Origin of the sequence: Variovorax defluvii, assembly GCF_039541515.1 — a bacterium.
Taxonomy (GTDB): Bacteria; Pseudomonadota; Gammaproteobacteria; order Burkholderiales; family Burkholderiaceae_C; genus Variovorax; species Variovorax defluvii.
Genome location: NZ_BAABGJ010000020.1, coordinates 1 through 55,147, shown reverse-complemented (window position 1 = coordinate 55,147; position 55,147 = coordinate 1). Strand labels below are relative to the sequence as shown.

At 68.3% G+C, this 55,147-nt stretch carries 55 protein-coding genes and 1 tRNA gene (1 of these 56 cut by a window edge); 29 read left to right on the top strand and 27 right to left on the bottom strand.

Annotated elements, in window-relative coordinates; all coding sequences use genetic code 11:
* Positions 1–597: the 5' portion of a DUF3683 domain-containing protein gene (locus ABEA07_RS11355; RefSeq protein ID WP_345537897.1), read on the bottom strand. Its footprint begins 3,282 nt before the window's first position; only the first 597 of its 3,879 coding nucleotides appear in the window; the start codon lies at positions 595–597; the stop codon falls past the left edge of the window.
* Positions 598–697: 100 nt separating this feature from the next.
* The gene (serA, locus tag ABEA07_RS11350) at positions 698–1,927 is read right to left on the bottom strand and encodes a phosphoglycerate dehydrogenase (protein WP_345537896.1); all 1,230 of its coding nucleotides are present in this window, start codon (positions 1,925–1,927) and stop codon (positions 698–700) included.
* A 223-nt stretch (positions 1,928–2,150) separates the two neighbouring features.
* Between serA and ugpB the strand changes: the two genes are divergently transcribed.
* The 6 genes from ugpB (at position 2,151) to ABEA07_RS11320 (ending at position 9,788) form a co-directional block, all read left to right on the top strand.
* Complete coding sequence (ugpB, locus tag ABEA07_RS11345; protein ID WP_345537895.1) at positions 2,151–3,461, top strand: sn-glycerol-3-phosphate ABC transporter substrate-binding protein UgpB; 1,311 nt, start codon at positions 2,151–2,153, stop codon at positions 3,459–3,461.
* 155 nt (positions 3,462–3,616) lie between these two features.
* A complete protein-coding gene (gene ugpA / locus ABEA07_RS11340) occupies positions 3,617–4,498 on the top strand; it encodes a sn-glycerol-3-phosphate ABC transporter permease UgpA (protein ID WP_345537894.1) in 882 nt (293 codons plus the stop codon).
* A 36-nt stretch (positions 4,499–4,534) separates the two neighbouring features.
* Positions 4,535–5,383, top strand: a complete 849-nt coding sequence (gene ugpE, locus ABEA07_RS11335; RefSeq protein ID WP_345537893.1) for a sn-glycerol-3-phosphate ABC transporter permease UgpE — start codon at positions 4,535–4,537, stop codon at positions 5,381–5,383.
* A gap of 54 nt (positions 5,384–5,437) precedes the next feature.
* Positions 5,438–6,445, top strand: coding sequence for a sn-glycerol-3-phosphate ABC transporter ATP-binding protein UgpC (gene ugpC, locus ABEA07_RS11330; RefSeq protein ID WP_345537892.1), 1,008 nt, complete (start codon positions 5,438–5,440; stop codon positions 6,443–6,445).
* A gap of 88 nt (positions 6,446–6,533) precedes the next feature.
* Complete coding sequence (gene ugpQ, locus ABEA07_RS11325) at positions 6,534–7,271, top strand: glycerophosphodiester phosphodiesterase (RefSeq protein ID WP_345537891.1); 738 nt, start codon at positions 6,534–6,536, stop codon at positions 7,269–7,271.
* A 99-nt stretch (positions 7,272–7,370) separates the two neighbouring features.
* Positions 7,371–9,788, top strand: coding sequence for a DUF3772 domain-containing protein (locus ABEA07_RS11320; RefSeq protein ID WP_345537890.1), 2,418 nt, complete (start codon positions 7,371–7,373; stop codon positions 9,786–9,788).
* 54 nt (positions 9,789–9,842) lie between these two features.
* Here ABEA07_RS11320 and ABEA07_RS11315 read toward each other — a convergent pair whose 3' ends face one another.
* The gene (locus ABEA07_RS11315; protein WP_345537889.1) at positions 9,843–10,121 is read right to left on the bottom strand and encodes a VOC family protein; all 279 of its coding nucleotides are present in this window, start codon (positions 10,119–10,121) and stop codon (positions 9,843–9,845) included.
* 116 nt (positions 10,122–10,237) lie between these two features.
* Here ABEA07_RS11315 and hemA point away from each other — a divergent pair, with 116 nt between their 5' ends.
* The 7 genes from hemA to paeA all read left to right on the top strand — a co-directional run bounded on the left by hemA (position 10,238) and on the right by paeA (position 16,955).
* Positions 10,238–11,509, top strand: a complete 1,272-nt coding sequence (gene hemA / locus ABEA07_RS11310) for a glutamyl-tRNA reductase (protein WP_345537888.1) — start codon at positions 10,238–10,240, stop codon at positions 11,507–11,509.
* A 111-nt stretch (positions 11,510–11,620) separates the two neighbouring features.
* A complete protein-coding gene (gene prfA / locus ABEA07_RS11305; RefSeq protein ID WP_345537887.1) occupies positions 11,621–12,709 on the top strand; it encodes a peptide chain release factor 1 in 1,089 nt (362 codons plus the stop codon).
* Positions 12,706–13,560 carry a peptide chain release factor N(5)-glutamine methyltransferase gene (prmC, locus tag ABEA07_RS11300; RefSeq protein ID WP_345537886.1) on the top strand — a complete coding sequence of 285 codons (855 nt, stop codon included), beginning with the start codon at positions 12,706–12,708 and terminating at the stop codon, positions 13,558–13,560. The genes prfA and prmC overlap by 4 nt, the downstream gene beginning before the upstream one ends.
* Before the next feature lie 29 nt (positions 13,561–13,589).
* Positions 13,590–13,916, top strand: coding sequence for a Grx4 family monothiol glutaredoxin (grxD, locus tag ABEA07_RS11295; RefSeq protein ID WP_345537885.1), 327 nt, complete (start codon positions 13,590–13,592; stop codon positions 13,914–13,916).
* A gap of 56 nt (positions 13,917–13,972) precedes the next feature.
* Positions 13,973–14,467, top strand: a complete 495-nt coding sequence (locus ABEA07_RS11290; protein ID WP_345537884.1) for a cupin domain-containing protein — start codon at positions 13,973–13,975, stop codon at positions 14,465–14,467.
* A gap of 97 nt (positions 14,468–14,564) precedes the next feature.
* Positions 14,565–15,572: an AAA family ATPase gene (locus ABEA07_RS11285; protein WP_345537883.1), complete on the top strand. Its 1,008-nt coding sequence runs from the start codon at positions 14,565–14,567 to the stop codon at positions 15,570–15,572.
* A gap of 66 nt (positions 15,573–15,638) precedes the next feature.
* The gene (paeA, locus tag ABEA07_RS11280) at positions 15,639–16,955 is read left to right on the top strand and encodes a polyamine export protein PaeA (RefSeq protein WP_345537881.1); all 1,317 of its coding nucleotides are present in this window, start codon (positions 15,639–15,641) and stop codon (positions 16,953–16,955) included.
* Here paeA and ABEA07_RS11275 read toward each other — a convergent pair.
* Complete coding sequence (locus ABEA07_RS11275; protein ID WP_345537880.1) at positions 16,952–17,590, bottom strand: lytic transglycosylase domain-containing protein; 639 nt, start codon at positions 17,588–17,590, stop codon at positions 16,952–16,954. The genes paeA and ABEA07_RS11275 overlap by 4 nt on opposite strands.
* A 22-nt stretch (positions 17,591–17,612) precedes the next feature.
* Positions 17,613–19,358 (bottom strand): proline--tRNA ligase, encoded by a 1,746-nt coding sequence (locus tag ABEA07_RS11270; protein WP_345537879.1) that lies wholly within the window; start codon positions 19,356–19,358, stop codon positions 17,613–17,615.
* A 125-nt stretch (positions 19,359–19,483) separates the two neighbouring features.
* On the opposite strand from ABEA07_RS11270, the gene ABEA07_RS11265 reads away from it, so the two are divergent.
* Both ABEA07_RS11265 and ABEA07_RS11260 read left to right on the top strand, forming a co-directional pair.
* Complete coding sequence (locus tag ABEA07_RS11265; RefSeq protein ID WP_345538132.1) at positions 19,484–20,140, top strand: RNA pyrophosphohydrolase; 657 nt, start codon at positions 19,484–19,486, stop codon at positions 20,138–20,140.
* Positions 20,127–20,681 (top strand): CNP1-like family protein, encoded by a 555-nt coding sequence (locus tag ABEA07_RS11260; protein ID WP_345537878.1) that lies wholly within the window; start codon positions 20,127–20,129, stop codon positions 20,679–20,681. The genes ABEA07_RS11265 and ABEA07_RS11260 overlap by 14 nt, the downstream gene beginning before the upstream one ends.
* Positions 20,682–20,713: 32 nt before the next feature.
* Here the strand turns inward: ABEA07_RS11260 and proB are convergent, their stop codons facing one another.
* From proB to rplU, 4 genes are all read right to left on the bottom strand, one after another.
* Positions 20,714–21,862, bottom strand: coding sequence for a glutamate 5-kinase (proB, locus tag ABEA07_RS11255; RefSeq protein ID WP_345537877.1), 1,149 nt, complete (start codon positions 21,860–21,862; stop codon positions 20,714–20,716).
* On the bottom strand, positions 21,859–22,914 hold the full coding sequence (gene cgtA, locus ABEA07_RS11250) for an Obg family GTPase CgtA (protein WP_345537876.1): 1,056 nt from the start codon (positions 22,912–22,914) through the stop codon (positions 21,859–21,861). The genes proB and cgtA overlap by 4 nt, the downstream gene beginning before the upstream one ends.
* 76 nt (positions 22,915–22,990) lie before the next feature.
* Positions 22,991–23,248: a 50S ribosomal protein L27 gene (rpmA, locus tag ABEA07_RS11245; protein ID WP_345537875.1), complete on the bottom strand. Its 258-nt coding sequence runs from the start codon at positions 23,246–23,248 to the stop codon at positions 22,991–22,993.
* A gap of 12 nt (positions 23,249–23,260) precedes the next feature.
* Positions 23,261–23,572 (bottom strand): 50S ribosomal protein L21, encoded by a 312-nt coding sequence (rplU, locus tag ABEA07_RS11240; protein WP_106556579.1) that lies wholly within the window; start codon positions 23,570–23,572, stop codon positions 23,261–23,263.
* Between the two features lie 187 nt (positions 23,573–23,759).
* Here rplU and ABEA07_RS11235 point away from each other — a divergent pair, with 187 nt between their 5' ends.
* The 5 genes from ABEA07_RS11235 to ABEA07_RS11215 all read left to right on the top strand — a co-directional run bounded on the left by ABEA07_RS11235 (position 23,760) and on the right by ABEA07_RS11215 (position 26,241).
* Positions 23,760–24,752, top strand: coding sequence for a polyprenyl synthetase family protein (locus ABEA07_RS11235; protein WP_345537874.1), 993 nt, complete (start codon positions 23,760–23,762; stop codon positions 24,750–24,752).
* A gap of 49 nt (positions 24,753–24,801) precedes the next feature.
* Positions 24,802–24,878 (top strand) — tRNA-Pro (locus tag ABEA07_RS11230).
* A gap of 172 nt (positions 24,879–25,050) precedes the next feature.
* Positions 25,051–25,407 (top strand): DUF3574 domain-containing protein, encoded by a 357-nt coding sequence (locus ABEA07_RS11225; RefSeq protein ID WP_345537872.1) that lies wholly within the window; start codon positions 25,051–25,053, stop codon positions 25,405–25,407.
* Between the two features lie 101 nt (positions 25,408–25,508).
* A complete protein-coding gene (locus ABEA07_RS11220) occupies positions 25,509–25,805 on the top strand; it encodes a DUF2277 domain-containing protein (RefSeq protein ID WP_345537871.1) in 297 nt (98 codons plus the stop codon).
* 22 nt (positions 25,806–25,827) lie between these two features.
* A complete protein-coding gene (locus ABEA07_RS11215) occupies positions 25,828–26,241 on the top strand; it encodes a PaaI family thioesterase (protein WP_345537870.1) in 414 nt (137 codons plus the stop codon).
* Between the two features lie 62 nt (positions 26,242–26,303).
* Here ABEA07_RS11215 and ABEA07_RS11210 read toward each other — a convergent pair whose 3' ends face one another.
* On the bottom strand, positions 26,304–26,516 hold the full coding sequence (locus tag ABEA07_RS11210; RefSeq protein ID WP_345537868.1) for a hypothetical protein: 213 nt from the start codon (positions 26,514–26,516) through the stop codon (positions 26,304–26,306).
* 221 nt (positions 26,517–26,737) lie between these two features.
* Here ABEA07_RS11210 and pbpC point away from each other — a divergent pair, with 221 nt between their 5' ends.
* The 6 genes from pbpC (at position 26,738) to ABEA07_RS11180 (ending at position 34,146) form a co-directional block, all read left to right on the top strand.
* Positions 26,738–28,915: a penicillin-binding protein 1C gene (gene pbpC / locus ABEA07_RS11205; protein ID WP_425584121.1), complete on the top strand. Its 2,178-nt coding sequence runs from the start codon at positions 26,738–26,740 to the stop codon at positions 28,913–28,915.
* A 67-nt stretch (positions 28,916–28,982) separates the two neighbouring features.
* Entirely contained in the window at positions 28,983–29,729 is a 747-nt protein-coding gene (locus tag ABEA07_RS11200) for an arylmalonate decarboxylase (RefSeq protein ID WP_345537867.1), read from the top strand.
* Positions 29,713–30,603, top strand: coding sequence for a LysR family transcriptional regulator (locus tag ABEA07_RS11195; RefSeq protein ID WP_345537865.1), 891 nt, complete (start codon positions 29,713–29,715; stop codon positions 30,601–30,603). The genes ABEA07_RS11200 and ABEA07_RS11195 overlap by 17 nt, the downstream gene beginning before the upstream one ends.
* Positions 30,604–30,721: 118 nt before the next feature.
* A complete protein-coding gene (locus ABEA07_RS11190) occupies positions 30,722–31,876 on the top strand; it encodes a mandelate racemase/muconate lactonizing enzyme family protein (protein ID WP_345537864.1) in 1,155 nt (384 codons plus the stop codon).
* 151 nt (positions 31,877–32,027) lie between these two features.
* Complete coding sequence (locus tag ABEA07_RS11185; protein WP_345537862.1) at positions 32,028–32,999, top strand: Bug family tripartite tricarboxylate transporter substrate binding protein; 972 nt, start codon at positions 32,028–32,030, stop codon at positions 32,997–32,999.
* Positions 33,000–33,003: 4 nt separating this feature from the next.
* Complete coding sequence (locus ABEA07_RS11180) at positions 33,004–34,146, top strand: alpha-hydroxy acid oxidase (RefSeq protein ID WP_345537861.1); 1,143 nt, start codon at positions 33,004–33,006, stop codon at positions 34,144–34,146.
* 70 nt (positions 34,147–34,216) lie between these two features.
* Here the strand turns inward: ABEA07_RS11180 and ABEA07_RS11175 are convergent, their stop codons facing one another.
* The 12 genes from ABEA07_RS11175 to ABEA07_RS11120 all read right to left on the bottom strand — a co-directional run bounded on the left by ABEA07_RS11175 (position 34,217) and on the right by ABEA07_RS11120 (position 45,687).
* Complete coding sequence (locus ABEA07_RS11175; RefSeq protein ID WP_345537859.1) at positions 34,217–34,405, bottom strand: DUF2970 domain-containing protein; 189 nt, start codon at positions 34,403–34,405, stop codon at positions 34,217–34,219.
* Between the two features lie 37 nt (positions 34,406–34,442).
* Positions 34,443–35,726 carry a c-type cytochrome gene (locus ABEA07_RS11170; RefSeq protein ID WP_345537857.1) on the bottom strand — a complete coding sequence of 428 codons (1,284 nt, stop codon included), beginning with the start codon at positions 35,724–35,726 and terminating at the stop codon, positions 34,443–34,445.
* A complete protein-coding gene (locus tag ABEA07_RS11165) occupies positions 35,723–36,424 on the bottom strand; it encodes a c-type cytochrome (protein WP_345537855.1) in 702 nt (233 codons plus the stop codon). The genes ABEA07_RS11170 and ABEA07_RS11165 overlap by 4 nt, the downstream gene beginning before the upstream one ends.
* Positions 36,425–36,511: 87 nt before the next feature.
* Positions 36,512–37,990 (bottom strand): aminotransferase-like domain-containing protein, encoded by a 1,479-nt coding sequence (locus ABEA07_RS11160; protein WP_345537854.1) that lies wholly within the window; start codon positions 37,988–37,990, stop codon positions 36,512–36,514.
* Complete coding sequence (locus tag ABEA07_RS11155) at positions 37,962–39,350, bottom strand: MFS transporter (protein WP_345537853.1); 1,389 nt, start codon at positions 39,348–39,350, stop codon at positions 37,962–37,964. Before ABEA07_RS11155 ends, ABEA07_RS11160 begins: the two co-directional genes overlap by 29 nt.
* A 43-nt stretch (positions 39,351–39,393) precedes the next feature.
* The gene (benD, locus tag ABEA07_RS11150; RefSeq protein WP_345537852.1) at positions 39,394–40,182 is read right to left on the bottom strand and encodes a benzoate diol dehydrogenase BenD; all 789 of its coding nucleotides are present in this window, start codon (positions 40,180–40,182) and stop codon (positions 39,394–39,396) included.
* The gene (benC, locus tag ABEA07_RS11145) at positions 40,179–41,195 is read right to left on the bottom strand and encodes a benzoate 1,2-dioxygenase electron transfer component BenC (RefSeq protein ID WP_345537851.1); all 1,017 of its coding nucleotides are present in this window, start codon (positions 41,193–41,195) and stop codon (positions 40,179–40,181) included. The genes benD and benC overlap by 4 nt, the downstream gene beginning before the upstream one ends.
* Before the next feature lie 33 nt (positions 41,196–41,228).
* Complete coding sequence (gene benB, locus ABEA07_RS11140; RefSeq protein WP_345537850.1) at positions 41,229–41,714, bottom strand: benzoate 1,2-dioxygenase small subunit; 486 nt, start codon at positions 41,712–41,714, stop codon at positions 41,229–41,231.
* Positions 41,714–43,099: a benzoate 1,2-dioxygenase large subunit gene (gene benA / locus ABEA07_RS11135; RefSeq protein WP_345537849.1), complete on the bottom strand. Its 1,386-nt coding sequence runs from the start codon at positions 43,097–43,099 to the stop codon at positions 41,714–41,716. Before benA ends, benB begins: the two co-directional genes overlap by 1 nt.
* 145 nt (positions 43,100–43,244) lie before the next feature.
* Positions 43,245–44,165: a dioxygenase family protein gene (locus ABEA07_RS11130; protein WP_345537847.1), complete on the bottom strand. Its 921-nt coding sequence runs from the start codon at positions 44,163–44,165 to the stop codon at positions 43,245–43,247.
* Positions 44,166–44,233: 68 nt separating this feature from the next.
* A complete protein-coding gene (gene catC, locus ABEA07_RS11125; RefSeq protein ID WP_345537846.1) occupies positions 44,234–44,524 on the bottom strand; it encodes a muconolactone Delta-isomerase in 291 nt (96 codons plus the stop codon).
* Between the two features lie 8 nt (positions 44,525–44,532).
* Positions 44,533–45,687: a muconate/chloromuconate family cycloisomerase gene (locus tag ABEA07_RS11120; RefSeq protein WP_345537845.1), complete on the bottom strand. Its 1,155-nt coding sequence runs from the start codon at positions 45,685–45,687 to the stop codon at positions 44,533–44,535.
* 113 nt (positions 45,688–45,800) lie between these two features.
* On the opposite strand from ABEA07_RS11120, the gene ABEA07_RS11115 reads away from it, so the two are divergent.
* Complete coding sequence (locus ABEA07_RS11115; RefSeq protein ID WP_345537843.1) at positions 45,801–46,715, top strand: LysR family transcriptional regulator; 915 nt, start codon at positions 45,801–45,803, stop codon at positions 46,713–46,715.
* A gap of 191 nt (positions 46,716–46,906) precedes the next feature.
* Positions 46,907–48,064, top strand: a complete 1,158-nt coding sequence (locus tag ABEA07_RS11110) for an alpha-hydroxy acid oxidase (protein WP_345537842.1) — start codon at positions 46,907–46,909, stop codon at positions 48,062–48,064.
* A 124-nt stretch (positions 48,065–48,188) separates the two neighbouring features.
* On the opposite strand, the gene ABEA07_RS11105 is transcribed toward ABEA07_RS11110, so the two are convergent.
* Entirely contained in the window at positions 48,189–48,749 is a 561-nt protein-coding gene (locus ABEA07_RS11105; RefSeq protein ID WP_345537841.1) for a putative glycolipid-binding domain-containing protein, read from the bottom strand.
* Between the two features lie 19 nt (positions 48,750–48,768).
* Between ABEA07_RS11105 and dinB the strand changes: the two genes are divergently transcribed.
* Positions 48,769–50,046 carry a DNA polymerase IV gene (gene dinB, locus ABEA07_RS11100; protein ID WP_425584123.1) on the top strand — a complete coding sequence of 426 codons (1,278 nt, stop codon included), beginning with the start codon at positions 48,769–48,771 and terminating at the stop codon, positions 50,044–50,046.
* A 19-nt stretch (positions 50,047–50,065) separates the two neighbouring features.
* Here dinB and ABEA07_RS11095 read toward each other — a convergent pair whose 3' ends face one another.
* The 4 genes from ABEA07_RS11095 to ABEA07_RS11080 are packed head-to-tail and all read right to left on the bottom strand — an operon-like array spanning position 50,066 to position 54,798.
* The gene (locus ABEA07_RS11095) at positions 50,066–51,067 is read right to left on the bottom strand and encodes a tripartite tricarboxylate transporter substrate binding protein (RefSeq protein WP_345537839.1); all 1,002 of its coding nucleotides are present in this window, start codon (positions 51,065–51,067) and stop codon (positions 50,066–50,068) included.
* Complete coding sequence (locus ABEA07_RS11090) at positions 51,064–52,485, bottom strand: amidohydrolase family protein (RefSeq protein WP_345537837.1); 1,422 nt, start codon at positions 52,483–52,485, stop codon at positions 51,064–51,066. The genes ABEA07_RS11095 and ABEA07_RS11090 overlap by 4 nt, the downstream gene beginning before the upstream one ends.
* A gap of 31 nt (positions 52,486–52,516) precedes the next feature.
* Positions 52,517–53,857, bottom strand: coding sequence for an amidohydrolase family protein (locus ABEA07_RS11085; RefSeq protein WP_345537836.1), 1,341 nt, complete (start codon positions 53,855–53,857; stop codon positions 52,517–52,519).
* The gene (locus ABEA07_RS11080; RefSeq protein WP_345537835.1) at positions 53,854–54,798 is read right to left on the bottom strand and encodes an ABC transporter ATP-binding protein; all 945 of its coding nucleotides are present in this window, start codon (positions 54,796–54,798) and stop codon (positions 53,854–53,856) included. The genes ABEA07_RS11085 and ABEA07_RS11080 overlap by 4 nt, the downstream gene beginning before the upstream one ends.
* Between the last annotated feature and the right edge of the window lie 349 nt (positions 54,799–55,147).

Sequence of the window (55,147 nt, the reverse complement as noted above, 5' to 3'; positions counted from 1 at the left end):
CAGCGCAGCCATTTCGGCCTCGGTGTCGGGCGTCAGCACCACGAAGGGGTATTCGACCCGCCAGTCGGTGGCGTCCGTCACGTGGGACACCCGGGACAGCCCGTCGAACTTGATGTTGTCGCGCGCCGTGAGCCGGCCCAGCACGCGCGTGGCCCTGCGGCGCAGCGCCGTCACGTCGCGGAACATGGCATCGAAGGCCTGCACCGCCCGGGCCACCAGGTCGGTGAGCTCGCCGACGAGCGCGTCGCGCTGCGCGGCCGCGTCCGGGGTGCGGCGCTTCTGCACTTCGGACAGGCGGTGGTTGAGCGCCTCCACCAGTTGCCCGCGGCGGCGCGGGTTGTCGAGCAGGTCGTCGACCAGGTAGGGGTTGCGCTGCACCACCCAGATGTCGCCGAGCACCTCGTAGAGCATGCGGGCGGAGCGGCCGGTGCGCCGCTCGGCGCGCAGGGTCTGCAGCAGCTCCCAGCCGCGCTCGCCCAGCAGGCGGATCACGATCTCTCGATCGGAGAAGCTGGTGTAGTTGTAGGGGATCTCACGCAATCGCGCGGGCTCTGCGGCCTGCGACAACAACGCCGTCAACGCGGTCGGTGCATTCATCGGGGGATGGGCTTCGGTCGGGCGCTGCGCGCCCCTGAACCAGGGGCAGGAATTTTAAGTCAGGCCTCAGGATGCCGCTGGCGGCATGGCCCGCACTGCACTAGAACAGCACCCGGCTGCGGATCGTCCCCGGCACCTGGGCCAGCTTCTCCAGCGCCAGGTCGGAGTAGGCGGCATCGACATCCGTCACCACGTAGCCGACCGCTTCATTGGTCTGCAGGTACTGGGAGGCGATGTTGATGCGGTTGTCGGCGAACACGCGATTGATGTCCGAAAGCACCCCCGGCACGTTGCGGTGGATGTGCAGCAGGCGGTGCTTGCCCGGGTGCGCCGGCAGCGCCACCTCCGGGAAGTTGACCGACGAGGTCGAGGTGCCGTTGTCACTGTACTTGACCAGCTTCTCCGCCACCTCCAGCCCGATGTTGGCCTGCGCCTCCATGGTGGAGCCGCCGATGTGCGGCGTGAGGATCACGTTGTCCAGCCCCCGCAGCGGCGACTGGAACTCGTCCTTGTTGCTGCGCGGCTCGACCGGGAACACGTCGATCGCGGCGCCGAGCAGTTTCTTCTGCCTGAGCGCCTGCGCCAGGGCCTCGATGTCGACCACCGTGCCGCGCGACGCATTGATCAGGATTGCGCCGGGACGCATGGCCGCGATTTCCTTGGCGCCGATCATCCACTGCGTCGCCGGGGTCTCGGGCACGTGCAGGCTCACGATGTCGCTCTGCAGCAGCAGCTCGTTCAGCGTGCGCACCTGGTGCGCGTTGCCCAGCGGCAGCTTGGTGACGACGTCGTAGAACACCACCTGCATGCCCAGCGCCTCGGCCAGCACCGACAGCTGCGCGCCGATCGACCCGTAGCCGACGATGCCCAGCGTCTTGCCGCGGATCTCGAAGGCGTTCTCGGCCGACTTGAGCCATCCGCCGCGGTGGGCCACGGCGCTTTTCTCGGGAATGCCGCGAAGCAGCAGAATGGCTTCGGCCAGCACCAGTTCGGCGACCGAGCGGGTGTTGGAGTAAGGGGCGTTGAAGACAGCCACGCCGTGCTCGCGCGCGGCCTCCAGGTCGATCTGGTTGGTGCCGATGCAGAAGGCGCCGACCGCCACCAGCTTCTGCGCGGCCGCGAAGACCTCGGCCGTCAGCTGAGTGCGCGAGCGGATGCCGAGGAAATGCACGTCGGCGATGCGCCGCCTGAGTTCCTCCTCCGGCAGGGCGCCGGACAGCGTTTCCACATTGTCGTAGCCCGCTGCGCGCAGCACCTCGACCGCTGATGGGTGAATGCCTTCGAGCAGAAGGAACTTGATCTTGCTCTTGTCGAGGGAGGTCTTGCTCATACGCTTCGTGGGATATCGTGGCGCCCGGGCACACCTGCAAAAGGGAGGGCGATGCTAGCATGGTGCAACGCAGCAAGAAGCTGCCGCGCCGCGGGCGTCCGAGGCGCGAAAAGGGTTTCCCCGGCTGGAGAGGTCTCCCATGCGTGCGACAAAATGTGACGCAGCCGTGTCATACACGCGGCCTAGCATCCGCGCTTTTGTGTTTCCCTCCCGAGGAGTTTTCATGCGATTCAAGACGTTTGCCGTTGCATCGGCATTGGCGGCAACGGTCTCGGTCCCGGCCATGGCCCAGACCGAAATTCAGTGGTGGCATTCGATGAGCGGCCCGCTCGGCGAATGGGTCAACGACCTCGCCAAGCAATACAACGCCAGCCAGAAGGACTACAAGGTCGTGCCCACCTACAAAGGCCAGTACGACGAGTCGATGACCGCTGCCATCGCCGCCTTCCGTGCCGGCAATGCGCCGGACATCCTGCAGGTGTTCGAAGTGGGCACCGCCACCATGATGGCCTCCAAGACCGCCATCAAGCCGGTGGGCGAAGTGATGAGCGCGGGCGGCGCCAAGTTCGACCCGAGCGTGTACGTGCCCGCCGTGGCCGGCTACTACACGGCGCCCAACGGCCAGATGCTGAGCTTCCCCTTCAACAGCTCGACCACCATCTTCTATTACAACAAGGATGCCTTCAAGGCCGCCGGGCTCGACCCCGAGAAGGCGCCGACCACCTGGCCCGAGGTGATCGCCGCCGCCGACAAGCTCAAGGCGAGCGGCCACAAGTGCCCCTTCACCACCAGCTGGATGAGCTGGACCCAGCTCGAGAGCTTCTCGGCCTGGCACAACACGCTGTACGCGACACAGAACAACGGCTTCGGCGGCACCGCGGCGCGTCTGGCGTTCAACTCGCCGCTGCACGTCAAGCATTTCGAGAACCTGGCCAAGATGGCCAAGGACGGCACCTTCGTCTACAAGGGCCGCAACAACACGCCCGACGCCGCCTTCCCATCGGGCGAGTGCGCGATGATGACCGGCTCCTCGGGGCTGTACGCACGCGTGGCCAAGGACGCCAAGTTCAAGTACGGAATCTCCACCCTGCCCGTCTACCCCGACGTGAAGGGCGCGCCGCAGAACACCGTCATCGGCGGCGCCAGCCTCTGGGTGATGTCGGGCAAGCCAGCCGACCATTACAAGGGCGTGGCCAGCTTCTTCACCTTCCTGTCGGACACCAAAGTGCAGTCCGACAGCCACAAGCGCACGGGCTACCTGCCGATCACGACCGCAGCGTTCAAGCTGACCGAGGCATCGGGCTTCTACAAGGACAACCCCGGCACCGACGTAGCAGTGACCCAGATGATCCGCAAGACCACCGACAAGTCGCGCGGCATCCGCCTGGGCAACTTCGTGCAGATCCGCACCATCATCGACGAGGAAACCGAGCAGATCTGGAACGGCAAGAAGACGCCCAAGGAAGCCTTGGACGCTGCGGTGAAGCGTGGCGACGAACAGCTCGAGCGCTTCCAGAAGGCGAACAAGAGCTGACGCGCCTGCCCGCTTGGCGGCGAGGTGGCACACCACCCTGCCCTCCACCCGAGCTGGGAGGGCAGCTGCCGGTGAAGCGACGGCCGCAGTAGACTCGCACGCCCGCCCCGATTCGATGACGGGAGCGGGCGTTTTTCATCGAGGCGTTGGAGGGTATGGAGAAACGCGTTCTTTTCCGGTCGGGCTGGCTGCCCTGGCTGCTGATCGCACCGCAGATGGCGGTGATCCTGGTGTTCTTTTTCTGGCCCGCCAGCCAGGCAATCCTCCAGTCCCTGCAGGCGGAGGATGCCTTCGGCACCTCCGTCACCTTCGTGGGGCTGGAGAACTTCAAGACACTTTTCGGCGACCCGGCCTATGTCGAGTCCTTCAAGGTCACCGCCATCTTCTCGGTGCTGGTAGCCGGCATCGGCATCGCGCTGTCGCTGATGCTGGCGATCTTCGCGGACCGCATGATGCGCGGCGCGCTGGTCTACAAGACCTTCCTCATCATCCCCTACGCCGTGGCCCCGGCCATCGCGGGCGTGCTGTGGGTGTTCATGTTCTCGCCCAGCATCGGCGTGGTGTCGTACTTCCTGCGCCACCTGGGCTTCGACTGGAACCACCTGCTCAACTCCAACCATGCCCTCACGCTGATCGTGGTGGCGGCCGTCTGGAAGCAGATCTCCTACAACTTCCTGTTCTTCCTGGCCGGCCTGCAGTCCATCCCGAAGGCGCTGATCGAGGCCGCAGCCATCGACGGCGCCGGGCCGCTGCGGCGCTTCTTCACCATCCAGTTCCCGCTGCTGTCACCCACCACGTTCTTCCTGCTGGTGATCAACGTGGTCTACGCCTTCTTCGACACCTTCGCCATCGTGCACGCGACGACCGAAGGCGGCCCGGGGCGCGACACGGCGATCCTGGTCTACAAGGTCTGGCACGACGGCTTCAAGGCGCTGGACCTGGGCGGCTCGGCCGCGCAGTCGGTGGTGCTGATGGCGATCGTCGTGGCGCTCACGGTGATCCAGTTCCGCTACGTCGAAAAGAAGGTCCAGTACTGATGATCCGTTCCCTTTCCCCGATCCGGAGGCCGCGCCATGGTTGAACGCCGCCCGGGCCTCGACATCCTGTCGCACGTGGTGCTGCTGCTGGGCATCGCCATCGTGGCCTTCCCCATCTACCTGGCCTTCGTCGCCTCCACGCACACCCGCGAAGAGATCCTGCGCGTGCCCATGCCCATCGTGCCGGGCTCGCACATGATCGAGAACTACACCTCGGCGCTGATGGGCGCCGACACGCAGGGCGCGCGGGTGGTCGTCGGCCGCATGATGTGGATCAGCCTGGTCACGGCGCTGGTCATCAGCATCGGCAAGATCGCGATCTCGCTGCTGTCGGCCTTCGCCATCGTCTACTTCCGCTTCCCGTTCAAGAAGATCGTGTTCTGGATGATCTTCGTGACGCTGATGCTGCCGGTGGAGGTGCGCATCCTGCCCACCTACAAGGTGCTGGCCGACCTCAACATGCTCAACACCTACGCGGGCCTGACGGTGCCGCTGATCGCCTCGGCCACCGCCACCTTCCTGTTCCGGCAGTTCTTCCTGAGCGTGCCGGACGAACTGGTGGAGGCGGCGCGCATCGACGGCGCAGGGCCGATGCGCTTCTTCAAGGACATTCTGGTGCCCTTGTCTCAGACCTCGATCGCGGCCCTGTTCGTCATCCAGTTCATCTACGGCTGGAACCAGTACCTGTGGCCCTTGCTGGCCACGACCAGCGAGGACATGTACCCGGTGGTGATCGGCATCAAGCGCATGATCGCCTCGGGCGACGCCGCGGTCGACTGGAACCTGGTCATGGCCACGGCCATCCTGGCACTGGTGCCGCCGGCCATCGTGGTGGTGCTGATGCAACGCTGGTTCGTCAAGGGTCTGGTGGACACCGAGAAGTAGAGCAACCCAAAGAAGAACGAAAAGAACAACGAAGGACCCGGAAAAGAAAGAACCATGTCTGCCATTTCATTTCGCAACGTCATCAAGCGCTACGGCAAGGGCGCCAAAACCAACCAGGTCATTCACGGCGTCTCTGCCGAGATCGAGGCAGGTGAATTCGTCGTGATCGTCGGCCCGTCGGGCTGCGGCAAGTCCACGCTGCTGCGCATGGTGGCCGGCCTCGAGGAGATCAGTGCCGGCGAGATCGCCATCGGCAACCGGGTGGTCAACAACATCGAGCCGGCCCAGCGCGACATCGCCATGGTGTTCCAGAACTACGCGCTCTATCCGCACATGAGCGTGTTCCAGAACATGGCCTACGGCCTGAAGATCGCCAAGGTGCCGGTCGACGAAATCAAGGCCCGGGTCGACAAGGCGGCCAGGATCCTCGAACTCGGGCACCTGCTGGAGCGCAAACCACGCGAGCTTTCCGGCGGCCAGCGCCAGCGCGTGGCCATGGGGCGGGCGATCGTGCGCCAGCCGCTGGTCTTCCTGTTCGACGAGCCGCTGTCCAACCTCGACGCCAAGCTGCGCGCGCAGACGCGGCTCGAAATCCAGAAGCTGCACCGCGAGCTGGGCATCACCTCGCTGTTCGTCACCCACGACCAGGTCGAGGCCATGACGCTGGCGCAACGCATCATCGTGATGAATGCCGGCGTGATGGACCAGTTCGGCACGCCGGAAGAGGTCTATGCGCGGCCCGCCACCACCTTCGTGGCCGGCTTCATCGGCTCGCCGCCCATGAACCTGCTCAAGCACGCTCCGGGCGTGCGGCCGGGCACCATCCTCGGCATCCGCCCCGAGCACCTCATGCTCGACACCGACGGCTGGACGGTGCAGGTCGAATACGTGGAACTGCTCGGCGCCGAGCGCCTGATCTACGGCCGCGTGGGCGACGAGCAACTCGTCGTGCGCGCCGACGAGAGCCAGCCCGCCCCCGTGGCCGGCGACACGGTGAAGATCGGCGCCCGCCAGGACAAGCTGCACTGGTTCGACGCGGGCTCAGGGAAGCGCGCGGCATGAGCGCCGCCCGGCCGCCCGAAGACGCTCGCCCCTTCCTTCAGGAGGGGGTACGCGAAGTACACGAAGTGGCGAGCCTGGGGGAGCTTGCATGAAGCCCTGGCCCTACCCCTTCTGGATCGCCCACCGCGGCGCCGGCCGGCTGGCGCCCGAGAACACGCTGGCAGCCTTCCGCCTGGGCGCCGGGCACGGCTACCGCATGTTCGAGTGCGACGCCAAGATCAGCGCCGACGGCGTGCCCTTCCTGTTGCACGACACCACGCTGGAGCGCACCAGCAACGGCCAGGGCATCGCGGGCGAACACGCCTGGGCCGCGCTCAGCCAGCTCGACGCCGGCGCCTGGCATTCGCGCCGGTACGCGGGCGAGCCGCTGCCGACGCTGGAGGCGCTGATCCGCTTCTGCCTGGCGAACCGCTGCCTGCTCGACATCGAGATCAAGCCCACGCCGGGCACGGACCGCCACACCGGCGAGGTGGTGGCCGACCTGGCCGCCAGGCTGTGGGACGACGCACCGCTGCCGCCGCCCGTGCTGACTTCTTTTTCGGTCAAGGCGCTCGAAGGCGCCAGGGCCGCGCAGCCCTCGCTGCCGCGCGGCCTGCTGCTCGACACGCTGCGGGATGACTGGCTCGACACGGCCTTGAGGCTGGAATGCACGGCGGTGGTCTGCAACTACGCCCTGTGGAGCGCGGCGAACGTGGCCCAGGTGCATGCCGCCGGCCTGCGCGCGCTGAGCTACACGGTCAACGATGAATCGGTGGTCCGCTGGCTGGAAAGGCTGGGCACCGACGGCGTCGTCACCGACCGGGTCGACCGCTTCAGCCCCGGCTGAAGCCGCGCTGCCAGCCGCAGCAGCGCCCTTTTATGATCCCGCCATGAGTCGCATGGCCCTTGCGAAACGCACGCCGCATCCACGAGCGGAGGCAGTCTGATGCATTGGGCGTCCCGTCTCGCCGCCCTGGTGCTGGCCGCCGCCCTCGGCTGCTCCGCCTTCGCGCAAGGGGCTGGGGGGACCGCCGCCGGCGCGCCCGAACCGACCGTGGCCGAACTGCGCAACCGGCTCGACCGCATTCCCTCGGCGGTGGACACCAATGCGGAAGTGGCCGACCAGATCGCGCAGATCAACGCCATCGCCGCCCAGGCCGACAAGTTCGTTGCCTCGCGCACAGGCCGGCTCAACGACCTCAATGCGCGCCTGGGCGAACTCGGCAACCCGCCCCCGGCGGGCACCGCACCGGAAGACCCGGACATCACGCGCCAGCGCGCCGCCCTGCAGAAGGAGCGCAACGCGCTCGACGCCGACATCCGCCTGGCCCGGCTGATCACGGTCGACGCCCAGCAGCGCGGCAGCGAGATGATCGCCAAGCGCCGCCAGCTCTTCGAGGCCCAGCTCACGGAGCGCGCACCCTCGCCGCTGGGGCGCCAGTTCTGGTTCGAGATCGCCGACGCCTGGCCCGAGGACGTGGACCGCCTGGCCGGCCTGCGCGACGAGATCGTCGCCGGCGTCGATGCCGCGGCGGACCCGGCGCACCGCGTGTCCGTGCTGGTCAGCCTCGGTGCGGCCCTGCTGCTGGCCCTGCTGGGCAACTGGGCCGCGGAATACGGCCTGGTGAGGCTGGCCGCGCGCGTCCTGCCGCCGGGGCGCCTGCGGCGCTCCCTGCTGGTGATCGCGGTGGTGGCGGTCAACGTGCTGCTGGTCGCGCTGGCTGCGCATGGTGTGTTTTCCACGCTGGACCGCCACGGCATCCTGGGGCCGCAGATCCGCAAGCTGGGCCAGGCGGTGGTGCAGTCCATCATCTTCATCGCCTTCGTGGTGGCCCTGGGCCGCGCCCTGCTGTCCATCCGGCGGCCCTCGTGGCGGCTGCCGCCCATCCCCGACGGCATGGCCCGGCGGCTGGCGCCCTTCCCCTGGTTGACGGCCGTGATCGCGGTGCTGGTGTGGGTGCCGAGCCAGGTCAACGCGATCGTGGACGCCAGCTTCGCCGCGGTGGTGGCGACGCACGTGGTGACCGCGCTGGCGCTGACGGCACTGATCGGCACCATGCTGCTGCGCCTGCACGAGCCCGCCGGCGGCGCAGCCGCCGTGGCCACGGCGGCGGACGGCACGCAGCCGCCGGCCGAGCCGGAGCGCCCGCTGTGGGTCAGTTTCCTGCTCAGCGCGGTCGCGCTGGCGGTGGTCGTCATCTGGGTCCTGGTGGGCCTGGGCTACGTCGCCCTGGCCAGCTTCCTGGCCAACCAGCTGACCTGGACCGGCATCGTCGCCTCGGCCTTCTACCTGCTCTTCAAGTTCGCGGACGACCTGTTCATGGCCACGGTGTCCTCGAAGAGCAACTTCGGCCAGAAGCTGCAGAAGAGCTTCGGCTTCGCGCCGCGCACCCTGGACCAGGCGGCGGTGGCGCTTTCGGGCCTGGCCCGGGTCGCCCTGTTTTTCTACATGCTGATCGCGCTGGCCACGCCGCTGGGCACCGGACCGGACGAAGTGTTCCAGCGCAGCGGCCAGTTCGGCACCGGCCTGAAGGTCGGCGAGTTCACACTGGTGCCTGGGGCGATCTTCGCGGCGGTGGCGGTGCTGGCGACGGGTTTCCTCGCGCTGCGCGTGTTCAAGAAATGGCTGGAGTTGCGCTACCTGCCGCAGACGGCACTCGAACCCGGCATGCAGAGTTCCATCACCACGCTGCTGGGCTACGTGGGCGGCGTGGTGGTGATCGCGATCGCGCTGTCGGCGCTGGGCATCGGCATCGAGCGCATCGCCTGGGTGGCGAGCGCGCTGTCGGTGGGCATCGGCTTCGGCCTGCAGGCGATCGTGCAGAACTTCATCTCGGGCCTGATCCTGCTGGCCGAGCGGCCGGTCAAGGTGGGCGACTGGGTGGTCCTGGGCACGGCCGAGGGCGACGTGCGCCGCATCAACGTGCGGGCGACCGAGATCCAGTTGGCCGACCGTTCCACGCTGATCGTGCCGAACTCGGAATTCATCACCAAGACCGTGCGCAACATGACGCTGGCCAATGCGGAGGGCCGCGTGCTGATCCGGCTGCCGATGCCGCTGACCACCGACGCCAGGCGCGCGCGTGAACTGATGCTCGCCGCCTGCGCCGATCACGCAGGCGTGCTGGAGGCCCCGGCGCCCTCGGTGTCGCTGGAGGGCATCGAGAACGGCATGCTGATCCTGCAGGCCATCGCCTTCGTCCAGAGCCCGCGCCTGGCCGGGGGCGTGCGCAGCGACCTGCTGTTCGACATCCTGGACCGCTTCAAGGAGGCCGCGCTGCCGCTGGCGTCGCCGGTGACGGTGGTGTCGCAGACGGAAGGCGTGGTGCCGCCGCCTCCGCCTGCCTCGCCGCTGCCGGTCTGAGGTGCTGGGCCCCTTGCGTCAGTTGCGTCAGTTGCGTCAGTTGCGTCAGTTGCGTCAGTTGCGCCAGCCGCGCAGCAGCCACCACTGCACGCTGCCGCAGACGGCCACCAGCGCGGCATAGGTGGCGATCCGCCCGTCGCGGCCGAAGTAGGCCAAGCCCGCCACCAGCACCACCAGCCCCGCCAGGAAGTTGATGCCCAACTGCTTCCACAGGCTGACCGCCCTGCTGCGCGCATGCATCGCCAGACGGAACGACAGCGCCAGCAGCAGCGCGACGAAGAAGGCCGGCGCCGCGAAGTTCAGAAGATGGATCAGGACATCGAGCGCGGACATGGCATGCGGGGGGCGGGGGCGGTAGGCACGAAACGCGCAGCAGGCGCGGGGCGTCCCCAGGGGTCATGCGAAAGGGAAGGACGCGGGGACGGCGGCAAATTTTATAATCCCCGGTTATGTCAGTCTGGGCCCTTGGCTTGAATCACACGACCGCGCCGCTCGATCTGCGCGGTCGTTTCGCGTTCGCGATCGATCAGATCGGCCCCACCCTGCAAAGCCTGCGCAGCTCCTTCGGCACCCACCGGCACCCCGAGGTGGAAGCCGCGATCATCTCGACCTGCAACCGCACCGAGATCTACTGCGCCGCCGACCGTCCGGCTCTGGAGCACACGCTGGATTGGCTGGCCCAGAGCGGCGGCGTCGCGCCGGCCCTGCTGCGCTCGCATGCCTACCAACTGCATGACGACAAAGCGGCGCGCCATGCCTTCCGCGTGGCCAGCGGGCTGGACTCCATGGTGCTGGGGGAGGCCCAGATCCTCGGCCAGATGAAGGACGCGGTGCGCGCCGCCGAGACCGTCGGCTCGCTCGGCAGCACGCTCAACCAGCTCTTCCAGCGCTCCTTCGCAGTGGCCAAGGAAGTGCGCACCGCCACCGAGATCGGTGCGCATTCCATCAGTATGGCGGCGGCGGCGGTGCGCCTGGCCGCGCAGCTCTTCGAAGACCTGAAGCAGACCCGCGTGCTTTTCGTCGGCGCGGGCGAAATGATCGACCTGGCGGCCACGCATTTCGCGGCCAGGCAACCGCGCTCGATCGTCATCGCCAACCGGACCCTGGAGCGCGGCGAGAAGCTGGCGTCCCGCTTCGGCGGCGAGGCGATGCGCCTGGCCGAGTTGCCGGGGCGGCTGGCGGAGTTCGACATCGTGGTCAGTTGCACCGCCAGCACGCTGCCGCTGATCGGCCTCGGCGCCGTGGAGCGCGCGCTCAAGCTGCGCAAGCACCGCCCGATGTTCATGGTCGACCTGGCGGTGCCGCGCGACATCGAGCCCGAGGTCAAGGCGCTGGAAGACATCTACCTCTACACCGTGGACGACCTGGCCCAGGTGGTGCGGCAGGGCCATGCCAACCGCCAGGCGGCGGTGGCCGAGGCCGAGGTGATCATCGATGCCGGCGTGCGCAGCTTCATGCACTGGCTGGACCAGCGCGGCGCCGTGCCGCTGATCCAGCAGCTCAACGCCCAGGCCGACGAGTGGCGCGCCATGGAAATGGCCCGCGCGCGCAAGCTGCTCGCCAGGGGCGAATCGGTCGAGGTGGTCCTGGAAGCCCTGTCGCGCGGGCTGACCCAGAAGATGCTGCATGGCGCCATGGCCGAGTTGCATGCCGGCGACGCCACCGCGCGCGAACACACGGCGCAGGCCATCTCGCGGCTGTTCCTGCGCAAAGAGCGTTAGCGGCGCCCGGCGCTGCCCCGTCGCTTCCCCCCGGCTTGCGCACCGTGCCATCGCACGGTCCCGGGTCTTCCGGTCCTCCGGTCCTCTTTTCCGCCCTTCGGGCGCCCTCCCGTGAAACCCTTTCTGCGTCAACAACTCGAGCGCTACGTGCAACGCCTCGGCGAACTGGACTTCCTGCTCTCGCGCGAGGACATCATGGCCGACATGGCGCAGTACCGCACCATCTCGCGCGAGCATGCCGAGGTGACGCAGGTCGCCGGCCGCTACCAGCGCTTCCTGCAGCGCGAATCCGACCTGGCAGCGGCGCGCGAGATGCTCGACGACCCCGACATGGCCGAGATGGCGCGCGAGGAGATCGCCGGCGCCGAAGCCGAGCTGCTCGAACTGGAGGACGAACTTCAGCGCCTGCTGCTGCCCAAGGACCCGGAGGACGCGCGCAATGCCTTCCTCGAGATCCGCGCCGGCACCGGCGGCGACGAATCGGCGCTCTTCGCCGGCGACCTGTTGCGCATGTACACCCGCCATGCCGAGCGGGTCGGCTGGCGCTGCGAGATCGTCAGCGCCAGCGAGAGCGAGCTGGGCGGCTTCAAGGAGGTGGTGCTGCGGGTGATCGGCGACGAGGTCTTCGGCCGCCTGCGCTTCGAATCCGGCGGCCACCGCGTGCAACGCGTGCCCGCGACCGAGACCCAGGGCCGCATCCACACCAGCGCCTGCACCGTCGCCGTGCTGGCCGAGCCGGACGAGGCGCAGGCCGTGCAGATCAACCCGGCCGACCTGCGCATCGACACCTTCCGCGCCAGCGGTGCCGGCGGACAGCACATCAACAAGACCGATTCGGCGGTGCGTATCACCCATATCCCGACCGGCATCGTGGCCGAGTGCCAGGACGACCGCAGCCAGCACCGCAACAAGGCCAAGGCGCTGCAGGTGCTGTCGGCCCGCATCCAGGAAAAGGAGCGCAGCGAGCGCGCCGCCAAGGACGCGGCGCTGCGCAAAGGCCTGATCGGCAGCGGCGACCGCAGCGACCGCATCCGCACTTACAACTTCCCGCAGGGGCGGCTCACCGACCACCGCATCAACCTGACGCTCTACAAGCTGCAGTCGATCATGGAAGGCGATCTCGGCGAAGTGCTGGACGCGCTGCGCGCGGCACGCGAGGCCGAGCAGTTGGCAGAACTCGAAGCCAGCCTGCCGGCATGAACAGCCGTGGCTTCCAGGCGCCGGACACACCCGCGCAAATGCTCCATGCCGTCGCCGCTCTGGGCGTGGAGCGGCTCGATGCCCAGTTGCTGCTCCTGCATGTGCTGGGCCGCAACTCGGGCGATCGCGCCTGGCTGCTGGCGCACGACGCCGACCCGCTGGACGACGCGGTCTGGGCCCGCTTCTCGGCCCTGTGCGCGCGCCGCATTGCCGGCGAGCCGGTCGCCTACCTGGTGGGCGAGAAGGAGTTCCACGGGCTCGGCCTGCAGGTCGACGCCCGCGTGCTGGTTCCGCGGCCCGACACCGAGACCCTGGTGGAATGGGCCCTGCAATGCCTGCAGGGCCGCACGGCACCCTCGGTGATCGACCTGGGCACCGGCAGCGGTGCGATCGCGCTGGCGATCCGGCACGCGCGCCCCGATGCGAAGGTGACCGCGGTGGACCGCAGCGCCGACGCCCTGGCGGTGGCGCGGGCCAATGCGGATCGGCTCGGTCTGTCCCTGGAGTTCGCCGAGGCCGACTGGCTGGAGGGCGCCGCGTGTGGCCTGGATCTGATCGTCTCCAATCCGCCGTACGTGGCGGCCGGCGACCCCCATCTTGCTGCGCTGCGGCACGAACCGCTGGGCGCGCTGGTGTCCGGACTCGACGGACTGGACGACATCCGCCGCATCGTCGAGACGGCGCCGGCCCATCTGTGCGAAGGCGGCTGGCTGCTGCTGGAGCATGGCTGGGATCAGGGCCCGGCGGTGCGCGGCCTGCTGACTGCGCGCGGCTTTGCCGAAGTCCAAAGCCGCGACGATCTGGCAGGCATCGCGCGTTGCTCGGGCGGGATCTGGCAGGCGGTGAAATAATCCGCCCAACTCATTTTTTGGAGCCTCCCATGTCCGACGTCCAGCAGCGCATCGACGACCTCGTCAAGACCAACGACCTCGTGCTCTTCATGAAGGGCAATGCCAGCTTCCCGATGTGCGGCTTCTCGGGCCGCGCCATCCAGATCCTCAAGGCCGTGGGCGTCGATGCCCGCACGCTGAAGACCGTCAATGTGCTGGAGGACGACGCGATCCGCCAGGGCATCAAGGAATACAGCAACTGGCCCACGATCCCGCAGCTCTACGTCAAGGGCGAATTCGTCGGCGGGTCGGACATCCTGATGGAGATGTACGAATCGGGCGAACTCCAGAAGATGCTCAGCGGCAGCCCGGCATAAAGCTCTCCTCCAGCTTCCCCCGAACAGGCCTGGCTCTGCCGGCCATGGAACTCGCCATGGGTAACGACCACTCCGATCCCGATCATGGCCATGCCGTCTGGAAGCACGACGGCGTGCGGGTGATTCCGGGCAGCCAGCTCGACACCAACACGGCGCAGACGCCGGGCATGAACCGCGCGGCGGCCATCAACTTCGCGCGCGTGGGGGCACAGAAGCTCTGGGCCGGCACGGTGACGATCCATCCCGATGCCAAGACCGGCGCCCATCACCACGGACACCTGGAATCCGTGATCTACGTGGTGCGCGGGCGCGCACGCATGCGCTGGGGCGAGCACCTCGAGTTCACTGCCGAGGCCGGCCCGGGCGACTTCATCTACGTGCCGCCCCACGTGCCGCACCAGGAAATCAACGCCAGCCCGACCGAAGCGCTCGAATGCGTGCTATGCCGCAGCGATGGCGAGGCGGTGGCCGTCAACCTCGACATCGAGCCGGTCGAAAAGCCCGAATCGGTGCTTTGGGTCGACCCGACCCATCCCAAGGGCGGCGTCTGAGCCGCCCGCGCAAAAGCCCCCGAAGCGAGAAAACCTCCGCAAGCGCAGACACCAGGCACGGCTTATGCTGTGCCAAAGTGTTTGATCGGAGGTCTTCATGGATTCACGCCCGTCTCGCGACCTGGTTCCTGCATCCACGCCGCCCTTTCAGTTGCCTGTGGCGCATCTGCGCAGCGTGTTCCGCACGCACGATGTCGAGCGCAAGCTCGCCAAGCTCCCCGAACGCGACCACGAAAACCTTCGCACCACCTACGAGCGCATGCTGGAGCGCGGGCCCGAGCGCTTCCAGGTCAAGCCCAGCGGCATTCCCGAGATGTCGGCGCTCTACGCCGAACTGCCCAATTTCACCGAGGTCCTGGACGAAGTCCGCCGCCACGTCGCACTGGCCCAGGACAGCCGCGACGGACTCGAGGTGACACCTATGCTGCTGCTGGGCCCGCCCGGCATCGGCAAGACCCACTTTGCGCGGCGGCTGGCGGAGCTGCTGGGCACCGGCATGTCGCTGGTCTCCATGAGCTCCATGACGGCCGGCTGGCTGCTCTCGGGCGCTTCCTCGCAATGGAAGGGCGCCAAGCCTGGCAAGGTCTTCGAGGCGCTGGTCGACGGCCAGTACGCCAACCCGGTGATGGTGATCGACGAAATCGACAAGGCCGGCAACGACACCCAGTACGACCCGCTCGGTGCGCTCTACGGTTTGCTGGAGCATGACACCGCCCATGCCTTCGTCGACGAGTTCGCCGAAGTGCCGATCGACGCCAGCCAGGTGATCTGGGTCACGACAGCCAACGACGCGCGCGGCATCCCCGAGCCCATCCTCAACCGGATGAATGTGTTCGAGGTCGATGCACCCTCCCCCGAGGCGGCGCGGCAGATCGCGGCGCAGCTCTACGCCTCGATCCGCAAGGCCCACGACTGGGGCCGGCTGCTGGCCGAGGAGGCCCTGCCCGACGTGCTGGACCATCTGGCCACGCTGGCGCCGCGCGAAATGCGGCGTGCGCTGATGACCGGCTTCGGCAATGCCCGGCTGGCCGGGCGCGACGAGGTGCGGGTGGAGGATCTCCCGCGCCCCGGCCCGGGCCGCAGCCGGATCGGCTTCGTCCAGTAGCCGAGGGTTCGTCAAAACGTTTGGAGGGAGCGCTCATGGCACCATTCGGTCTCTGACGACCGACCCATGACGCTGACCCAAAGCCTCCTCATCATCGCCCTCCTGATCGCGACCAGCGCCTTCTTCTCGCTGGCCGAGATCTCGCTGGCCGCTTCGCGCCGCCTGCGGCTGCGGCAGATGGCCGACGAGGGCGACGCCCGGGCCGAGCGGGTGCTGCGCATCCAGGAGCAGCCGGGGCACTACTTCACGGTGGTCCAGATCGGGCTCAATGCGGTCGCGATCCTGGGCGGCGTGGTCGGCGAAGGTGCGCTGACGCCTTATTTCGCACGGCTCTTCGAACTCTGGCTCACCGTCGAAAGCTCGCAGACGGCCGCCTTCCTGGCTTCGTTCGTCACCATCATCGCCGTCTTTCTCGTCTTCGCCGACCTCTTCCCGAAACGACTGGGCATGAACGATCCGGAACGCCTGGCGATGCGAATGGTCGGGCCGATGCAGGTGCTGATCACCACGCTCAAGCCTTTGGTGTGGCTCTTCACCCAGTGCACCGACCTGCTGTTCAAGCTGCTGGGCATGCCGATGCAGCGCGACGACAAGATCACCTCGGCCGACATCCTGGCCATGACCGAGGCCGGCGCGCGTGCCGGCGTGCTGGCCGAGCGCGAGCAGCAGGTGATCGCCAACGTGTTCGAGCTGGACACCCGACTGGTCAGCAGCGTGATGACCTCGCGCGACCGCATCGCCTGGTTCCAGAAGGACGACTCGGAGGCGGTGCTGCGCGCCCGCATCGTGGCCGAGCCTTTTTCGGCCTACCCGGTCTGCGAGGGCGACATCGATCACGTGCTGGGCTACGTGGACGCCAAGGACATGTTCCAGCGAGTTCTCAGCGGCCAACCGCTGTCCTTCGACCACGGTCTGCCGCTGCACAAGGCGCTGGTGATTCCCGACCGCTTGTCGCTGACCGAGGTGCTGGAGCTATTCCAGCAGGCGCACGAGGACTTCGCGATCATCGTCAACGAGTATGCGCTGGTGGTGGGCGTGATCACCCTCAACGATGTGATGAGCACCGTGATGGGCGAACTGGTGGGCCTGCAGAACGAAGAACAGCAGATCGTCAAGCGCGACGAGAACTCCTGGCTGATCGACGGCGTCACGCCGATCCAGGACGTCCAGCGCGCACTGGACATCGACGAGCTGCCGCATGCCGACGAGTACGAGACGCTGGCCGGCTTCCTGATGGTGATGCTGCGCCGGGTTCCGAGGCGCACGGACACGGTGAGCTGGGGCGGCTTCACCTTCGAGGTGATGGACGTGGACAGCCACCGCATCGACCAGGTGATGGTCACGCGCGGCGGGGCCGTCGCCGCCACGCCGGTGGCCGGCTAACCGCGGTCGTCGCGGCGGTCGTTGAAGACCCAGAGGCGCTGGTTGGAGAACACCGCGTTGGGATAAGGCGCCCGGCCACGGCTGCCGTTGTAGCGGCCCAGCGTCATGAACAGGTCGCCGGCCTCGCGGTCGAGGTAGTGCCGCAGGATCACGCAACCGAAGCGCAGGTTGGTCTGCATGCGGAACAGGGTGGACGGATCGCCGTCGCCGATCACGCGCGTCCAGAAAGGCATGACCTGCATGAGGCCGCGCGCGCCAGCGCTGGACACCGCGAACTTGCGGAAGTTGCTTTCCACCTGGATCAGCCCGAGAACCAGGCTGACCTCCAGCCCCGATCGCTTGCTCTCGTACCAGACGGTCTGCAGGAACTCGATGCGCTCCTGATGCCCGGGCATCTTCTTCTTCAGGCGCTCGCTCATCTCACCCAGCCAGCGCAGGTAGGCCAGGCGCGAGGGCGTATCCAGGAACACCGGCTTCGGCGGCGCGCTGCTGCGGATCGAAGCGCTCAGGGCACTGCGGACCGAATCGATCAGCGGCTCCTCGATCTGCGCTCCCGCACGGGCCACGCCCGGCAGCCAGGGCAAGGCCGCAGCAGCGGTGCCGACCAGCAGGCACGAGCGCCGGGACAGGTTCACGGGAGCACCCGCGGGCGAAGGCTCATGCGGCCAATTTGCCCTTCAGGAAGGCGGCGACCTCGGCCACGGGCACCTTGGTCGCAGCGGCATCGCGGCGATGCTGGTACTCGTACTGGCCTTCCTTGATGCCACGGTCGGAAATCACGACACGGTGCGGCACGCCGATCAGCTCCCAGTCGGCGAACATCGCGCCCGGACGCTCGCCCCGGTCGTCGAGCAGCACGTCGACACCGGCGGCCAGCAGGTCTTCGTAAAGGGCTTGGGCGGCCTTCTTCACATCGTCGCTGCGGTCCATGCCGATCGGGCACAGCACGACGGTGAACGGTGCGATCGCGTCCGGCCAGATGATCCCGCGCTCGTCGTTGTTCTGCTCGATCGCGGCAGCGGGCAGGCGCGTGATGCCGATGCCGTAGCAGCCCATTTCCAGCAGTTGGGGCTTGCCGGCCTCGTCGAGAAAGGTGGCGTTCATCGGCTGGCTGTACTTGGTACCCAGCACGAAGACATGGCCGATCTCGATGCCGCGCTCGATCGCCAGCACGCCCTGGCCGTCCGGCGACAGGTCGCCGGCCACCACGTTGCGCAGGTCGGCCACCAGCTCGGGCTCGGGCAGGTCGCGGCCCCAGTTGACGCCGGTCATGTGGAAGTCGGCCTCGTTGGCGCCGGTGATCCAGTCGGACATCACCGCCACTTCCCGGTCTGCCACCATCTTCACGGGCTTCCTGAGGTTGAGCGGGCCCAGGTAGCCCGGCTCGCAGCCGAAGTGGTCGTCGATCTCGGCGGTGGTCGCGAAGCGGAAGCCCTGGTCCAGCCCGGGCACCTTGCCGACCTTGATCTCGTTCATCTCATGGTCGCCGCGCAACAGGAGCAGCCAGACCTGGCTGCCTGCCAGCTCGCCGTCAGGGCCCAGCTTGTCGGTGGCCAGCACCAGCGATTTGACCGTGGTCGCCAGCGGCACGCCCAGGAGCTGGGCCACGTCCTCGCAGGTGGCCTTGCCGGGCGTGGGGGTCTTGGCCAGCGCCTGGGTGGCCGCAGCGCGCGGCCCGGCAGGCGCCAGTGCTTCAGCCTTCTCCATGTTGGCCGCGTAGTCGCTGTTCGGGCAGTAGACGATCGCATCCTCGCCGGTGGCGGCGATCACCTGGAATTCCTGGCTCACGTCGCCGCCGATGGCGCCGCTGTCCGCCGCCACCGCGCGGTAGCGCAGGCCGAAGCGGTCGAAGATGCGACGGTAGGCGTCGGCCATGATCTTGTAGCTGGCCTTGGCGCTGTCCAGGTCGCGGTCGAAGCTGTAGGCGTCCTTCATGATGAACTCGCGCCCGCGCATCAGGCCGAAGCGGGGGCGCCGCTCGTCGCGGAACTTGGTCTGGATCTGGTAGAAGTTCTTCGGCAGCTGCTTGTAGCTGCGGATCTCCTGGCGCGCGATGTCGGTGACGACCTCCTCGCTGGTGGGCTGCACGACGAAGGCGCGGTCGTGGCGATCCTTGATGCGCAGCAGTTCCGGGCCGTAGGCCTGGAAGCGGCCGCTCTCTTCCCACAGCTCGGCCGGCTGCACCACCGGCATCGTGAGTTCCACCGCGCCGGCGCGGTTCATTTCCTCGCGCACGATGGCCTCGACCTTGCGGATCACTCGCAAACCCATGGGCATGTATGTGTAGATGCCGGTGCCCAGCTTCTTGATCATCCCGGCGCGCAGCATCAGTCGATGGCTGACGATCTCGGCGTCGGCAGGGGCTTCCTTGAGGGTGGAAATGAAAAATCGGGAAGCTTTCATCGGTCGCGCAATGAGGTTCTGGTGGAGCAAGAGGAAGGGCCCGAAGCAGGGCCCGGAACCGGTCGCTTTGCCGAGTGCGACCCGGCATGCATAATCGACTCAGTTCAAGAATTTGGGGTTTGATTATGCTCGACCGCGACGGCTTCAGGCCCAACGTCGGCATCATCCTGCTCAACCAGAAGAACCAGGTTTTCTGGGGCAAGCGCATCCGGACCCATTCCTGGCAGTTCCCGCAAGGCGGCATCGATCGCGGCGAGAGCCCCGAACAGGCCATGTACCGGGAACTGCACGAAGAAGTGGGGCTCCACCCGGAGCACGTGCGCATCGTGGCCCGTACCCGCGACTGGTTGCGCTACGAGGTGCCGGACCGGTTCATCCGCCGAGACGCACGGGGCCATTACAAAGGCCAGAAGCAGATCTGGTACCTGCTGCAACTGATCGGCCACGACTGGGATCTCAACCTTCGGGCCACCGACCATCCCGAATTCGACGCCTGGCGCTGGCACGACTACTGGGTCCCGCTGGACGTGGTGGTCGAGTTCAAGCGCGGCGTCTACGAGATGGCGCTGACCGAACTGGCCCGCTACCTGCCCCGGCAGGACTTCCGCAACCGCTTCCTGCGCAGCAACGTACGCGCCCGCGAATTCGAGCGCCATCCGAGTAGCGCCGGCCATGAACCCAACTTCGAGCTGCCCCCTGGGGCCAGCTTCGATCCGAATCCAAATGCCTCTTTGCCAGCGCCCGATTCTTCGGCCAACGACCCTTTCCATGCGCCTCGCTAGGCCGGCCCTGCTGCTGGCGGGCGCCTGCCTTCTTGCCGCCTGCGGCTCGACCGCCCGGGACACCGACAACCCCGACTGGGCCCAGGCCGGCATGCCGCCGCCGCCCAAGGTGACTGCCCAGGCCGACGAATGGAAGGAAGCGGAGGTGCCGCCTCCGCCGGCCTTCAGCGAAAGCCGTCTGATCCCGATCGCGATGCCACCCTATTCGACGCTGCAGTTCGGCGTCGATCCGAACACCCTGTCGGTGACCGGCGACGGTGTGGTCCGCTACGTCGTGGTCGCCAGCAACAAGGCCGGCGGTGCCACCAACGCCTTCTACGAAGGCATCCGCTGTGCCTCGGAAGAGGTGAAGCAGTACGCCCGATACAACGCAGGCGCCTGGCACCTCGCCGGCAACGCGGAGTGGAAGCGCATCGACGACCGAAGTTCTCGCTACGCCAAAGAACTGGCCCTGCAGGGCGTCTGCCGCGGCCATGCCCCGCGCGCTTCGGTGAGGGAAATGCTGCAGCAGATGAAGAATCCGCTGCGCGAGTTGCCCTGAGCCCAGGGCCGCCGCGAAGGCCCTCTGCTTCCTCAGCCGGCGGGCATCAGGACCATGTTGTCCCGGTGCACCATCTCCGGCTCGGCGACGTATCCCAGCAGCCGCTCGAATTCGGCCGAGGGCTTGCGGCACAGCAGCCGTGCCTCGGCGCTCGAGTAATTGGCCAGTCCGCGGGCCAGCTCCACGCCCTGCTCGTCGCGGACCGCGATCACCTCGCCGCGCGAGAACTCGCCTTCCACACCGGTCATGCCGATGGGCAGCAGGCTCTTGCCCTCGGCCCGCACCTTGGCGGCCGCGCCCGCATCCACCGTGACCGAGCCGCGCAGTTGAAGGTGGTCGGCCATCCAGCGCTTGCGGGCCTGGTGCTTCGCGGTCTGGGCCACCAGCAGGGTGCCGATGCCTTCGCCCTGGGACAGCCGCACCAGGGCGTCGGGCTCCCGACCCCAGGCGATCACCGTCGAAGCACCCGAGCCTGCCGCGCGCTTGGCCGCAAGGATCTTGGTGATCATGCCCCCGCGGCCGATGCTGCTGCCGGCGCCACCCGCCATGGCCTCCAAGGCCGGGTCGCCGGCAGCTGCCTCGTGCACGAAGCGCGCGTCCGGGTCCTTGCGGGGATCGGCCGTGTAGAGGCCTTTCTGGTCGGTCAGGATCACCAACGCGTCGGCTTCCACCAGGTTCGCGACCAGCGCACCCAGGGTGTCGTTGTCGCCGAACTTGATCTCGTCGTTGACCACGGTGTCGTTCTCGTTGATGACCGGCACCACGCCAAGGGCGAGCAAGGTCACCAGCGTCGAACGGGCGTTCAGGTAGCGCTCGCGGTCGGCCAGATCGGCGTGCGTGAGCAGCACCTGGGCGCTGCCCAGGCCGTTCTCCCGCAGCTTGGTTTCATAGATCTGCGCGAGGCCCATCTGCCCCACGGCCGCGGCGGCCTGCAATTCATGGATTTCGTGGGGCCGGGTGCGCCAGCCCAGGCGCTTCATGCCCTCGGCGATCGCGCCGCTGGACACCATCACCACCTCGCGACCGTCACGCACGAGGGTCGCGAGCTGTCGGCACCATTCGCCGATGGCCCTGTCGTCCAGGCCGCGGCCCTCGTTGGTCACGAGGCTGGAGCCCACCTTGACCACGAGGCGGCGCGCGTCGCGCAGGACGGGAGAGGCAGTGACGGTGGTCGATGTCATTGGGCGAATCGCGGATCGAAGTCGGTGGGCGGTTGCTCGGCCACCTGCTGGGCTTTCACGTGTTGATAGATCGCCTGCACCAGCGGCTCGCAGCCTTCGCGCGTGAGCGCGGAGATCTCGAACACGGGGCCCTTGAAGCGCAGGCGCTTGACGAAGTCCTTCACCTTCGCGGCCCGCTCCTCGACCGGGATCATGTCCAGCTTGTTGAGCACCAGCCAGCGCGGCTTCTCGTACAGCGCGGCGTCGTACTTCTTGAGCTCGCCGACGATGGCCTTGGCCTGGGCGACCGGATCAGTGTCGTCGAAGGGGGCGAGGTCCACCACGTGCAACAGCAGCCGCGTGCGCTGCAAGTGACGCAGGAACTGATGGCCGAGGCCGGCGCCCTCCGAAGCGCCCTCGATCAGGCCAGGCAGGTCGGCGACGACGAAGCTCTGTTCGGGCCCCACCCGCACCACGCCGAGGTTGGGATGCAGCGTCGTGAACGGGTAGTCGGCGATGCGCGGACGCGCGTTCGACACGGCGCTGATGAACGTGGACTTGCCCGCATTGGGCATGCCCAGCAGGCCGACGTCGGCCAGCACCTTGAGTTCGAGCTTGAGGCTCCTGCGGTCGCCGGGCCAGCCGGGCGTCTTCTGGCGCGGAGCGCGGTTGATGGCACTCTTGAACCGCAGGTTGCCGAAGCCGCCGTCGCCGCCCTTGGCGATGATCAGCTTCTCACCCGGCGTCAGCAACTCGAACAGGACCTCGCCGGTCTCGGCATCGCTGATGATGGTGCCTACGGGCATCTTCAGGGTGATGTCGTCACCCGCAGCGCCGAACATGTCCGAGCCCATGCCGTGCTGACCGCGCTTGGCCTCGTGCCGGCGAGAAAAGCGGAAGTCCACCAGCGTGTTGAGGTTCGGGTCCGCCACCGCAAACACGTGGCCGCCGCGGCCACCGTCGCCGCCATCGGGTCCGCCGAACTCCTTGTACTTCTCATGGCGGAACGACACGCAGCCGTTGCCGCCATCGCCGGCAGCGATGTCGATGAAGGCTTCGTCGACGAACTTCATGAGAGCTTCAGTTTACAAATGAAGAAGCCCCGGCAAAGCGGGGCTTCGAATCTTCGAGTGGATCGAAGTGACGGGCTCAGGCCGGCGTCACGTTGACCGTGTGCTTGTTCAGGGCACCCTTGGTGCCGAAGGATACGCGGCCGTCGACCAGGGCGAACAGCGTATGGTCCTTGCCCACGCCGACGTTGGTGCCGGGGTGGAACTGGGTGCCGCGCTGGCGCACGATGATCGAACCTGCGCTGATCAGCTCACCGCCGAAAGCCTTCACGCCGAGCATCTTGGGCTTGGAATCGCGCCCGTTTCGCGTAGAGCCGCCGCCTTTTTTCTGTGCCATGGTGTCAGTTCCTTAGCCGGCGATCGCGCCGATTTGCAGCTCGGTGAACTGCTGGCGATGGCCTTGACGTTTCTGATAGTGCTTGCGACGGCGCATCTTGAAGATGCGGACCTTGTCGTGCTTGCCATGCGACAGCACGGTGGCCGTGACCGTTGCGCCGGACACCAGGGGCGTACCGACCTTGAGAGCGCTGCCGTCGCCGACTGCGAGCACCTGGTCGATCACGATCTCCTGGCCTACGTCCGCAGCAATCTGTTCTACTTTGATTTTCTCGCCGGAAGCAACGCGATACTGCTTGCCACCGGTTTTTATGACCGCGTACATGTAAACCTCTTGAGGAAGATGGCTCCGCGGCGAATTCCGCAGAGCCCAAGATTCTAGCACGGCGGCCGGTTCCCGGCCTAACCCGCGGGCCGCCGGGGCGCTCGGTCCGCCTGCCTCCCTATAATCGGGCGCGTTCCGGCCGCGGGCCGGCCCTCCCCCATCCAAGCAGCGCAACAGCGCCCTCGCCTTGTCAGTTCCCCCCGCCGATAACTCCCCTGCCGCCGACGTCCTCCGCCTCATCGCCGAAGACATGGCCGGGGTCGACCGCGTGATCGCCCGCCGACTCGACACCGGCGTTCCGCTGGTACGCCATGTGTCCCAGTACATCATCTCTGCTGGCGGGAAGCGCCTGCGGCCGGCCCTGCTCCTGCTCATGGCGGGCGCCCTCGGCTATGAGGGCGAGCAACGTTTCAACCTGGCCGCGGTGGTCGAGTTCATCCACACCGCCACCCTGCTGCACGATGACGTCGTCGACGAATCCACGCTCCGGCGGGGTCGCCCCACGGCCAACGAGTCCTTCGGCAACCCGGCCAGCGTGCTGGTGGGCGACTTTCTCTATTCCCGAGCCTTTCAGATGATGCTGGACGCGCACGACATGCGCGTCATGGAGATCCTGGCCGAGGCCACCAACGTGATCGCCGAAGGCGAGGTCCTGCAGTTGATGAACATGCACGACGCCTCGCTCGACGAAGAGGCCTATCTGCGGGTGATCCGCTCGAAGACGGCCAAGTTGTTCGAAGCCAGCACCCGGCTGGCCGCCGTGCTCGCCGGCGTCACGCCGGAGGTGGAGGAAGCTTGCGCCGCCTATGGCCAGGCCCTCGGCACCGCCTTCCAGGTCATCGACGACGTGCTCGACTACGCGGGCGATGCCAACGAGACCGGCAAGAATGTCGGCGACGACCTGCGCGAAGGCAAGACCACCCTGCCGCTGATCCTCGCCATGCAGCGCGGCACGCCCCCGCAGCGCGACTTGATCCGCACCGCCATCGAAGCGGGCGATACCACTCAACTGCCCCAGATCGTGGCCATCGTGCGCGAAACCGGCGCGCTGGAAGCCACGCGCAAGGCCGCCGCCGCGGAGGCGCAACGTGCGATCGATGCACTTGCCGGCTTCGCGACGAATTCGTACTCCGCGGGTTTGCTACAATTAGCGGCTCAGTTGCTTGAGCGACGCGCCTGACACCTCACGACAGTGGGCCGCTCGGTCGAATCTTTTCTCGCAACACAATCGGGGTGTAGCTTAGCCTGGTAGAGCGCTACGTTCGGGACGTAGAGGCCGGAGGTTCGAATCCTCTCACCCCGACCAGGTTTTCTTCTTCTCTCGGCCTTGCAGCATCAGACCCGCGTACTGCGACGTGTACGCCTTGGTCCTGCTGCGATAGGCTCTGCGGCACCCGACATCCGGAACGAACGTGCCGCCGCTCCATCGTCTCTTATTCACTGCTGTGTCGAGCGCCATGCTCGCGGCCTGCGCATCGATGCAACCCGCGCCCGCGTTCTGCAGGCCGGGCGAGCAAGCCCTTGTCCACGACACGCTGTATTTCGGCACCGGAAAGCCCCAGGGCGGCGTGGTCACGCAGCATGACTGGGACGACTTCCTCAAGAGCTCCGTGACGCCCCGCTTTCCGCAAGGGCTGAGCGTGCTGCCGGCCTCGGGCCAATGGCGGGGTGCCGATGGGGCGCTCGTCCGCGAGACCACCTACGTCCTCCAGCTCGTGCATCCCGACGACGACGCCAGCGACCAAGCGGTACGCGCCATCGCGGCCGACTACAAGGCCCGCTTCCAGCAGGAAGCCGTCCTACGCGCACGATCGCCCTCGTGCATATCCTTCTAGGGCCTGCCGAGACAATGCGTTGAGTCGCATCGTATTCACAGGCCCCAGGCCTGGACCCGCCGGCCGGCCCGGTGCAACACTGCGGCCCTCATGGAGCGACCATGTGCAGAAACATCAAGACGCTTTTCAACTTCGAGCCTCCCGCCACCGATGAAGAAATCCGCTCGGCCGCGCTGCAGTTCGTGCGCAAGCTCAGCGGATTCAACACGCCGTCGAAATCGAATCAGGAGGCCTTCCAGCGTGCGGTGGAAGACGTCGCATCGGCAGCCAGGGTGCTGATCGATTCGCTGGTGACCACGGCCGATCCGCGTGACCGCGCGATCGAAGCCGAGCGGGCCCAGGCCAGGTCGGCGAACCGCTTCGGAACGCAGCCCTACAAGTCCTTTGCGGCCGACTGAACATCGACAAAGAGGCAGCCCCATGACCCAGCCCCGCCCTTCCATCGAAGCTGTGCAGAACATCCTGGACCCGTTGTTCCCCGGCCTGATGGGCGTGCGCCTCCTCGTGCTCGAGCCCGAGCGCGTGGTGGCCGAATTGCCCGTGCGCCCTGAACTCTGCACGACCGGCGGCATCCTGCACGGTGGCGCCTCCATGGCCTTCGCCGACACCCTCGGCGCAGTAGGCACCTTCATCAACATGCCGCAAGGCAAGCGCACCACCACCACCGACTCCAGCACCAAGTTCATCGGCGGCGCGCGCGTGAACACCACCGTCACCGGCGAATGCGTGGCGCTGCACCGCGGCCGAACCACCATGGTGTGGCAGACCAGCATCCGCTCCGCCGATGGCAAGCTGTGCGCCGTGGTGACGCAGACGCAGTTGGTGCTGGACTGATCCACCTCCGCGCGGGTCCGTCCAGGCGGCTCCCAGCGCGGCGCGGCGCGCTACCGCATCGCTCAGTCGCGGCGCGGATTGTTCGGGCGCCGGTCGTAGCGATTCGGCACGCCGTCGTTGTCGCGATCGCGGTCGTAACGGTTGGGTATACCGTCGCGGTCGCGGTCGCCGTAGCCACGGGCATGCGGCGGCGGCGGGCCGCTGTCATAGGGAACGGCCACGCAGCCGGCCAAGGTGGCTGACGCAGCGATCAGCAAGGCAAGAGTTGTTTTCACGAGGCACTCTCCTTCAGGTTGTTCGTCCAGTCCGGACGCGACAAACGTCGACGGCGCCCTTGTCCCGGACGTGTCCACCTCTGACAGGGGCGTGAGGCCGGTGACTGGATCTGAACGCATCATGGCGACGAGCTCGCTGGCGGTGAGCGCCCGCAGCACCCGTTTGCAAGTAGGTCCGAACCGCATTCGCACGTCTCGCTCTGTGGCAAGCTTGATGCCCCATGCCGCGCACCCAGCCTCTCCCGTTGGCGCTTTTCCTGTCCGCCATGCTGGCCGGCGCGGCGCAGGCGACGCCAGCCTTCGAACAGGTGCGGCGCGACTACCGCCCTTCCGACGTCGAGGTGCTCGACCGCGACGGCGATCCGCTCCAGCGCCTGCGCATCGACAGCACCGCGCGCCGCGGCCGCTGGACCACCCTGCCCGAGATCTCGTCCGCCCTGCGCACGGCCATGGTGCTGAGCGAGGATCGGCGCTTCTACGAGCACAGCGGCGTCGACTGGCGTGCCGTGTCGGCCGCGGCCTGGGGCAATCTGTGGAACACGCGCACGCGTGGCGCTTCCACCATCACCATGCAACTGGCCGGCCTGCTCGACGAAGACCTGCGCCGCGGCAGCGGCGGCCGCGACCTGGCCCAGAAGTTCGGCCAGACCCTCGCCGCGCAGCGGCTGGAGCGCCATTGGCGCAAGGACCAGATCCTCGAGGCCTATCTCAACACCGTGCCCTTCCGCGGCGAGCTCGTCGGCATCGACGCGCTGTCGCGCACGCTCTTCGGCAAGGCGCCGCACGGCCTGGACGCGCGCGAGGCCGCCGTCGCAGCAGCGCTGGTGCGCGCGCCCAATGCGAAGCCCGCGCTGGTGGCGCAGCGCGCCTGCGAGGTGCTGCGCGCCATGGAGCCCGGCGCCAGGCCGGACTGCGCGGCGCTGGACATGTTCGCGAGCGCGGCGCTGCAACGCCGCGCCTTCGAGCCGAGCGAGGGCATCGCGCCGCACCTGGCGCGCCGCGCGTTGAAGGAAGCCGCGCCCTCCACGACCGATGACGGCCCTATCCGCACCACCCTGCGCGCCCCGCTGCAGCGCTTCGCGCTCACCGCCCTGCAGCGCCACCTGCGCGAGCTGCGCGGCCGCAACGTGGAGGACGGCGCGCTGGTGGTGCTGGACAACGCCAGCGGCGAGGTGCTGGCCTGGGTCGGCTCCTCCGGCGTCCTCAGCCGCGCGGCGGAAGTGGATGGCGTGCTGGCCCCACGCCAGCCCGGCTCCACGCTCAAGCCTTTTCTCTATGCCCAGGCCATCGCCGAGCGGCGGCTCACCGCGGCCTCGCTGCTGGACGATTCCTCGGCGCAGATCAGCACCGCCGGCGGCCTCTACATCCCGCAGAACTACGACCGCCAGTTCAAGGGCCTGGTCTCGGTGCGCACCGCGCTCGCGGCCTCGCTCAACGTGCCGGCCGTGCGCACGCTGGTGATGGTGTCTCCCGACGCGTTCGCGCGGCAACTGCGTGCGACAGGCCTGGCGCTGGGGCAGAACGGCGACTACTACGGCTACAGCCTGGCCCTCGGCAGCGCGGAGGTGTCGCTGCTCGGGCTGGCGAATGCGTACCGGACGATGGCCAATGGCGGCCGCTTCGGGGAGCCTCGCTTCCTCCCCGCGCGCGAGCCCCCGCCCCGCCCTTCCGCCAAAGAGGACAGGGGCATCGGCCCGGCCATCGATCCGCGGGCCGCCTTCATCGTGGGCGACATCCTCAGCGACGCCAACGCCCGCGCCCGCACCTTCGGCCTCGACAGCGTGCTGGGCACGCGCTTCTGGAGCGCGGTGAAGACCGGCACCAGCAAGGACATGCGCGACAACTGGGCCGTCGGCTGGTCCGCGCGCTACACCGTCGGCGTGTGGGTCGGCAATGCCAGCGGGGCGCCGATGTGGGACGTGAGCGGCACCAGCGGCGCCGCCCCGGTATGGGCCGAGCTGATGGGCTTTCTGCATCGCCGCGAGGCCAGCCGCGCGCCGGCCCCGCCGCCGGGCCTGGTGCGCCGGCGCGTGCGCTTCGGCGACGAGCTGGAAGCCGCGCGCGATGAGTGGTTCATCGCCGGCACCGAGCAGGCCCTGTTCGAGCTGCCGGCCGCCGCGCGCACCGAGGCAGCACCGCGCATCACCGCACCGGCCGACGGCACCATCATCGCGCTCGACCCCGACATCCCGCCGCGCCACCAGCGTGTTCGCTTCGAGGCCGAGGGCCGCAACCTGCACTGGCACATCGACGGCAAGCCCTTCGCGCAGGGCGCCAGCGCGCAGTGGCTGCCCTGGCCCGGTCGGCACGTGGTGGAACTGGTCGATGCGCACGGCAAGGTGGTCGACCACGTCCGCCTCGAGGTGCGCGGTGCGGGAATCAAGCGCGCGGCGCGATAGGACAACGCTCGGTCGCGCACAATGCGGCGCTTCACGCGTTCGCATGACGAAGAAAGGAGACATCGCGATGACGACTCACCCGCCGGCCACCCTGGGCCTGATCGTTCCACCTGCCGCAGGCCTCGTCCCGGTCGACGGCCAGGCGCTCTACGGCACGCGCGACCTGCGCTTCATCGCGCGTGGACTCGGCATCCCGGGCATCTCGCCCGAAGGCTTCGACACGGTGGTGGACCGCATCCTCGAACTCGCCGTCGAGCTGCGCGACGCCGGCGCGCAGGCGGTCTCGTTGATGGGCACTTCGCTCAGCTTCTACCGCGGCCTCGAGTTCACGCACGCGCTGCGCGATCGCATGCAGCAGGCCACCGGCCTGCCCTGCACCACCATGAGCCACGCCATCGTCGACAGCCTGCGCGCCCTGGGCATCCGGCGCGTGGCGGTGGCCACCGCCTACATCGATACGCTCAACCAGCGCCTGGTGAACTACCTTGCGAGCTGCGGCATCGAGGTCACGCACATCGAAGGTCTGTCGATCACCGGCGTGGATGCCGTCGGCCAGGTCAGTGCCGAAACGCTGATGGCACTGGCCGAACGCACCTACGCGGCCGACCGCTCGGCGCAGGGCCTGCTGATCTCCTGCGGCGGCCTCCTCACGCTGGACATCCATGTGCCGCTGGAACACAAGCTGGGCATTCCCGTGACGTCGAGCTCCCCGGCCGGCTTCTGGGACCTGGTGCGCACGGCCGGCCTCGATCCCGCCTCGCCCGGCCACGGCCGCCTGTTCGAGCCCGAGACAGCGCTTGAACGAGCCGCTTGACCTCGCGACGCTGCGCGTGATCGTGGCAGCGGCGGAGCTGGGCTCCATCAGCGCCGCCGGCGACCGGCTGCAGCTGGCGGTGGCCGCCGCCAGCACACGCATCACGGCGCTGGAGGAGGCACTGGGCCTGCGCGTCTTCGAGCGCTCCACGCGCGGCGTGCGCCTCACGCCCGCGGGCCAGATGCTGGTGCGGCGCGGGCGCGAGATCCTGGCCGATGCCGACCGGCTATCCGTCGACCTGCACGATTACGCCAAGGGCCTGCAGGGCCACGTGCGCCTGGTGGCCAACACCTCGGCCATGCTGGAAGTGCTGCCGGCCAAGCTCGACGGCATGGCGCGCGAGCATCCGCTGATCCGCGTCGACGTGGCCGAGTACGGCAGCCACGACATCCCGCTGCTGCTGCTGGAGGGCCGCGCCGACCTCGGCATCGTCGACATGGCGCATGCGCCGCACGGCATCACGCTCACCGAATGTTTCTCCGACACGCTGGTGCTGGTGGTGCCGGCCGGCCACGCCCTGGCAGGCGCGCAGCCGCTGTCGCTGACGGAGGCGCTGGAGGAGGACTTCATCGCGCTGCACGACGGAACGGCGCTGTCCAGCCGGCTCATGCGCTCGGCTTCGCAGGCCGGCAAGGCGCTGAAGGTCCGCATGCAGATGCGCAGCTTCGACGCCGTCTGCCGCATGGTGGCCGGCGGGCTGGGCGTGGCCGTGCTGCCGCTGCAGGCCATCGGCCCGCAGCTGGCCAGCCTGCCGCTCGCGGTGGTCGGCCTCGACGATCCCTGGGCCGCGCGCACGCACCGCATCGCGCTGCGCAGCGGCGTCGAGCCCGCGCCCGCCACCTTGACCCTCATCGACTTTCTCTTGCGGACTTGAGCAATGCCAAGGGCAAACCCTTGATTTCGCGGTTGGCGAAAGCGGGCTTCGCGGCGCGTGCTTGTGAGCGGGGGCCGGGCCTTCCTACACTGCGCACGAACCTCGGAGACACGCCCCCATGAAGATCACCCGCGTCGCGGCCACGCCCCTGCATCTGCCGATCACGGTGCAAGCCTCCGGCCGCAGCAAGACGACCTCCCTGTCGCTGTGCCTGGTCGACATCGAGACCGACGAAGGCCTGGTCGGCACCGGCATGACCGCCATCACCGAGGAGGAGGTGATCGCCTCGGTGGTCAACGACATCGCCGGCCACGCACTCGTCGGCATGGACCCGATGCGCCACGAGCAAATCTGGGAGCGGCTCTACTGGCTGCTCACGCCGCGCGGCCAGTCGGGCTACGCCAGCCACGCCATCGCCGCGCTCGACCTCGCGCTGTGGGACCTCAAGGGCAAGGCCCTGGGCCAGCCCTGCTGGCGACTGCTGGGCGGCGCGCGCGCCGAGGTGCCGGTCTATGCCACCTTCGGCTTCGCCTTCTTCGAGCGCGACGAGTTGGCCGAGGCCGCCCGCGGCTGGGTCGAGCGCGGCTTCAATCGCCTGAAGATGACGGTCGGCCACCACGGCCTGGCGCGGCGCGACGAGCCCCGCCCGCTGGACACGCTGATCGCGGAGGACGTGCAGCGCATCCGCGCGGTGCGCGAGGCGGTCGGCCCCGAGGTGCAGATCTACATCGACGCCAATTGCAGCCTGGACTACTTCCATGCCCTCTCGCTGGCGCAGCGCATCGAGCAGTACGGCATCAGCTTCTTCGAGGAGCCGGTGTCGCAGAACGACATCCCCAACCTGGTGAAGCTGCGCCAGAAGACCTCGATCCCGCTGGCCGCCGGCCAGAACGAGGGATTGGCCAGCCGCTTCCGCGACATGCTGGTGGCGCAGGCGGTGGACGTGGTGCAGCCCAACGCCTGCATCACCGGCGGCTTCACGCAGTGCCAGCGCATCGCCGGCATGGCCTCGGCCTTCAACGCGCGCTTCGCCAACGGCGGCGCCTGGCCGCACCACAACATGCACCTGCACGCGGGCCTGGCCAACGGATCGCTGGTGGAGTACCACTCGGTGGCGGTGGACTGCTGCCGGCTGGTGTTCGACGACCTGCCGGTGCCGAGCCAGGGCATGCTTGCATTGCCCGACAAGCCCGGGCTGGGCTTCGAGCCCAACCGTGAACGCGTGGCCGAACTGGCCAAGCGCCCAGGCTCTCGCGGTGCAGGCAAAGCCTGACATGAAGCTCTCCCCCAGGCTCCCCCACTTCGTGTGGTCCGCCAACCCCCTCACCGGGGAGCCCGGCAAAGCCGGTTCCGCGGTGTTCCCCGAACGGCCCTGGCTCCGCCGGCCATGACGCTGCGACAGCGATGATTTTGGAGACAGAACGATGAACGCTCTTAGGACCCGCCGCGCGGTGCTCGCGCTGACCGCAACGCTGCTTGGCGCGCCCGCCTTCGCGCAGGGCAGCTACCCCGACCGGCCGATCCGCCTGCTGGTGGGCTATTCCGCCGGCGGCGGCGTCGACGCCATGGCGCGACTGATCGCGCCGCGACTGTCGAGCCTCCTGGGCCAGCAAGTGGTGGTGGAGAACCGCGCCGGCGCCGCGGGCGTGATCGCGGGCGATGCGGTCGCCAAGGCCGCGCCCGACGGCTACACGCTGCTGCTGGGCGACAGCTCGACGCTGATCGCCAAGTACATGCAGGCCAAGCTGAGCTTCGATCCGGTCAAGAGCTTCGTGCCGGTGGCGGGCCTGTTCAAGTCGCCCCTGCTGATCGTGGCCGCCAACGACTTCCCGGCGAAGAACCCGCGCGAGCTGGTGGCGGCACTCAAGGCGAAGCCGGGCTTCTATTCGTTCGCGACCTCCGGCGTCGGCACCGTGCAGCACCTGGGATTCGAGATGCTCAAGGGCCAGTCGGGCACCTTCGCGCTGCACATCCCCTACCGCGGCGCGGCGCAGATCGTTCCCGACGTGATCAGCGGCCAGGTGCCGCTGGGCGTGGTCAGCGCAACCGCGGGCCTCGCGCAGGCCAAGGCCGGCAAGCTGCGTGCCGTCGCGATGATGAGCAACGACAAGCTGCCAGGTGCCGAGGACGTGGCCCCGCTGTCGACCGCGGTGCCGGGCGTGGACGTGGCGCCGCGCCTGTTCCTGCTGGCCCCGGCCGGCACCCCGGCGCCCATCGTGGACAAGCTGGGCGACGCCGTGCGCAGCGCGATGAGCGCGCCCGATCTCGCGCCTGCCGCCGCCCTCCAGGGCGCGGTCACGGACTTCATGCCCTCCGCGGCGCTGGCCTCCGCGATGGCACAGGAGTCGGCCCGCTGGGGCAAGCTCATCAGCGAGCAGAAGATCTCCGCGCAGTAATTCGATGAGCGTCGTCGCCTGCATCGAGGACCTGCGGGTCCTCGCGAAGAAGCGCGTGCCGCGGATGTTCTACGACTACGCGGATTCCGGCTCCTGGAGCGAGGGGACCTACCGCGCCAACGAACGCGACTTTCAGAAGCTCCTGCTGCGCCAGCGGGTGGCCGTGGACATCGAGCGGCGCAGCACGCGCACCACCATGGCAGGGACCGACGTGGCGATGCCGGTGGCCATCGCGCCCACCGGGTTGACCGGCATGCAGCATGCCGACGGCGAGATCCTGGCGGCAAAGGCCGCAGAGAAGTTCGGCATTCCGTTCACGCTGTCGACCATGAGCATCTGCTCGATCGAGGACATCGCGGCTGCCACCACGCGGCCCTTCTGGTTTCAGCTGTACGTGATGCGCGACCGCGGCTTCATGGCGCGCCTGATCGACCGTGCCGAGGCGGCCCGCTGCTCGGCCCTGATGCTGACACTGGACCTGCAGATCGTCGGCCAGCGCCACAAGGATTTGCGCAACGGCCTGTCCGTCCCGCCGAAGCTGAGCCTGCGCAACCTGGCGAACATGGCGAGCAAGCCGCGCTGGTGCCTGGGCATGCTGGGCACGAAGCGGCGCAACTTCGGCAACGTCTTCGGCCATGTCGAGGGCATCGACACCATGCGCTCCATGTCGGAATGGACCAACCGGCAGTTCGATCCCACGCTGTCCTGGGAAGACGTCGCCTGGATCCGCAAGCGCTGGGGCGGCCGGCTCATCCTCAAGGGCATCCAGGACGTCGAGGACGCGCGGCTGGCCGTGAATTCGGGCGCCGACGCGGTGATCGTCTCCAACCACGGCGGCCGCCAGCTCGACGGCGCCCCCTCCTCCATCTCGGCACTGCCGGCCATCGCCGAGGCGGTGGGCCACCGGATCGAAGTGCACATGGACGGCGGCGTGCGCAGCGGGCAGGACGTGCTCAAGGCACGGGCGCTGGGCGCCCGCGGCGTCTACATCGGCCGCCCCATGCTCTACGGCCTGGGCGCGATGGGCGAGGCCGGCGTGACGCGGGCCCTGCAGATCATCCACCGCGAGCTGGACCTCACGATGGCCTTCTGCGGGCACACCGACATCGAAAAGGTGGATGCCCGGGTGTTGTTGCCCTCGTCCTAGTCCACTGAAACACTGAAATCGACTGGTGCAGTCCACCCGATACGGGCGCGCTGCGGCGTTGCAAATGGCCCTAGGCGCCAGCAGCGAGGTGTGCCACACCCACGAGGCCGGCAATCAGGCCGACCACCAGCACGAAGGCGATGGCCAGCACCAAGGGCAGGCTCTGGTGATTCACGCGCTGGTCGGCATCGGCCCTGCGCCCGCCCAGGCCGATGGCTGCCCAGAGCACCGCCCGAAGTGATCCAAGGAAGTTCGACATGTCCATGCTCCTTGCGTCCATGCGCATCGTTTTCCTGCTAGCGCCTCATCGTGTCACGCAGCGTGACCTCGGAAGCGGCATGGCCCCAGCTCGACCGGATATAGGTCAGCACCGCGGCAATCTCCTCGTCATCCAGCACGTGGCCAAAGGGCGGCATGCCGTAGGGACGGGGGTTGCCCTCGGTGGCCGGGGCATAGCCACCGCGCCGCACCATCTGGATCAGATTGGCCGGATTGGCCAGACCCACCGCACGGTTGCCCGCCAGGGCCGGGAAGACCTCCGCGACGCCCTCGCCGCGTTCCCCGTGGCACCAGGCGCATTCCTGCGCGTAGATCTTCTCGCCACGAAGGACGCGCGCGCTGGCCGGCGCCGATGCGGCTTCCGCACGTGCCGCGTGCCCGGGGCGCGGCGGCAAGGCGCGCAGGTAGGTCGCCATTGCGCGCAGGTCTTCCTCGCCCAGGTGCTGCGTGCTGCGACTCACGACCTCCCCCATGGGACCGGTGACCGTCGCGTGTGCGTTGCGGCCGGTTTTCAGCAGCTCCACCACGTCCTTGGTCGTCCAACCGGCAACGCCTGCCTCGGCCTTGGCGTCGAGCGCCGGCGCATACCACGCCTGTCCCGGCAGCATGCCCCCTGCAAGCCCGCGCGTCGCGTCGGTCGCGCCGAGCCAGTTGCGCGTGCCGTGGCAGGCGATGCAATGCCCGAGCCCGTTGACGAGGTAAGCGCCGCGGTTCCATTCCGCTGTCTGCTGCGGCGCGGGCTCGAATGCAGCGGGCGAGAAATTCAGGGCGCGCCACACTGCCAACGCCGCCTGTGTGTCGTACGGGAAGCGAAGCGCGTGCGGCGGGTTGGCCTGCACCACCGGCGGCAGGGTGCGCAGCCACGCATAGAGGGCATCCGAATCCTCGCGCGTGATCTGCGTGAAGCTGGTGTACGGAAAGGCGGGATAGAGCAGCCGGCCGTCGCGTGAGCGGCCGTTGTGCATCGCGCGCCAGAACTGGTCCGCGCTCCACGACCCGAGGCCCGTGCCGGGATCCGGCGTGAGGTTGCCCGCGAAGACCGTGCCGAAGGGCGTCTCGATGCCGCGGCCGCCGGCGAAGGCGGCGCCGCCGCGCATGGTGTGGCATCCGGCGCAGTTCCCCGCGAGCGCCAGGTAGCGGCCGCGTTCGATCTGTCCCGGCGACGATGGCTGGGGAGCGCGGTGCGCATCCGTGATCGGCGCTTCGCCGCGCCGGTTGAGGACAATCACCGTACCGGCCAGGCCCGCCGCCAGCGCCAGGGCCACGAACAGCCATCCCATCAAGGTCCGGCCTGTGCTCATGGATGCCCCCCCATCGCGCTGCAAGCCATGGGAAGCGGCCGGTCCGCGGAAGCCGGCGAGGCGTCCGCAGGCACCGGCTGCGTGGCCAGCCAGCCGGCGACGGCCTGGATGTCGGCGGCGCTGAGCTTGCGCCCGACCTCGGCCATGCAATCCGGGGCGAGCGCCTGGCGGTCGCCGGTCAGCCAGGCACCGAGTTGGGACGCCACGTAGAGCCGCGGCAGGCCCACGAGGCCCGGGATGCCCGGTGCCATGCCCGTCAATCTCTGGCCGTGGCACTCCACGCAGGCCGGGATGCCGCGTGCCGGATCGCCGCGCGACGCGAGCCATTCGCCCCGCGCAAGCTGCGCGGAGCTCAATTCGGACGGCGCCGGCGCCGCATAGGGAAGATGGCGCGCCGAGAAGTACTCGGCCATCTCGCGCAGGTAGGCATCGGGCAAAGAGGCCAGCAGGTAGCCCATCGCGGCGTGGTGACGCCGGCCATCGCGGAAGCTGCGCAGTTGCTCGTAGAGATAGACGGCCGGCTTGCCGGCCAGCCGCGGAAAGTAGCCCGTGCGGCTCGCCTGTCCATCGCGGCCGTGGCAGGTGATGCACGCCGCGACGCGGCGCTCCATGTCGGCACCTGCCTGTGCCGCATGGACCCACGTCCCGCAGGTCATCACCATCGTTGCGATCCAGAGGCAGAGTCGGCTGGCTGTCATGGTGCACCGATTCTGGCGACGGTTCGGCCGCCGGACCGTATCAGATTCCGCGGCTTTCCGGCCTGATGTGAGCCGCTGCCGGGTCGCTCAGGACGCGCCCGCCCCTCGCCGTCTGCCGCCAGTCGCCTGCCGCTGCGATGCGCCAAGCGCACTGGCGATCCGACCCAGCGTGCGCAGGGCCGGATCGACGCGCGGATCGCACGGGTGCCCCACGTTCAACCGCAGGTGGTGCACGAAGCGGCGATCGGCCGAGAACAGCACGCCCGGCGCCGTGCTGATGCCGGCAGCCATGGCCCGACGGTGCAGTTCCAGCGCATCCACATGCGGGGGCAGTTCCAGCCAGAGGAAATAGCCCCCCGCCGGCAGCGTCACGCGGGTCCCGGCCGGAAAACTGTGCTCGACCATGCGCCTGGCGCGGTGCTGCTCCGCGCTGAGCGCGCCGCGCAGGTTGCGCAGATGACGGTCGTACCCCCCTTGGACCAGATACTCGGCGATCGCGAGCTGCGACGGCATGGAGGTGCCCAGCGAGGTCATCATCTTCAGCCGCAGCACCTGCGCCACATGGCGCCCGGCGGCCGCCCAGCCGACGCGGTACCCGGGCGCGAGGCACTTGGAGAAGGACGCGCAGTGCAGCACGTTGCCGTCCTTGTCGAAGGCTTTTGCCGGCGGCGGGCGCCTGCCGTCGGCATAGAGTTCCCCATAGACGTCATCCTCGATCAGCGGCACGCCATGGCGCGCGAGGAGCTCGACGAGCTGGCGCTTGCGCTTCGGGGACATCACGGCGCCGAGCGGGTTCTGCAGGTTCGGCATGAACCAGCATGCGGCCACCGTGTGCAGATCGAGCAGGCGCTCCAGATCCTCCAGCACCACGCCCTCGGCCGGGTCGGTCGCCACCTCCACGGCACGCAGCTTCAGCCGCTCGAGCGCCTGCAGCGCCGCATAGAAGGTGGGTGACTCGATGATCACGATGTCGCCGGGCCGCGTCACCGCTTGCAGGCACAGGTTGAGCGCCTCCATCGCGCCGTTCGTGACGACCAGCTCGTCGGGCTGCAGCGGAACGCCCTGCAGCGCGTAGCGCCGCCGCAGCGTCTCGCGCAGGCCCGGGTCGCCGATCGTCAGGGCGGTCGTGACCTGCTCGGGCCGCAGGCGCCGCATCGCGCGCGTTCCGGCCCGCGCCAGCTCATCGAGCGGGAACAGGGTGGGCGCCGGAAAGGCCGACCCGAGCGGCACGACGCCGGGATCGCGCGTGGATTCGAGGATGTCGAAGGCCAGCGCGCTGACGGACACGTCCATCGCCTCCGGCTTCGGAACCGCCGCCTGTGGCGCGGGCCGCAGCGGCCGGGGCTGCGGCCGCACGTAGAAACCGGACCGTGGCCGCACCTCGACGAGCCCATGGGCCTGGAGCAGCCCGTAGGCCTGGAACACCGTCGAGGGGCTCACGCCGCGTCGCTGACAGGTCTCGCGCACCGACGGGAGGCGGTCGCCCGGCTTCAGGAGCCCTTCGCGGATCGCCTGCGTCAGGTCGCTCGCCAGTTGTTCATGCCGGTTGAGTTCGCCGTTTGCCATCACCCCGCCGAGTATCGCCCCCGCGATTCGCCACCGGCGCATCTGCAGCCTGGCCTCCCGCCGAGCGCCCATGGCGGATCAAGGCCACCGCGATCGCCGCAATCACCGCCGGCACCGCGATCGCCATGAAGTTCTGCTGAAGCGGGAGCGCCAGGCCGACCAGGCTGCCGATCACGATCGGCGCGAGAATGGCGCCGCTTCGCCCCACCCCCGAGGCCCAGCCGATGCCGGTGGCGCGCACCGCCATCGGATAGAACTGCCCCACGTAGGCGTAGGTCACGATCTGCGTCCCGATGGTCGATGCGCCCGCCAGGCCGACCAGCAGGAACAGCAGCTCCGTCGGAACGCGATAGCCCAGCAGCGTGATCGACACCGCGGCCAGCGCATACATGCCCACCAGCACGTACTTGATGTGAAAGCGGTCGGCCAGCCAGCCCCCGCCCACCGCACCGATCATGGCGCCGAAGTTCAGCACGAGCACGAAGGTCAGGGCGGACCCGAGGCTGTAGCCGGCGCTGGCCATCAGCTTGGTCAGCCACGAGCTGAGCGCGTACACCATGAACAGGCACATGAAGAACGCGATCCAGAACATCACCGTGCTGAAACCGCGGCCTTCCTGGAACAGTCGGCCGATCGGTGCACTCACCGCCTTGTCTTCGCGCGGCAGTGCGAAGCTGTCGCCGGCAGCGGGCCGGTAGGCGGGATCGAGTCGCGATGCGATGCGCTGCAGTTCGGCCTGCCGATTCGCCTTCATGAGAAAGGGTATCGACTCAGGCATCGATTTCAGGATCGCGGGGATCAGCAAGACCGGCAGGCCCGCCGCCAGGAACACCGACGACCAGCCGTAGGCTTCCATCAGCCCCTTGCCGAGCAGCGCGGCCAGCATGCCGCCGACGGCATAGCCGCTGAACATCAGCGTGACCATCGTGCTGCGGATCCGGCGCGGCGAGTACTCGGTCATCTGGGCGACCACGTTCGGCATCACGCCGCCGATGCCGAGCCCGGCCAGGAAGCGCATCACGCTGAAACTGACGGGCTCGTGGGTGAGCCCGGCGGCCGCGGTGAACATGCTGAACAGCGCGATGCAGATGACGATGGCGCGGCGCCGGCCGATCCTGTCCGCGATGGTGCCGAGGAAGATGGCACCGAACATCATGCCGAACAGCGCGGAGCTGACCATGAAGCCGGCATTCGTCGGGCTCACGCCCATCTCCTTCATGATCGAAGGCAACGCGATGCCGGCCACGGCCAGGTCGTAGCCGTCGAAGATGATGATCAGGGCGCACCAGAACAGAACCAGCCCGTGGAAGCGGTTGAAGCGGGCCTCGTCGGCCAGCTTGTGCAGATCGATGTTGCGCATGGTTTGTCTCGATGTGTGGTGAAGTGCATGGGATGCGGGAGCGTCAGCCGAGATCGCCGCCGGCGACCGGCACGACCGTCCCGGTGATGTAAGAAGCGTCGTCGGAGGCCAGGAACAGAATGGGCGCGACCTGCTCGTCGATCGTCCCGTAGCGATGCATCAGGCTGGAGTCGACCGTCTGGTCGATCACCCCCTGGTACCAGGCGGTGTCGCGGGCGCTGGGCTCCGCCGGGGTCGAGTTGCGCGGCACGCGACGCGGCGGCGCATCCGTTCCGCCTGGCGCGGTGGCATTGACGCGGATACCGTTGCGCGCGTGCTCCATCGCCAGCGACGCGGTCAGCGCATTGACGCCGCCCTTGGCCGCCGAGTACGGCACGCGGTGCACGCCGCGCGTCGCAACCGACGAGACGTTGACGATGACACCGCGCTTCTTCTCGACCATGAACGGCAGCGCCGCGCGGCAGGACCACAGCGTCGGGAACAGCGAGCGCCGGATCTCGGCTTCGATCTGCGCCTCTTCGTAGTGCTCGTAGGGCTTGGCCCAGATCGTGCCGCCGACGTTGTTGACGAGCACGTCGACCCGCTCGAAACGGGCCAGGCACTCCGCCACCATGGCCTGCGCACCGGCGAAGGTCTCGAGATCGGCCTGGAAAGCCGCAGCGGTGCCGCCGCCCTCCCGGATGTCCGCGACGACCTCCTCGACGATCCCGGCCCGGTCGACGGCCAGCACCGTGCCGCCTTCCGCCGCCACCCGCAGCGCGACGCCTCGGCCGATGCCCTGGGCTGCGCCGGTCACGATGACGACCTTGTTCCTGAAGCGGGAGGCGTTCATGCTGCCACCGCTTCGTTGGCGGACGAAAACTTCTCGAAGTGGAAGCTCCTGGGCGTCACGCCGACGCCCGACATCCACTGGCGCACGCCTTCCACCATCGGCGGCGGGCCGCACACGTACACGTCGACGTTGCCGTCGTGCAGGTCGTCGGCCGAAAGGTGGTCGGTGACGTAGCCCTGCTTCGGATGCCCGCTTTCCGGGTCCACCACGCAGGTGAAGAACTCGAAGTCGGGCAGGCTCGCCTTCAGTTCGGCCAGTGTCTCCAGTTCCACCAGGTCGTCGTTGGTGTTCACGCCGTAGGCCAGGCGGATCGGGTGATCGGTCGGGTTCTGTTTCAGCCACAGCAGCATCGACAGAAAGGGCGCCAGGCCGGTGCCGCCCGCCAGCATCAGGATCGGACGAACCGCCGGACGCAGGTAGAAGCTGCCGTACGGCCCCGTGAACATCATGAAGTCCTCCGGCTGAGCCTTCTGGCGCATGAAGGTGCTCATCAGCCCATCCGGCACGTCGCGGATCAGGAACGCCAGTTCCGACGTGTTCGGCGCGGAGCTGAACGAGTACGAGCGCGTCTCCTTGCTGCCCGGCACCATGAGGTTCACGTACTGCCCTGGCAGGAAGGCCAGCGGGCGTTCGGCCTGCAGCGAGAAGGAGACCGTCGTCGCCGAGCCGCGCTCGATCTTCGTGAGCTTGCCGCCATGCGCGCCGACCTCCGTCTTGCACGCCGCCGATGAAGCCGGCACGCGCACCACGCAGTCGGTGGTGGGCTTCATCTGGCAGGTGAGCACGTAGCCCTGCGCGGCCTCGTCGTCGGCCAGGGCGTCCTCGATGTAGTCGCCCATGGTGTAGCTGCCGCTTTCGCAGTGGCATTTGCAGGTGCCGCAGGCGCCGTCCCGGCAGTCGAGCGGGATGTTGATCTTGGCGCGGTACGCCGCGTCGGCGATCAGTTCGCCGGGCTCGCACGGAATGATGCGTGAGACCCCGTCCTCGAACTGCAGGGCGATGTTGAATGACATGCTTGTCTCCTTTGTCCCGAAAGGCCGTTGCCTTCAGATGTGATAGATGTCGAGCAGGTGGTGGATGTAGTCGTTCTTCAGGACCACGTACTTGCGCTTGATCAGCGGCTTGCCGCCGCGGGTGTCCAGCGTGTACCGGGAGCTGCCGAAGTACACGTCGACGATGTCGTAGCGGAAGCTGTGCGTGGTCCAGTTGAAGGCCACCTCGCATCCGTTCTCGTCCTGCGACAGCACCTCCAGGTTGTTGATCGCGTGGCCGGTGCGCGTGTCGGGCATCGTGGCGCTGGATCGGTCGGTCTGGATGCGGAAGACGCGGTCCTCCAGGCCTTGCTTGTTCGGGTAGTAGATCAGCGAGACTTCGTTCTGCGGGTCCGTCGTCAGCTTGTCGTCGTCATCCCACGAGGGCATGAAGAATTCGACGTCGTCGGCGTAGCAGGCGAGCCAGTCGGCCCAGCGGTTCTCGTCGAGTGCGCGGGCCTCCGCGTAGACGAAGGCCTGGAGTTCCTGGTAGGACAACATCACTGGCCTCCCGTCGCGCAGTCCGCCTGCTCGGCCACGACGGCCTTCTTCATGGTCTCGAGCCAGTACTCGTGCTGGCCGATGTAGAGCCCTTCGTCCTCGGTCTTCACGCAGCTGAGGTCCGGCTTCAGGCCGATCAGGTCGGCCGTCGCGTCGGGGCCCTTGATCCAGTGCGTGGCACCGCGGCTCATGTCGTTCCACTTCACGGCGCGCGCGCCGTAGCCGTGCTGGCAGGAGCGGAACTCCTCCAGGTCGTCCGGCGTGGCCATGCCGGTCGCGTTGAAGAAGTCCTCGTACTGGCGCAGGCGGCGCGCCCGTGCTTCCGGCGCCTCGCCCTTGGGCGCGATGCAATAGATCGTCACTTCCGTCTTGTTGACGGAGATCGGCCGCACGATGCGGATCTGCGAACTGAACTGGTCCATCAGGTAGACGTTGGGGTACAGGCAAAGGTTGCGGGACTTGCCGAGCATCCAGTCCGCGCGCGCTTCGCCGAACTTCTCGACCCATTCGCCGCGCCTGGCATACAGGGGCCGGTCTTCCGGGTTCGACCAGTTGGTCCACAGCAGCAGGTGGCCGTGCTTGAAGGTGTACGAGCCGCCGCCCTGCTGGGCCCATTTGCCCGCGTTCATGGCCTTCACGGTGTCCACCTTGCCGTCGGCGCTGCGGCGGCTGGTGGTCGCCGCATAGTTCCAGTGCACCGACGACACGTGGTATCCGTCGGCGCCGTTCTCCGTGCCGAGCTTCCAGTTGCCGTCGAAGGTGTAGGTCGACGCACCGCGCAGCACTTCCAGGCCGTCGGGCGACTGGTCGACGATCATGTCGATGATCTTGGCGGCCTCGCCCAGGTGCTCCTCCAGCGGCACCACGTCGGGGTTGACGCTGCCGAACAGGAAGCCGCGGTAGTTCCCGAAGGCGCCGAGCTTCGCCAGGTCGTGGCTGCCTTCGCAGTTGAAGCTGGATGGATAGCCGGCTTCGGCGCTGTTGTCCTTGACCTTCAGGAGCTTGCCCGCGTTGTTGAACGTCCAGCCATGGAAGGGACAGGTGAAGCTGGACTTGTTGCCCTTCTTGTGGCGGCACAGGATGGCGCCGCGGTGCGTGCAGGTGTTGGCCAGCGCGTTCAGCTTGCCGTCCTTGCTGCGCGTGATGACCACCGGCTGGCGGCCGACGTGCACGGTCAGGTAGTCGTTGACGTTGGCGATCTGGCTCTCGTGCGCCAGGTAGACCCAGTTGCCTTCGAAGATGTGCTTCATCTCCAGGTCGAACAGTTGCTCGTCGGTGAAGACGGAACGGTCCAGCCGGTACTTGTGCTCGACCGGGTCGTCTTCGAGCAAGGCGTCGAGCTTGGCGAGATTCGGCGTCGACGGGACGGGATAGATGGGGATCATGCGGGGCTCCTCGAAGGTGAGCGAATGGCGATTCACTGAAAAGGGGGTCGTCGCAAAGCCGAAGCACGCTGCTTCACCCATCGACGATCGGTATGGAAATGGACGCCCGGCCGGCAGCCCTGCCGGTCGGGCGCGGCGGCGTCGTTCAGCCGACGGCGCGGGCCACGCGGGCCTGGGGCGAGGCCTCGCGCTCGTCGACGGCCGGCTGCATGACGAAGTCGAAGGGGACGCGGGTGAAGGGCTCGCTCACGCCGAGCGACTCGTAGCCCTTGGCAGGCGTGTTCTTCTCGAGTTGAAGGATCAGACCGTCGCGCGTCGCGAAGGCGAAGTCGTCGTCGATGAAGCTGTCGCCCGGCACGTTGACCTGGGTCGTCAGCGTGCGCAGGCCGGGAGCGACCACGAGGAAGTGGATGTGCGCCGGGCGGTTGCCATGGCGCCCGATCGCGGAGAACAGCTCCGAGGTGGGGCTGTTCGGGGGAATCGCATAGCCCGGCGGCAGGAAGCTGCGGAAGCGATAGCGGCCTTCGGCATCGGTCTCGATGCGGCGGCGCAGAGCGTACTCGGCCTGGTCCGGGTCGAAGTGCGAGTAGCGGCCCAGTTCGTTGGCGTGCCACACGTCGACGATGGCGCCGGCGACGGGCTTGCCGTGGATGTCGAGCACGCGGCCCTCCATCACCATCGTTTCGCCGCGCTGCGCGCCGCCTTCCTCGTCGAGGCGCGTTTCGTACTTGGACAGCGGTGCACCGGCGATGTACAGCGGCCCTTCGATGGCACGCGGCGTGCCGGCATTGCGGCCGGCGCGTTCGTCGGCTTCGTCGAGGCGGATGTCCAGCAGGCGGTCGAAGCCCAGGCCGGCGGTGATCAGGCCGGCCTGCCCGCTGGATGCCAGGCGCGAGAGCCAGTCGACGCCGGCCCAGAACTCGTCGGGCTGGATGTCCAGGTCATCGATCGCGCGAAACAGGTCGCCGACGATGCGCGCGGTGATCTTCTGGACCCGCGGGTTGCCGTCGGGCCGGTTCGAATGCATCACCTTTTCCAGCAGCTGGGTCTTGCTCATTTCGTTCATGGTTGTCTCCGTAGGGTCGTGAAGGGGGGGGTCAGTGAAGGGAGGGGTCGGTGAGGAAGGGATGAAATTCAGCGGTCGTCGCCATGGATGGACGAGCCGTGGCGGCACAAGGGCCGCACCTGGATGTCCATGTAGGGGAACAGGGGCAGCGTCAGCAGCGTGTCGTGCAGGGACGCGACGTCCGCGACGTCGAAGATGCTGACGTTCGCGTAACGGCCGGCGATGCGCCACAGGTGGCGCCAGACGCCGTCGCGCTGCAGGCCCTGCGCAATCTCTTTCTCGCGCGCCTTGAGCTGCTCGGCTTGCGCCGGGGGCATGTCGTGCGGGAGGCGAACGGTCATTTCGACGTGGAACAGCATGGGGGTCCTCAGGCGGTGATGGCGAAGGTCTGCGACGCGCGGTCGCGGCGGTAGAAGGCGAGCTTGTCGAGGTCGAGCTGAACGCCGAGGCCGGGCACCTGCGGCAGCTGCAGTTCGAAGTCGCGGTAGGCGGGGCGCTGGACGACGATGTCGTCCTTGAGCAGCAGCGGGCCGAACAGTTCGGTGCCCCAGGCCAGCGTCGGGCAGGCGGCGAAGACGTGCGCCGCGGCGATGCTGCCCACGCTGCCTTCCAGCAGCGTGCCGCCGTAGATGCCGACACCCGCGGCGTCCGCGACGCAGGCGGCACGCAAGGTCGGCCACAGGCCGCCGGCCTGCGAGATCTTGAGCGCGTAGACGTCGGCTGCGGCATCCGCGGCCAGGTCGAAGGCATCGATGGCATCGTGCACGGCCTCGTCGGCCATGATGGCGACATCGAAGCGGGCCGTGAGCCGCTTGAGTGCGCGACGGTTGCGCCGTGCCACGGGCTGCTCGACGAGGCCGACGCCAATGGCTTCGAGTGCCGCGATGCCCTGGACGGCGGTGGGCTCGTCCCAGGCCTGGTTCACGTCGACGGTGAGCATCACCTCGTCGCCCAGGCCGCGGCGGATCGCCTGCACGTGGGCGATGTCCTGCGCCAGCGGGTGGCTGCCGATCTTGAGCTTGAAGACCTTGTGGCGGCGCGCCTCGATCAGGGCCAGCGCCTCGTCGACATCGCGCGTGGCATCGCCGCTCGCGAGGGTCCAGAGCACCGGCAGCGCCCCGCGCATGGCGCCCCCCAGCAGCGCGTGGATGGGAAGCCCGAGGCGCTGGCCCTGCGCATCCAGCAGTGCGATTTCCATCGCCGACTTGGCAAAGGAGTTGCCCTGCACGGTGGCGCACACGCGCTGCATCGCGCGGTTGACGTCGGCCGCATCCGTGCCGACGAGCAGCGGCGCGAGGTAGTTGTCGATCGCGCTCTTGATGCCCTCGGGGCTCTGCTCGCCGTAGGCCAGGCCGCCGATGGTGGTGGCCTCGCCGATGCCGGTGAAGCCGTCGCTGCAGACCAGGCGCACGATCACGAGCGTCTGGCGCATCATGGTCGTCATCGCCAGCTTGTGCGCGCGGATGGTCGGCAGGTCGACCAGCACGGCTTCGACGGATTGGATGGTGGGGCTCGTGTTCATGGCCTGAATGTTCGCTTTCGCGCGCCCTGGGGTCCAATATCGATTGGGTCCGGCAAAATACCTTCAAGGTATGGAGACTTCGGGTTTTCACCGAGCCGTCTGCAGGAGGCCCCATGCACCTCGAGATGCGTCACTTGCGCTACTTCTGCGCGGTCGCCCGCGAACTGAGCTTCAGCCGTGCGGCCGAGCAGTTGCACATTGCCCAGCCGCCGTTGAGCCGGCAGATACGCGACCTCGAAGAGGAGCTCGGCGCGGAACTGCTGGACCGCGGCTCGCGCCCGCTGCGCCTCACGCCGGCCGGGCGCTTCTTCCAGATCCAGGCGCAGCAGATGCTCGACCGGATGTCCGAAGTGCAGGCCGCGACGACACGCATCGCCGGAGGCAGGCGCACCTGGTACGCGATCGGATTCGCACCCTCCACGCTGTACGGCAAGCTGCCCGACGTGATCCGGCAATTCCGCCTGGCGCAGCCGATGGTCGACCTGAGCCTCTACGAGATGACGACGGTGCAGCAGGTGGAGGCCCTCAAGGCCGGCCGCATCGACATCGGCTTCGGCCGGCTCAACTTCGACGACGACGACGTGGTGGGCGAACTGGTTCGCGAGGAGCCGGTGATGGTGGCCTTGCCCGTCAACCATCGCCTGGTGAAGCACAAGAGAATCCGCCTGGCCGAGTTGGCGAAGGAACCGCTCCTGCTGTATCCCGCGAAGCCGCGGCCGAGCTATGCCGACCAGGTGCTGGAGATGTTCCAGTCGCGCGGCCTGAAGCCCGTGATCGCCCTGGAGTCGAACGAGGTGCAGACCGCCATCGGCCTGGTGGTCGCGGGCCTCGGCTACGCGCTGGTGCCGCAGTCGGTGCAGAACCTGCACCGCGAGGGCGTGCTCTACCTGCCCCTGGGCGAACCCGGCGTGAGCACGCCGGTGATCATGAACCGCCGCCGCAACGACGAATCCGAGTTGACGACCTATCTGGCCGAGATGGTGCGCTCATTGCCGACGTCCATGCGCAGCATGGCCCAACGCGGCTGAGGAAGGATCGGGTCAGGTCGACGCTGCTCGATCTCCGCAGGCCGTTGCCCGCCATGCCGACGGCCTGGCGGACGCCCGCGAAGGCCGTCGGGACTTGCGCCCTCCAACGGGGGCGCACCCCATGCAGCAGGCGCCCTTCCGGTGCGCCGCGATAATCGGGGCCCCAGTGCATCCCCAGAAGGAGACCCCGAGTGCCCGACCTGTCCAAGATCACCTGCATCGAAGACCTGCGTGTGATCGCCCAGTCGCGCGTGCCGCGCATGTTCTACGACTACGCCGACTCCGGCGCCTGGACCGAGGGCACCTACCGCGCCAACGAAGCCGACTTCCGGAAGATCAAGTTCCGCCAGCGGGTCGCGGTGAACATGGAAGGCCGCTCCACGCGCACGACGATGATCGGGCAGGAGGTGGCGATGCCGGTGGCCATCGCGCCCACCGGGCTCACGGGCATGCAGCATGCCGACGGCGAGATCCTCGGGGCCCGCGCGGCCAAGGCCTTCGGCATTCCCTTCACGCTGTCGACCATGAGCATCTGCTCGCTGGAGGACATCGCGGAGCACACGGACCGCCACCCCTTCTGGTTCCAGCTCTACGTGATGCGCGACCGCGATTTCATCGAGCGCCTGATCGAGCGCGCCAAGGCCGCCAACGTCTCGGCGCTGCAGCTCACGCTGGACCTGCAGATCCTCGGCCAGCGGCACAAGGACATCAAGAACGGCCTGACGGCGCCGCCCAAGCCCACGCTGCGCAACCTCATCAACCTCGCTGGCAAGCCGCGCTGGTGCCTGGGCATGCTGGGCACGAAGCGCCGCAGCTTCGGCAACATCGTGGGGCATGCGAAGGGCGTGGGCGACCTGTCCTCGCTGTCCTCGTGGACGGCCGAGCAGTTCGACCCCGCGCTGAGCTGGGCCGACGTGGAATGGATCAAGAAGCTCTGGGGTGGCAAGCTGATCCTCAAGGGCGTGATGGACGTGGAGGACGCGCGCCTGGCGGCCTCCAGCGGCGCCGATGCGCTGATCGTGTCGAACCACGGCGGCCGCCAGCTCGACGGCGCGCCCTCCTCCATCGAGGCGCTGCCGGCCATCGCCGAGGCGGTGGGCACCGAGATCGAGGTGTGGATGGACGGCGGCATCCGCAGCGGCCAGGACGTGCTCAAGGCCCGCGCCCTGGGCGCGCAAGGCACGCTGATCGGGCGCAGCTTTCTCTACGGCCTGGGCGCCTTCGGCGAAGCCGGCGTGACGCGGGCGCTGCAGATCATTCACAAGGAGCTGGACATCACCATGGCCTTCTGCGGCCGCACGCAGATCGACGAGGTGGATTCGAGCATCCTGTTGCCCGGCACCTTCTGAACGGGTGCCTCCGGCTGGCAACTGCCGCGGCTGGCCAGCGATCCGCACCACGGCCACTGAGCGCGGACGGCCAGCGCCTCAGAAGCTGTGAACGAATCCGGCGCGCGGGTTCGTTCACAGTTTCTCAGGCTTCGGTCTGCCAGAGCTTGGGGTAGTCGGTCACGAAGCCTTCGGGCGTGACGACGAGCAGGGCCTCGTAGTCGAAGCGGGCGGCCTGGTACCAATACTCCTTGTCGCTGCGGCGTTCGTAGGTCTGTGCCAGCGCGCTCAGGCCCTCGTCGTCCAGGTCGAGCCACGCGGCCGGCGACTCGGCGCTCTCGCCCACCTTCAGGTTCAGGCGGCGCAGGGCCAGCAGGTTGGTGGCGGGCGTGAAGCCCAGGTCCAGGTCGGTGCAGTGCGCGAGCTCGGGCACGGGGTGATCGTTCAGCGTCCAGCCACCGTTGCCGGCGCGCGAGATCGCGAAATCCACCGCCAGGGAGCCCACCCAGCCGCGCACGCGGCCCCACTTCGCATGCCAGGCCTTGTCGCAATGCACCCGGTAGTCCAGGCGTGCCGGCTGGCCGTTCTCGCTGCGGAACACGGCCGCGCCGTCGAGTTGCCACCCGTCGCCGTGCTTCTCCAGGCGACAGGCATCGTGGCCGGGCAGGTCGAGCCGGCGCCAGAACATGGTGGCTACGATTTGCATGGCCGACATGATGGCATCGATGGCCCCGGCGCACCAGAGTCCTTGCCCAGCGGTCAAAATCCCTGCCGTGACAGCCACCTCGATCCGCCGAATCGCCCATCTGGACATGGACGCGTTCTATGCCTCCGTGGAACTGCTGCGCTATCCGCAGCTCAAGGGCCTGCCCGCGGTCATCGGTGGCAGCCGCCGCCGGGAGGACGAGGCGCTGCGCCACGTGCCGGCAGGCGGCACCCTGGCCGACATCCCGGTCGAGGCCTTTCCGCTGCTGAAGGACTACGTGGGGCGCGGGGTGATCACCACGGCGACCTACCCCGCGCGCCAGTTCGGCATCGGCTCCGCCATGGGACTCATGAAGGCGGCCAAGCTGTGCCCGCAGGCCATCGTCCTGCCGGTCGACTTCGACGAGTACCGCCGCTTCTCGCGCATGTTCAAGAAAATCATCACCGACGCCGCACCGGTGATGGAAGACCGCGGCGTGGACGAGGTGTACATCGACTTCACCGAGGTGCCCGACGGCCAGCTCGAGGGCGGCCGGGTGCTGGCACGGCGCATCCAGCGCGCGATCTTCGAGACCACCGGCCTGACCTGCTCCATCGGCGTCGCGCCCAACAAGCTGCTGGCCAAGATGGCCAGCGAGTTCGACAAGCCCAACGGCGTCTCCATCGTCTACGAGAGCGACCTGCAGGAGCGCATCTGGCCCCTGCCCTGCCGCAAGGTCAACGGCATCGGCCCCAAGGCCGACGAGAAGCTGCAGCGCTTGGGCATCCGCACCATCGGCGAACTCGCCGCACGGGACCGTGCCTGGCTGATCGAGAACTTCGGCAAGTCCACCGGCGCCTGGATGCACGAGATGGCCTGGGGGCGCGACGATCGCCCGGTGGTGACCGAGAGCGAGCCCGTGTCGATGAGCCGCGAGACCACTTTCGACCGCGACCTGCACGCGGTGCGCAACCGTGCCGAGCTCGGCGAGATCTTCACGCGCCTGTGCGAGAAGGTGGCGGAGGACCTGCAGCGCAAGGGCTATGTGGGCAAGACCATCGGCATCAAGCTGCGCTATGACGATTTCAAGATCGCGACGCGCGACCAGACCATCGAACAGTTCACCGCCGATGCGAAGACCATCCGGCAGACGGCCGGGCGCTGCCTCAAGCGCGTCCCGCTGGATCGGCCCCTGCGCCTGCTGGGCGTGCGGGTGGGCGCCCTGGTGAAGGCCGGGAGCGCGGAGGCACGGATGGCCCCCGCCAGCCGCGGTGCGCGCGCGGAAGCCGCAGGCGCGATGACTGCTTCTCTCTTCTAGGGCCCGTTATCAACAGGCTCTAGTTGGGCGGCGCGATGTTCTCGTCACGCACCACCTTGGTCCAGCGTGCCACGTCAGTCGCCAGGAAAGCCTGCGCCTCCCGCGCGCTGGTGGGCCAGGGCTCGGCCGCCTGCAGCTTGAGGGTCTGCACGATCTCCGGGCGGCGCAGCGTGGCCTGCACCATCTCGTTGAGCTTCGCCACGATGGCCGGCGGCAGGTTCTTCGGCCCGGCCAGCGCATACCAGGCACTGACGTCGAAGTCCGGCAGCACGGTCTCGGCCACCGTCGGCACCTCGGGGAAGGCGGCGAAGCGCGTGCGCGAGGTCACGGCCAGCGGCTTGACCTTGCCGCTCTCGATGTGGGAGGACATGCCGGCCAGCGAGGTGAAGATGATCGGCACCTCGCCGCCCATCACCGCCAGGGCCGGCGCGCTGCCGCCCTTGTAGGGCACGTGGGTGAACTGCACCCCGGCGCGTGCCTGGAACAGCACTGCCGCCAGGTGCATGCCGCTGCCGGTGCCGCCGGAGCCGTAGTCGATGCTGTTGGGCTGCGCCTTGGCCTGCGCGACCAGTTCCTGGATGCTGCCGGCCTTCGCGGCCGGCCCGGCGATGATGGCGAAGGGGCTGCGCGCCACCATCGAGACCATCGTGAAGTCGTTCACCGCATCGAAGGGCAGCGACTTGTACAGCCCCGGCGCCGCCGAATGGCCCGAGGCCATCAGGAACAGCGTGTAGCCGTCCGGCTCCGCCTTGGCCACGTAGTTGGCGCCGATGGTGCCGCCCGCGCCGGGCTTGCCCTCCACCACCGCCTGCTGCCCGAACTGCTCCGGGAACTGGGCGGCGACGAGGCGGGCCAGCGCATCCACCGGCCCGCCGGAGGTGAAGCCGTGGATGATGCGCACCGGCTTGCTCGGCCAGCTGGAAGGCGCGCCGCCCTGCGCGGCAGCGGGCACGGCCGCGAACAGCAGCGATGCCGAGGCGAGCGCGGCGGCCGCGAGGCGATGCAACAAGGTGGGACTCATAGGACGAAGCGCTCCGGCTGGGGCCCGCGTTCCACGGGCCGGGACACATACTGGCCTTCCTCGAACATGCGCAGCCGCGAGGCCAGCAGCTCCTCGTTCAGCCGCGCCAGGCGGTCCGCGTCGAAGCTCAGGCGCCCGTCGCGCTTGACGAAGCGGCCGGCGACCATGACGTTCTCGATGTCCGAAGTTTCGGCGTACATCACGACGATGTGAGCCGGGTTTCCACCGGGCAAGGCGGGAAAGATGTTGAGGCCGCGGGCGTCGAACATGACCAGGTCGGCCTGCTTGCCGGGCGTGATGGAGCCGGTCTTCTTGTCCAGGCCGAAGGCCTTGGCACCGCCCATGGTGGCCCAGTACAGCGCGTCGCGCGTCAGCGTGGAATGCTGGGTCTTCGCCGGCCACCGGCCTTCGGCGTAGAGGCTGCGGTTGTCCAGCTCGCGCTGGTGCAGGAAGGCATGGCGCATGACCCACAGCATCGAGCTGTTGAAGTAAGGGTCGCAGTCGGTGCCGATCGACGGCGTGGCGCCATGCTTCACCAGGCGGCCCAGCATGGCCGGCTGCTCGTAGTTCAGCATCTCGGTGAGGTTGGTGGCGGTGATGGTGCAGCCGGCATCGAGCACGATCTTCAGTTCGGCGTCGTCGAAGCAGTTGCCGTGCCCGATGTTGTGGTCCGGCCCGAGCAGCCCCTCGGCCGCGAGGCGCGGATAGCCATCCTCCACCACGCGCTTGCCCTTGCGGCCGTAGGTGTGGGCCGAGTTGATCAGGCCGTACTCGCGCGCCAGGCGGATGTCGTGCGCGGCCACGTCGTACTCGCCCCAGTCCGGCCCGAGGATCGCCATCGCCAGCGTCACGCGCCGGTCGTCGGACGCCAGGCGGCCGGTGCGCAGGCGGTGGATCTCCTCGCGCGGGAAGGGCTTCTTGTGGTAAGGGACCTCGCCCGGCCGCTCCGGCGGCTTGACCGTGCCGCGCGCGAACACGGCGCGGATGCCGGACTCCTCCAGCGCATCGATGGCCGCGTCGGTCATCTCGGCGTCGCGCAGGATGTGGCACCAGTCGACGATGGTGGTCGTGCCGCCGCGCAACTGGTTGAGCGCGCCCAGGAGGTTGCCCAGGTAGACGTCGCGCGTGCCGTAGCGGGTGGCGAGGTTTTTGTGCATGTTGTTGTGGTAGTCGCGGCTGCCCACCCAGTCGCTGCCGATGCCGCGCAACTGGTACTCCCAGGTGTGGATGTGGGCGTTGACCATGCCGGGCGTGACGATGCGGCCGCGGCCGTCCACCACCTCGGCCGCCTCGGCGCGAAGGCGGGGTCCGACGGCGAGGATCTTCTCGCCCTCGATCAGGATGTCGGCCTCGTCGAAGTCGCCGACGGCGGGGTCCATGGAGAGCACGCAGGCGTTCTGGATCAGGGTTCGGGTCATGTCTGGGATCAGGTGGGTTGATTGAAAAGGCTCAGGCGGGGATGCCGCCGAACAGCCGCTCGCGAACGCGCGCGGTGGCGGCGGCCGCTTGATCGCGCGTGCCGCCGATCAGCGCGCCGCCTCGCTTGCGGACGCGGCCGTCCACGATCACGGTGTCGACATCGCTGACGTTGGCCTGCAGCACCACGTGCGCGGCGGGATCGCCCAGCGAAGCGCTGTAGCGGCCGGGGCGCAGCAGCACCAGGTCGGCCAGGCAACCCGGTGCGATGCGTCCGAGGGCGTCGCCCATGCCGATGGCACGCGCGGCGTTCACGGTGGCATAGGCCAACATGTCGCGGGGCTGGATGAAGGGCGTGCCGGGATAGCGCGCCAGCGGCCAGCGTCCGCTCGCGCGCTCGCATTCGGCTTCCTCCGCGCGCATCAGCAGGAAGGTCAGGCGCATCTGCGAGAACAGGTCGAGCGCGACGCGCGAGGGCACGTCCACACCGAGGCTGGGCGTCACGCCGGCCCGGTGGGCGCGCGCGATCACGCGGGTCGAACGGCCGTCGCCCACCTCGCTCTCGGGCGTGAAGGAGATGCCGCAGCCGCACTGCGCGAGCAGCGCCAGTTCCTCGTCCAGGATCGGGTTGCAGTGCACCGGGAGCATGTCGGGTCCCAGCAGGCCGGCTTCGTGCAGTTCGTGGATCTGCCCGGCGACGTTCTGGTGGAAGGTCATGGGCAGGCCCCGCTCGCGGGCGAGAAGCATCTCGGCCTTCACCATTTGCAGCCCGGCGAACTCCATCGAGGCCAGCGCCACGCCCAGGCGCACCAGCGCATCGCCGCCGCCCGCGTGCTCGCGGCTCAGCGCGCGCACCTGGTCGAGGCGCCAGGCATGGTCGGCGGCGAGCGTGTCGAAGCGCCCCAGCATGCCGTAGCCGAACAGCACCCGCTGGCCGGTGCGCGCATGCGCCGCCAGGCCCGCCTCGGCGTGGCCGGGCGTCATCACGTTGTGGCAGAAGTCGAGCACCGAGGTGATGCCGTTGTCGAGCATCTCGACGCCGGTGGCGAAGGTGGCGTCGCCCACGTCCTCGGCCGAGAAGCGCTCGCGCAGCGGGAAGATGTGGCGGTTGTAGTCGCCCATGCCCCACATGCCGGCGCCCAGGCCCTTGAGCGGGCCCTGCCAGAGGTGGGTGTGCGAATCGATCAGGCCGGGGATGAGGATCATCCCCTGCGCCTCGATGCAGTCGGCGCCGGTGCTGTCCAGGTCGAGCCCGACCGCGGCGATGCGGCGGCCCTCGATGCGCACGTCGGCCGCCTGCAGGTCGCCGAGGCCGGGGTCCATGCTCAGGACCGTGGCGCCGCGGATCAGCAGCGTCTGCCGGGATGAATTCATGCGATGAGCTCCTCGTCGTCGATCTCGGCGAGCCGGATGCAGGCGGCCTGGCTGTCGCCGCAGGCCTCCAGCTCCGGCATGTGCTGCCGGCAGCTTTCCTGCGCCCAGCGGCAGCGCGTGTGGAAGGCGCAGCCCGGCGGCGGGGCCAGCGGGCTGGGCAGTTCGCCGCGCAACTGGAGGCGGCGCGCGCGCGAGCGCCGGGCCTGCAATTCAGGATCGGCCACCAGCGTGGAAGCCACCAGCATGCGCGTGTAGGGATGGCGCGGTGCGTCGTGCACCTCGGCCGCCGGCCCCGTTTCCACCAGCCGGCCCAGGTACAGCACGCCGATGCGGTGGCTCACGTGCCGCACCACGTCCAAGTTGTGCGCGATGAACAGGTAGCTGAGGCCGAACTCGTGCTGCAGTTCGACCAGCAGGTTGATCACCTGCGCCTGGGTGCTGAGGTCCAGCGCGCTCACCGGCTCGTCGCAGATGATCAGCCGGGGCCGCACCGCCAGCGCCCGCGCGATGGCCACGCGCTGGCGCTGCCCGCCCGACAGTTCGTGCGGACGGCGCTGCGCGTGGTAGGCGGCCAGGCCGACGCTGTCGATGATGCGCGCCACCTCGCGGCTGCAGGCGGCGGCATCCATCGGGCGGTGCCGGCGGATCGCCTGCGCGATGGTCTCGCCCACGGTCTGGCGCGGGTTGAGCGAAGACATCGGGTCCTGGAAGATCGCCTGCACGTCGCGGCGGTAGCGCAGCGGGGTGTGAAGGCCGGCAGCGGCGATGTCTTCGCCGTCGAAGCGTATCGTTCCTGCGGTGACCGGAGCGAGGCGCAGGATGGCGCGGCCGATGGTGCTCTTGCCCGAGCCGGATTCGCCTACCAGGCCGTAGGTCTGGCCGGGGGCGATGGTGAAGCTCACGTTGCGCACCGCGGAGAGGGTGCGCGGGGGGGTGAACATGCCTCGTCGGAGGTGGAAGTCGACGGACAGGTTTTCTACGCTCAGCAAGGTTGTCGTCATTGTTTTGGCCTTGCTTGTGGGGTGGCGCAGGAGCCGGGAATTCGCCTCCTGGGTCTTTGTTTTGGCCTTGCTTGTTGTGTGGCGCAGGAGCCGGGAATTCGCCCCGGCGGGCGAGTTACTTTCTTTGTCTCGCCAAAGAAAGTAACCAAAGAAAGGCGACCCCACTGCGCGTGTCCCTCCGCTTCGCTGCGGGCAACCTGCGGTGCTCGCACATCCGGCCCCGCCGCAGAACTCGCTGCGTTCACTTCGTTCACTACGCTCAAACAGCTGCGGCGAGTCAGTTCACGAA

What these genes read in the sequence shown, in the direction of transcription:
- cgtA (WP_345537876.1), bottom strand. Translation starts at nt 22,914, where the DNA reads ATGAAGTTCGTCGACGAAGCCTTCATCGACATCGCTGCCGGCGATGGC.
- benB (WP_345537850.1), bottom strand. Translation starts at nt 41,714, where the DNA reads ATGTTGTCCTACCAGGAACTCCAGGCCTTCGTCTACGCGGAGGCCCGC.
- grxD (WP_345537885.1), top strand. Translation starts at nt 13,590, where the DNA reads ATGTCCGACGTCCAGCAGCGCATCGACGACCTCGTCAAGACCAACGAC.
- ABEA07_RS11260 (WP_345537878.1), top strand. Translation starts at nt 20,127, where the DNA reads ATGCGCCTCGCTAGGCCGGCCCTGCTGCTGGCGGGCGCCTGCCTTCTT.
- ugpE (WP_345537893.1), top strand. Translation starts at nt 4,535, where the DNA reads ATGGTTGAACGCCGCCCGGGCCTCGACATCCTGTCGCACGTGGTGCTG.
- ABEA07_RS11120 (WP_345537845.1), bottom strand. Translation starts at nt 45,687, where the DNA reads ATGAACACGAGCCCCACCATCCAATCCGTCGAAGCCGTGCTGGTCGAC.
- hemA (WP_345537888.1), top strand. Translation starts at nt 10,238, where the DNA reads ATGTCAGTCTGGGCCCTTGGCTTGAATCACACGACCGCGCCGCTCGAT.
- ABEA07_RS11165 (WP_345537855.1), bottom strand. Translation starts at nt 36,424, where the DNA reads ATGACAGCCAGCCGACTCTGCCTCTGGATCGCAACGATGGTGATGACC.
- proB (WP_345537877.1), bottom strand. Translation starts at nt 21,862, where the DNA reads ATGACATCGACCACCGTCACTGCCTCTCCCGTCCTGCGCGACGCGCGC.
- ABEA07_RS11190 (WP_345537864.1), top strand. Translation starts at nt 30,722, where the DNA reads ATGAAGATCACCCGCGTCGCGGCCACGCCCCTGCATCTGCCGATCACG.
- ABEA07_RS11095 (WP_345537839.1), bottom strand. Translation starts at nt 51,067, where the DNA reads ATGAGTCCCACCTTGTTGCATCGCCTCGCGGCCGCCGCGCTCGCCTCG.
- ABEA07_RS11080 (WP_345537835.1), bottom strand. Translation starts at nt 54,798, where the DNA reads ATGTTCACCCCCCCGCGCACCCTCTCCGCGGTGCGCAACGTGAGCTTC.
- rpmA (WP_345537875.1), bottom strand. Translation starts at nt 23,248, where the DNA reads ATGGCACAGAAAAAAGGCGGCGGCTCTACGCGAAACGGGCGCGATTCC.
- ABEA07_RS11180 (WP_345537861.1), top strand. Translation starts at nt 33,004, where the DNA reads ATGAGCGTCGTCGCCTGCATCGAGGACCTGCGGGTCCTCGCGAAGAAG.
- ABEA07_RS11315 (WP_345537889.1), bottom strand. Translation starts at nt 10,121, where the DNA reads ATGTCCGCGCTCGATGTCCTGATCCATCTTCTGAACTTCGCGGCGCCG.
- ABEA07_RS11285 (WP_345537883.1), top strand. Translation starts at nt 14,565, where the DNA reads ATGGATTCACGCCCGTCTCGCGACCTGGTTCCTGCATCCACGCCGCCC.
- ugpA (WP_345537894.1), top strand. Translation starts at nt 3,617, where the DNA reads ATGGAGAAACGCGTTCTTTTCCGGTCGGGCTGGCTGCCCTGGCTGCTG.
- benD (WP_345537852.1), bottom strand. Translation starts at nt 40,182, where the DNA reads ATGAACGCCTCCCGCTTCAGGAACAAGGTCGTCATCGTGACCGGCGCA.
- ugpB (WP_345537895.1), top strand. Translation starts at nt 2,151, where the DNA reads ATGCGATTCAAGACGTTTGCCGTTGCATCGGCATTGGCGGCAACGGTC.
- ABEA07_RS11160 (WP_345537854.1), bottom strand. Translation starts at nt 37,990, where the DNA reads ATGGCAAACGGCGAACTCAACCGGCATGAACAACTGGCGAGCGACCTG.
- ABEA07_RS11185 (WP_345537862.1), top strand. Translation starts at nt 32,028, where the DNA reads ATGAACGCTCTTAGGACCCGCCGCGCGGTGCTCGCGCTGACCGCAACG.
- prmC (WP_345537886.1), top strand. Translation starts at nt 12,706, where the DNA reads ATGAACAGCCGTGGCTTCCAGGCGCCGGACACACCCGCGCAAATGCTC.
- ABEA07_RS11290 (WP_345537884.1), top strand. Translation starts at nt 13,973, where the DNA reads ATGGGTAACGACCACTCCGATCCCGATCATGGCCATGCCGTCTGGAAG.
- paeA (WP_345537881.1), top strand. Translation starts at nt 15,639, where the DNA reads ATGACGCTGACCCAAAGCCTCCTCATCATCGCCCTCCTGATCGCGACC.
- ABEA07_RS11090 (WP_345537837.1), bottom strand. Translation starts at nt 52,485, where the DNA reads ATGACCCGAACCCTGATCCAGAACGCCTGCGTGCTCTCCATGGACCCC.
- ABEA07_RS11130 (WP_345537847.1), bottom strand. Translation starts at nt 44,165, where the DNA reads ATGAACGAAATGAGCAAGACCCAGCTGCTGGAAAAGGTGATGCATTCG.
- ABEA07_RS11115 (WP_345537843.1), top strand. Translation starts at nt 45,801, where the DNA reads ATGCACCTCGAGATGCGTCACTTGCGCTACTTCTGCGCGGTCGCCCGC.
- rplU (WP_106556579.1), bottom strand. Translation starts at nt 23,572, where the DNA reads ATGTACGCGGTCATAAAAACCGGTGGCAAGCAGTATCGCGTTGCTTCC.
- ABEA07_RS11085 (WP_345537836.1), bottom strand. Translation starts at nt 53,857, where the DNA reads ATGAATTCATCCCGGCAGACGCTGCTGATCCGCGGCGCCACGGTCCTG.
- ABEA07_RS11270 (WP_345537879.1), bottom strand. Translation starts at nt 19,358, where the DNA reads ATGAAAGCTTCCCGATTTTTCATTTCCACCCTCAAGGAAGCCCCTGCC.
- ABEA07_RS11170 (WP_345537857.1), bottom strand. Translation starts at nt 35,726, where the DNA reads ATGAGCACAGGCCGGACCTTGATGGGATGGCTGTTCGTGGCCCTGGCG.
- ugpQ (WP_345537891.1), top strand. Translation starts at nt 6,534, where the DNA reads ATGAAGCCCTGGCCCTACCCCTTCTGGATCGCCCACCGCGGCGCCGGC.
- benC (WP_345537851.1), bottom strand. Translation starts at nt 41,195, where the DNA reads ATGTCATTCAACATCGCCCTGCAGTTCGAGGACGGGGTCTCACGCATC.
- ABEA07_RS11200 (WP_345537867.1), top strand. Translation starts at nt 28,983, where the DNA reads ATGACGACTCACCCGCCGGCCACCCTGGGCCTGATCGTTCCACCTGCC.
- ABEA07_RS11155 (WP_345537853.1), bottom strand. Translation starts at nt 39,350, where the DNA reads ATGCGCAACATCGATCTGCACAAGCTGGCCGACGAGGCCCGCTTCAAC.
- catC (WP_345537846.1), bottom strand. Translation starts at nt 44,524, where the DNA reads ATGCTGTTCCACGTCGAAATGACCGTTCGCCTCCCGCACGACATGCCC.
- ABEA07_RS11265 (WP_345538132.1), top strand. Translation starts at nt 19,484, where the DNA reads ATGCTCGACCGCGACGGCTTCAGGCCCAACGTCGGCATCATCCTGCTC.
- benA (WP_345537849.1), bottom strand. Translation starts at nt 43,099, where the DNA reads ATGATCCCCATCTATCCCGTCCCGTCGACGCCGAATCTCGCCAAGCTC.
- ABEA07_RS11220 (WP_345537871.1), top strand. Translation starts at nt 25,509, where the DNA reads ATGTGCAGAAACATCAAGACGCTTTTCAACTTCGAGCCTCCCGCCACC.
- ugpC (WP_345537892.1), top strand. Translation starts at nt 5,438, where the DNA reads ATGTCTGCCATTTCATTTCGCAACGTCATCAAGCGCTACGGCAAGGGC.
- ABEA07_RS11320 (WP_345537890.1), top strand. Translation starts at nt 7,371, where the DNA reads ATGCATTGGGCGTCCCGTCTCGCCGCCCTGGTGCTGGCCGCCGCCCTC.
- ABEA07_RS11175 (WP_345537859.1), bottom strand. Translation starts at nt 34,405, where the DNA reads ATGTCGAACTTCCTTGGATCACTTCGGGCGGTGCTCTGGGCAGCCATC.
- ABEA07_RS11225 (WP_345537872.1), top strand. Translation starts at nt 25,051, where the DNA reads ATGCAACCCGCGCCCGCGTTCTGCAGGCCGGGCGAGCAAGCCCTTGTC.
- pbpC (WP_425584121.1), top strand. Translation starts at nt 26,738, where the DNA reads ATGCCGCGCACCCAGCCTCTCCCGTTGGCGCTTTTCCTGTCCGCCATG.
- ABEA07_RS11105 (WP_345537841.1), bottom strand. Translation starts at nt 48,749, where the DNA reads ATGCAAATCGTAGCCACCATGTTCTGGCGCCGGCTCGACCTGCCCGGC.
- serA (WP_345537896.1), bottom strand. Translation starts at nt 1,927, where the DNA reads ATGAGCAAGACCTCCCTCGACAAGAGCAAGATCAAGTTCCTTCTGCTC.
- dinB (WP_425584123.1), top strand. Translation starts at nt 48,769, where the DNA reads ATGGCCCCGGCGCACCAGAGTCCTTGCCCAGCGGTCAAAATCCCTGCC.
- ABEA07_RS11215 (WP_345537870.1), top strand. Translation starts at nt 25,828, where the DNA reads ATGACCCAGCCCCGCCCTTCCATCGAAGCTGTGCAGAACATCCTGGAC.